The organism is Variovorax sp. V213, assembly GCF_041154455.1.
Lineage (GTDB): Bacteria > Pseudomonadota > Gammaproteobacteria > Burkholderiales > Burkholderiaceae_C > Variovorax.
Genome location: NZ_AP028664.1, coordinates 3,356,006 through 3,410,620, shown reverse-complemented (window position 1 = coordinate 3,410,620; position 54,615 = coordinate 3,356,006). Strand labels below are relative to the sequence as shown.

The window sequence follows — 54,615 nt, the reverse complement described above, 5'->3', positions numbered from 1 at the left end:
GTCGAACTCGTCGAAGTCCTCCTCGGCCACGTAGTCGTCGGCCTCGTTGGGGTTCGAGAAGCCGTCCACCACGGTGGAGATGACGACCTTGCCTTCACGGATGTCGGCGGCCAGGCGCAGGATTTCGGCGATGGTGGCGGGGGAGGCCGAAATGGCTTCCATCATGGCCATCAGGCCGCCTTCGATGCGCTTGGCGATTTCGATTTCGCCTTCGCGCGTCAAGAGCTCGACCGTGCCCATTTCGCGCATGTACATGCGCACCGGGTCGGTGGTGCGGCCGAATTCGCTGTCCACGGTGGACAGAGCGGCTTCGGCTTCTTCCTCGGCTTCTTCGACCGTGGTGGCGGTGGGCGCAGTGTTGTTCAGCAGCAAGGTTTCGGCGTCGGGCGTCTGCTCGTACACCGCCACACCCATGTCGTTGAGCATGGTGACCACGACTTCCATGGTCTCGGCGTCGACCAGCTTGTCGGGCAGGTGGTCGGAGATTTCGCCGTGCGTGAGGTAGCCGCGGGTCTTGCCGAGCGTGATCAGGGTCTTCAGGCGCGAGCGGCGCTTGGCCAGGTCTTCCTCGGAGAGCACGGTCTCGTCGAGGCCGAATTCCTTCATCAAGGCGCGTTCCTTCGCCTTGCTGATCTTCATGCGCAGCGGCTTGACCTTTTCTTCGGTGGTCGAGGCAACTGCCGGTTCGTCGCCGGCCAGGTCGTCCTCGATGTCCGACAGGTCGACGTCGCTTTCGGGCGCTTCGTTGCCGGCCTTGGGCTTGCGGCCGCGCTTGGCGCCGGTGGCGGGCGCGGCGGCGCCGGCCGCCTTGGGCGGGCGGCCTACTTTCTTGGCAGCAGGGGCGGCCGTCTTGGCGGTGGCTTTTTTCGGATCGTCGATGGAGGTCGATTTCGTGGGCACGGTTTTCACTTTCGTTGCGGCTGCCGATTTGGACGCGGCGGCACCCGACTTAGTTGCCGGCATAACGCCGGCTTTCAACGGTTTTTCTGCGACAGGCTTTGCGGTGGCGCCTTTGGCGAGTGAAGGAGCAGGCTTCTTTGAACTGGGCATACGACCTCGTTACAGCAAGATGGACCAAGCGAATCACAGGCGCACCGCCACGCGGGCGGCGCCACCAAGCCCGCGCACAGGCACGGACAGGAACAATTGGGAAAGAGGAAGAAATTCCTCGTCAGGCAAGATGTCGGGCGAACATTTGGTGTGCAGTCCTTGCGGTAAGTGACCCTTTCCGTCGGATTTTTTCCGTTGGAGTGCGTTGCGCTAGGGGTCGGCCCGGAGGTGCTGCTGTCGCTCTTGCCTAATTTCGCCAGTTGCGAAGCCTTACATTATAGCCTACTGCGCAAATTTCAAGCAGTTTTATGCCCCTGAGGGCTTGAGGCGGGCGCGCAATTCGAGTCTTCGGGCCTCCAGCGCCTTGTAGCGTTCCAGGGCCTTCGGGTCCGAGCCCACGGCGGCGATGGCCTCGCTCTGCTGGGCCTTCAGGCGGTCGTCGAGCATGAAGTCGAGCACGCTCGAAAGCTCCTTGGCGGCGTCCGCCAGGTGCTGCTCTTCCTCGCCTTCGGCGGGCGGGGCGCTCTCCGAAACGGCCATGAGCCGCTCCGCCAGCGGTTCGAAATCGAGCCCGCGCATGCCTTCGCGCAGCGCCGCCCAGGGCTGCACGCCATGCTCGTGCAGCTGGCTGTCGAGCCAGGTGAAAAGCGCTCCGTGCGGGCCGGGCAGGTCGCACAGCATGAGGTGCAATTCGTGCGACAACGCTTCCCACTGCGCCATGTTCGACAGCAGGAGGCGCACCGCCACGTCGGGCCGGCTCGGCGGCTTGCCGCGGCCGCGCAGCGGCTCGATGGGCGCCTCGAACTTGCCGCCCCAGCGCTTGCCCTTGGTGAATTTGCCACGCGGTTTGCTATCGTTTTCGTAGCGCGGCGGTTCGTATTCCGACGGCGGCGGCATGTCGGAGTAGTCGAATGGGTCTCCCGGCTCGCCGCCATGGCGTGGCGCGGGCGCCGCCGCGGCCTTGCGCGGGCCGGGCGTGGCGGCCCAGAGCTCCGACAGGGCGGCTGCGTCGAGCTGCACCAGCGTGGCGATCTCGCTCAGCAGCTGTCGCTTGAGCGCGCCGTCGGGCATGGCGCTCCAGAGCGGCCGGGCATTGCTGCTCATGTGGGCGCGGCCCTCGGCGGTGGTGAGGTCGCAGCCTTCGCGTGCGGCCTCGATCATGAAGCGCGAGAGTGGCGTGGCTTCCTGCACGAAGCGGGCGAAGGCGTCGGCGCCGAATTCGCGAATGAAGCTGTCGGGGTCGTGCTCGGCCGGCAAGAACAGGAACTTGATGCTGCGCACGTCGGTGGCATAGGGCAGGGCGCCGTCGAGCGCCTTGCGCGCGGCGCGGCGGCCGGCCGCATCGCCGTCGAAGCTGAACACCACCGACTCGGTGAAGCGGAAGAGCTTTTGCACATGTTCGGTGGTGCAGGCCGTGCCCAGGGTGGCCACCGCGTTCGGAAATCCGAGCTGGGCCAGCGCCACCACGTCCATGTAGCCCTCGGTCACCAGTGCATAGCCGCGCTCTCGGAAGGCGGCGCGCGCCTCGTACAGGCCGTAGAGCTCCCGGCCCTTGCTGAACACCGGCGTTTCGGGCGAGTTCAGGTATTTGGGCTTTTCGTCGCCGAGCACCCGGCCGCCGAAGCCGATGCATTCGCCCTTCACGTTGCGGATGGGAAACATCACGCGGTCGCGGAAGCGGTCGTAGCGCTTGGCGTCTTCGGCGCCGTCTTCGGTGTTGACGATCACCAGCCCGCTCTCGGCGAGCAGGGGGTCGTCGTAGTCGGGAAACACGCTGGCCAGGGTGCGCCAGCCCGCGGGCGCGTAGCCGATGCCGAACTGCTTGGCCACTTCGCCGGAGACGCCCCGGCCCTTCAGGTATTCGATGGCGCCCGGCGCCTGCCGCAACGCCTTGCGGTAGGCCTCGCCGGCTTTTTCGAGCACGTCGGTCAGCGTGGCCTGCTTCTGGCGCTGGTTCGCGGCGCGCGCGCGTTCGGCGGGGGAAGCATCGTCCTCGGGGACCTGCAGGCCGTATTGGCCGGCGAGGTCGTGCACCGCCTCGACAAAACCCATGCCGGCGTGCTCCATGAGAAAGCCGATGGCGTTGCCGTGCACCCCGCAGCCGAAGCAGTGATAGAACTGCTTGGTCGGGCTGACCGAGAAAGAGGGCGATTTTTCGCCATGGAACGGACACAGCCCCATGAAATTGGCGCCGGCCTTCTTGAGCTGCACATAGCGCCCGACGATTTCCACCACGTCGGCACGCGCGATGAGTTCCTGGATGAAAGAGGCGGGGATGGTCATGTAGGCGAAGAGCGGCAAATCATACGCAAGCGGCCGAACGCCCGCGCGCGGGCGCCATACTCGGAGTGACCCGGAGTCCACGGATGACGACGCCCAAACCATTGCACCACGCCGCGCCGCTGTTGCTGCGCCATCCCTTGAATTTTGTCTGGGATGCGCTCAAGGCCTTCCGCGCCAACCAGGGCCTGCTGCTCGCGGGCGCGGTGGCCTACTACGCCTTGCTCTCCATCGTGCCGCTCTTGATCGTGAGCGTCATTGCGATGTCTCACCTGATCGAGCAGGCCGAACTGCTGCGCACCATCGGCAGGTATCTGGAATGGCTGCTGCCGGGCCAGTCGAAGGCGATTGTCACGGAGCTGTCGAACTTTCTCGACCATCGCGACGTGATGGGCCCCGTACTGCTGGTGACAATGATTTTCTTCAGCTCGCTGGCCTTCAGCGTGCTCGAAAGCGCCATGGCGGTGATCTTTCACCACCGCAAGGCCGACCACCGGCGGCATTTCCTGGTTTCCGCCGTCATGCCGTACCTGTACATCCTGTTCCTGTGCGTGGGCCTGGTGCTGATGACGCTGGTGTCGGGCGCGCTGCAGTTGGTCGGGCAGGAAAGCGTCGACTTGTTCGGGCGCGACTGGTCGCTGTCGGGTGTGTCGGGGATGCTGCTCTACCTGCTGGGGCTCGGCGGCGAGATTTTCATGCTGACCTCGCTCTACCTCGTGATGCCGGCGGGCCGCATGTCGCTGCGCCACGCGCTGCTCGGCGGCGCGACGGCCGCGCTCCTATGGGAGGGCACGCGGCATGTGCTGATCTGGTACTTCTCGACGCTTTCGCAGGTCAACGTGGTCTACGGCTCGCTCACCACGGCCATCGTGGTGCTGCTGAGCCTGGAGATTGCCGCCACGCTCGTGCTGCTGGGGGCCCAGGTCATCGCCCAGTACGAGCGGCTGGACCGCACCGGCAGCACGGCGGTGCCGCCGATCACCGGGGCGGAAGTCGAATCGCTCCGTCGAGACGAATCACCTCCCCGTTGAGCTTGTCGTTCTCGATGAGCTGAAAAAACTCGGGGTTCCCCAGCGAGGATTTCGTCCGGATAAAAAATGATCCCGAAATTGAGCCCAGGGCGCGTGACCTCCATTCGCAGGGAAGGCCTTAGCGGACGGTCGCAGTGAGTGCTTTGGGCGACACAAACTCAACCAAGCCATTGAGACTCTGGACCACAGCGGCGAGATCCTTGTCAGCGGTCAGCAACGTGTGTCCGTTGACGATTCCGATCTCACCGATCAGCGCATCCTGAATGTTTTTTGCCTTGCCCTTGTTCAAAGCGTCGAGGCCAGTCTTGACCTGCGTGTAGATCGCTCCATCACCCCATTTGGCATGATCCCAGCGGGAGACGTCCCAGATCATCGATTCGGCTGGAACAAGGGTCGGGCGAAGCTGCGCGAGCGTAAGCAGGAGTTGAAGTCGGCGTTCTTTATCAGAAGTGTTGTTCAGTTCCTCGATCTGGACGTGCGAAACGACGAACGAGGAATCTGCAGGTAGCGAACTACGGTCGAAAACACCTTCGACAACTTTGTTGAATACGTTGGTGTCGAGTACGTAGGTGGTCATGAAAGTCCTTCCGAAGAAAAAGGGCACCCGAAGGTGCCCTTGCTGCTTTACTTGCCCTTGCGCGCCGGGGGCGGCGAGGGCTTGCGGTCCGGCATCTGCGTCAGCACAGAGCCAGCCAACTGCCGCGCGGCCTTGGTTGCGGAAGGTTGACGCAGGACCTTGCCAGCCAAGCTGCCAAGGGAGGGAGACGACTTTTCGTTTGCGGCCATGATTGGGCCCTTTCAACGGTTGAATTTATGGATACCAACAGCAAATGCTGTTCGTGAGGGCTTCGGCCACGTGGCCGAAGCCTGTTTACGGACTCGCAAGTCCGTCGCATAAATAACTACGCCGTCGTCGGGTACTACCGAATCAGCTGGACTGAGTGGTTCAGCCAAGTTACGATTGATCCGGCGACAGCGATTACGTTATTAACTTTTGCTGGTTGCTATCCACTACTTCCTCCTTTCTTCTCAAGATCCGTCTCCAGACGGGGTTGTTTTGGATACCGAAAGGCCGGGTCGTCCAAACCCGGGCCTTTCACTCTCTTAGTGACCACCCTTTCGCGCGGTCCGCTTCAAACATCGACGACTCCGACAAGATTTGCGACAACCGTCCCAAATTCGGAGTCTCCACACCTTTCGTGCGTAGCAGCTTGTGAATGTCACGAAGCGGCAACGGACCAAACGTTTCCAGCAGCGACCTGACCTCCAGGCTCACAGCGTTCTTCTGCTGTCGTGATACCGGATACAACTCAACCAACGGCGGCTGCCCTTGCGCCTGCACGTAGCGATGCTGTTCCCTTCTCCAGCTAGCTTCCTCGCTCTCCACGACCAACTCTGGCTCGACCGTCACCTCGTACTCCGCCAGAGCCTGCTTCAACTCCTCAAGCTCCCAGTCGGCTTCCTTTACCCGAGCAGCGAGCTTTTCAAGCGCACTCATCAATGAGTGTTGCTCTCTATCCAGCTCCGCTCGAAGAAATCTGACCTTCTGGTATTTCTCTCTCAGCGCCTCGGCAATAACGTTCGTGCGCCTTTTCGCCGTCAGTGACGGGTTCATCGCGTCAGTTTCGAAAGTCATGGACGAATGGTAACACGTTATTCGTTACATTCTAATTCGTTGCAAATTAGAGACACGAATGAGAATGACGAATGCCGTTACGAATTATAGGCACGAGGAGGGTAGACAGAGCAAGTTTTTCGTACATCGCCGCGAGCGGCGCTGGTTCGAGTATCAAATTACTACTTTGTTGCCTTCGCCATGAGCTTCTGAGCGTTCTTGAACAGCAGCACGTTGTCGCCGTTGTTCTCCTTGGCGTCTTCCTTCTTGATGTTGTACTTGTCTTCCAAGGACTCCTGCATCTTCTGAAGCATGGTCACGGTCGCCATCGTTTCCTTCAGGATCGACATCTGGCTCTTGCGCCGCTCAACGGCATCACGGTCGAACAACTGATCGACCTTGACGAGCAACAGACCCTGTAGCTCCTGGCAGAACTGACGAAGCATCTCGTTGATCGCCACGCCCAGTTGAGCGTGCATCTCCTTCTTCTCTTCGTACATCTTCTTCATGCGAGTGCGCTGGGCTGCAGCGTTCGCGTTCTCTTGGCTGCGGCGTCGGTTCTTCAGCGCCAGTGCTGCCTTCTCTTCAATCTCTTTCGCCGCCTTCTCGGCCTTCGTCTTCGCACGATCCAAGATCGTTGTCTCCATCGCTTCCACGGCTGGCGTGAACTGCGAGAGATTTACTTTTTCTTCCTGACCTGCCCCCTCCCGGCCGTACCAGCGTAGTGGCAGTGAAGTCCGTCAACTTGGAGAATGACGGACATGAGAAAGAGCAGATACACCGAGGAGCAGATCATCGGTTTCATCAAGCAAGCCGAGTCTGGCTTGCCGATCAAAGATCTGTGCCGCAAGGGCGGCTTCAGTGATGCGACCTTCTACAAATGGCGCGCCAAATACGGCGGGATGGACGTGCCCGATGCCAGGCGCCTGCGTGAGCTCGAGGCCGAGAACAACAAACTCAAGAAGCTGCTGGCCGAAGCGCACCTGGACATCCACGCGCTGAACACGGCCTTCGGGGTAAAGCGATAGCCCCGCAAGCCAAGCGCGCGGCCGTCGCCATCATGATCGGGCAATGCGATCTGAGCGAACGACGCGCCTGCAGGCTTGTGGGGCTCTCCCGCGACAGCTACCGCAACCCACCCGAGGTCGATGCCATGACGCAAGAGCTCAGCAACAAGATCGTCGAGATCGCGCATGCACGTCGGCGCTTCGGCTATCGGCGCATCCACGACATGCTGCGCCCGCACTTCCCGGGCGTGAACCACAAGCGCGTCTACCGCCTGTACAGCGCCGCCAACCTGGCGGTGCGCAAGCGCAAGAAGGTCAAACGCCCCGCCAACGAACGCGTGCCGCTGCAACTGGCCACGACGGTCAATGAGGTGTGGAGCATGGACTTCGTCAGCGACAGCCTGAGCACGGGACGGCGCATCAAGTGCTTGACCGTGGCCGATGACTTCAGCCACGAATGCGTGAGCATCTCGGTGGACTGGGGAATCTCGGGGCAATACGTTACGCGACTGCTGGATCAAGCGGCCGTGTTCAGAGGCTACCCGCTGGCTGTGCGCACCGACAACGGCCCGGAGTTCACCAGTCGCGCCTTCATGGGCTGGGCGCAGACCCATGGCATCCGTCACATCCTGATCGAGCCGGGACGGCCCATGCAGAACGGCTACATCGAGAGCTTCAACGGCAAGTTCAGGGACGAGTGCCTGAACGAACAGTGGTTCGAGACGCTGCAGCAGGCCCGATCGGCCATCACGCTCTGGCGCCAGGACTACAACGAGGTCAGGCCGCACAGCAGTTGCCAGCGAATGCCTCCGTCGAAGTTCGCCGAGCTGCATCGCCAGCGCGCTGGCGATGCAGCTCGATCCACCTCAACAACCACCGAGATTAATTAATCTTGCAACCCCGGACTTCCTCGTTATGAATGGCACGGCAGAAGGGGGCAGGTCAGCGGCTCACGAAGACTTGATTCGTACCGGCAACAGTCTCGGTGCGGTACCCCGGCTACGCACCACCACTACGCTAGCTGGCCCGTCTGTCCAAGAGAACGAGGGCGCTTAGTGAAGCTGACGACGGCGCAGATTGGCCGTTTGGGGTGGCGCAGTGCTTCCTCAATTGAATTCGGGCTTGATGTATTGCTTGAGCCGAATGCGAATACGATCCCACCAGTGAAGCGCATGGCGGCTTGAGAAGCCGAGCGTTGAGTGGTTTTGTGTTGAAGTTTCAGCATACGCCCCGACAACTTCCATGTTGTACAGCTGCATCGTTGCCTCGAACCGCGCGTTGCGCTCCGTAAGGATTTTCGAGCCGCTAACACCGTCGTACGGATTACCGTCATCGAACACTTGCTCCCATACAACCGGAGCAGAAACCAGCTTGCCGTTCATCAGCACAAATCCGAAATCTGTGATTTCCATTTTGTGATCACGCCTGCTGATGACGTGCATCCCGTAGGCCGGCGTCTCCTCATAGTGGGCGGTTCCAAACCGAACGGTGATGCGATCGGATTGCTGCACGTACTTCCACAGCCAACTGATCAACCCGCCGACGAGCGCGCCCACCGAGGCGGCGATGCCCACAATCTTTACTAAATCATCTAACTGCACGAATAGTTCTGTGAGGCGTTGATCGTAGTGGCGAGGGTCTAGTCGTCGGTTTCGACAAAGCCAATCCGCTTGCTCGGCTCTTCAAATGGTTTGGCCAACCCTTCCTTCGACAACTGGTAGAGATGATCATAGAGCGGCAAAGTCGTCTTGGGCTCCATCGAATCGACCTTGAATTCCTTCCCGTCCATGCGAGCAGTGATCGAGCCGTCACCGTTCTCCCTGATGGCCAGCTTGTTGAATTCATTGACGAAGTGACCGAACTGCCCGCGTTTGAAGTCGATGCTGAAGCAAAAGTGCCAAAAGCCCTGCATGCCCAGCACCAGATGGGGGAGCGTATCGAGGGGGGCGACTTCACCTGAACGTTCAAGATTGCCATCCATGCGGCAGAACTTCATGTCAGCCGTTGGAGCGCCCAAGTAGAGAGCGTAGCCATCCACAAGTTGTTTGACGCGAAGCTGAGCGCGTTTGCTCGAATCAAATCGAGCCTTGGTATGCGCGACAGCCAGGTCGGATAGCTCGACATACTTGCTTGTCAATCTTCGCTCCTCGTTTGTTGGTGGAGTGATTATGGAACCCGAACGGAGCGGACATTGCTATTGAAAGGATAGCTTGATCGGAAGCTCGCGGCGCCTTGGGCGTGATCACATTTTCGGCTCCCGCCTACCCCGCTAAATTTGGGGCTTCGATTGAGTAGCCAACCTCGATAGTCACTCTAAATCGATTCGCTGCAAAAAATGGGAGCGCGAAGCTCCCTATTCACGCGCGTTTCAACGAGGGGGCAATCTAATCGCTCCGTCGAGACGAATCACCTCCCCGTTGAGCATGTCGTTCTCGATGATGTGCTTGGCGAGCTTGGCATAGTCCTCGGGCGTGCCCAGGCGGGAGGGGAAGGGCACGCTGGCGGCCAATGCGTCCTGCACCTCCTGCGGCATGCCGAACAGCATGGGCGTGCCGAAGATGCCGGGGGCGATGGTCATGTTGCGGATGCCGTTGCGCGCCAGGTCGCGCGCGATCGGCAGCGTCATGCCGACCACGCCGCCCTTCGAGGCGCTGTACGCCGCCTGGCCGATCTGCCCGTCATATGCGGCCACCGAGGCGGTGGAAATCAACACGCCGCGCTCGCCGGTGGCTTCGGGCTCGTTCTTGCACATGGCCTCGGCTGCGAGGCGGATCATGTTGAAGCTGCCGATCAGGTTGACCGTGACGGTCTTGCTGAACACCGCCAGCGCATGCGCGCCATTCTTGCCCACGGTCTTCTCGGCCGGTGCGATGCCCGCGCAGTTGACCAGGCCCACCAGCTTGCCGAGCTTCTGTGCCGCGGCAACCGCCGCTTGGCCGTCGGCCTCCTGGCTCACGTCGCATTTCACGAACACGCCGCCGATGTCGCGCGCGACGGTTTCGCCCTTGTCAGCCTGCATGTCGGCGATGACCACCTTGCCGCCGTTCGCCGCCAGCATGCGCGCCGTGCCTTCGCCGAGGCCCGAAGCGCCACCGGTCACGATAAAAACCTTGCCGTCGATCTGCATTGAGAGTCTCCTGGGATAAGGCACGCATTATCGAAGACAGGGAGAACCAAGCGACACGAGGTGCGCGCAGCCTGGGGGCGAGCAAGAAATGCCCGAAAAAAAAGGCCTCATCCGAAGATGAGGCCCTGAATTGGATCCGTGAGGACCCAAGGAGACAACTGGTATGGCCGGCGGCTTAGCGCTTGCGCGGAGCGGTCGCGGTCTTCGCGGCGGCAACGGCTTGCGTCGACACGGCGTTGAAATTGGCTTCGGCGACGTCGGAAGCCTGCTTGACAGCCTTCTGGACCGATTCGAAAGCGTTGTTGGCAGCAGCCACGGCGCTCTTCAGCACGGCAACGGCGGTTTCCGAACCGGCGGGTGCATTCTTGGAAGCGCTATCGACCAGGCCGACGAAGGTTTGCTGGGCTTCAGCAGCCTTGGTTTCGAAAGCCTTGGTGAATTCGGCGCCGGTGCCTTGGGCGATGTCATACAGGTGACGGCTGTAGGCGGCGGTCTTTTCGGCCAGGGGCTGGAACAGGCTGGCTTGCAGCGTCAGCAGTTCTTGTGCGTCCTTGACGTTCAGGGCGGCTTGGGCGGTGCCGGCGGCTTCGGCCAGGGCAGCCTTGGAGGCGGTCACGTTGAGCTCGACGAGCTTCTCCACGCCTTCGAAAGCCTTGGTGGTCAGGCCGAACAGGGTTTCGAGGTTTGCTTTTTGGGCGGCGAGGATTTGGTCAGCGGTCAGGGCCATTTGGGAATCTCCAGAAAGGATGGGTGGTGGTTCACGTTGCGCTGCCCCTCGTCTCTATGTTGCGGTGCAGCATGGCCTCAAGTATAGGCAGCACAGCTTTGCGATCAAGGGGGTTTTGCTGCTTTGCAGCAATTTAGAACACACTTTCTAAATTCGCCCCGCGCTCCAGAATGCAGGCATGCGCGCCTTCTATTCCGGCCAGTTCGTGTTGCCCTTGCCCCCGGGCCACCGCTTTCCCATGTCCCGCTATGCCCTGCTGCGCGACCGCCTGCTGGAGCACCTGCCGTCGGTGGAAATGGCGCAGGCGCCCCGCGCCACCGATGGCGAGCTGGCGCTGGCGCACACCCCGCAGTGGATCGCCGCCATCAGCGATGGCAGCGTGAGCACGCAGGCCATGCGGGAGATCGGCTTTCCCTGGAGCGAGGCGATGGTCGAGCGTTCGCGCCGTTCCACCGGCGCGACCATTGCCGCCTGCCGCGCGGCGTTTGCCGGCGGGGTGGCGGCCAACATGGCGGGCGGTACCCACCACGCCCATGCCGACAAGGGCGGAGGATTCTGCGTCTTCAACGACGCCGCGGTGGCCGCGCGGCTGATGCAGGCGGAGCATGGCCGCAGCGGGCGGCAGTTGCGGGTGGCCGTGGTCGACCTCGACGTGCACCAAGGCAACGGCACGGCCAGCATCTTCCGCAACGACCCCAGCGTTTTCACGCTTTCGTTGCATGGGCAGAAGAACTTTCCTTTCCGCAAGGAGGCGAGCGACCTCGACGTCGAGCTGCCCGATGGCTGCGGCGATGCCGAGTACCTCACTGCGCTCGAACACGCCCTCGACGAACTCGACCGGCGCTTCTTGCCCGGGCTGGTGATCTACCTGGCGGGCGCCGACCCCTTCGAGCGCGACCGGCTCGGCCGGCTCAAGCTGAGCTTCGACGGCCTGGAGGCGCGCGACCGGCGGGTGTTCGACTGGGCCTGGCAGCGCCGCATTCCACTGGCCTTCGCCATGGCCGGGGGCTATGCCAGCGACATTGCCGAGACGGTGCAGGTGCAAGTCGGCACCTTCAGGGTGGCCTTCGACTACTGGCGCCGCTGGCAAAATGCCGCGCGATGAGCTCCGCCAACAAACCCACGCCGCATGCCCGAGGCGGCTACCGCGCGTTCCGCAGCATCCCCACGCGCTGGGCCGACAACGACATGTACGGCCACGTCAACAACGTCGTCTACTACAGCTGGTTCGATACGGCCGTGAATGCGCTGCTGATCGAGCGCGGCGCGCTCGACATCCACCAGGGGCAGACGATCGGCTTCGTGGTCGAGACGCAATGCAACTATTTCGCCCCGATCGCCTTTCCCCAGACGGTGGAAGCGGGCATCCGGGTGGCCCAGGCCGGGCGCTCGAGCGTGCGCTACGAGATTGCGCTTTTTGCGGAGGGGGCGGAAACCGCGGCCGCGCAAGGCCACTTCGTGCACGTGTACGTGGACCGGGCCACGCAGCGGCCGGTGCCATTGTCCGAGGCGCTGCAGCGCGTGGTCGACGCGCTGAAAGCCTGATCCCAACGCAAACGGCGCCCGAGGGCGCCGTTTCTCCTGTGGCGCGGCCGCTCGGGCCGCCGCGGCCTTACATGGCCTTCTTCTTGGCCTTGATCTCAGCCTTGGCCTGGGCTTCGTCGGCCTTGGCCTGCTTCACGCAGGCGGCCTTGGCATCGCCGGCCTGGTCGTCGCACTTTTCCTTGGCAACCTCGTATGTAGCCTTCGCCTTCTCTTCGGCCACCTTGCGGGCATGCGCGTCGCTCGGCTTGTACTGCTGTTCGAGTTCGGCCTTCGCCACGTCTTCCGTGCCCTTGGCTTCCTTCTGGCAGACATCCTTCGCGTTGTCCTTCATCGCGTCGCACTTGGCCTTGGCGACCTTGTAGTCGGCTTCGATCTTTTCCTTGGCGACCTTGTACTCGTCCTTGGTCATCGCGCCGGCCTGGGTGGCCATGAAGCACGTGGAGGCCAGAGCGAGCATGAGCAGATGTTTTTTCATTGGAGTTCCTTCTTTGCGGTTGAGGAGAATTGAATAAGGATTGGGAGGGCAGGGGCCGCCTTTCGGCCGCCCGCGTGCTCAGTACTTTTCGTACCAGAGGGCGTCCGGCGTGCGGCCGTCACGCGATTCCCATTCCTTGACCTGTTTTTCGGCCTCGTCGCGGCTGATGCCGTGGCGCTCCTGGATGCGGCCGAGCAGCTGGTCGCGCTTGCCCGCGATCACGTCGAAGTCATCGTCCGTCAACTTGCCCCATTGCTCCTTGACCTTGCCCTTGAGCTGTTTCCAGTTGCCTTCGATGGTGTCCTTGTTCATGCGAATCTCCTTGAAAGGTTGATTCGGCGAGCCCATGGCCGCCGTGAACACACTGTCGCGGGGCCTATTCACCCTGACGGTAGGACGCCCAGTGCTGGCGCCGTAGGCACAAGCCGACGCTGCCCGTGATAATCGGTCGCACGCCGAAAAAGCCCGGGACAAACGCGCGCCGTACCAGCACCATGATCATTCACAGCCTGCTCGACACAGACCTCTACAAGTTCACCATGATGCAGGTCGTACTGCATCACTTCCCGGGAGCCCAGGTCGAGTACCGGTTCAAGTGCCGCAACCCGGGCATCGACCTGGCGCAGTTCGCCGGACAGATCCGCGAGGAGGTGCGAAGCCTCTGTTCGCTCCAGTTCCGGGACGCCGAGCTGACTTACCTGCGTTCGATGCGCTTCATCAAGAGCGACTTCGTCGACTTCCTGGGCCTGTTCCGGCTCAACGAGAAGTACATCAGCATCACGCCCCAGCCCTCGGGCGAACTCGAGATCCGCATCAAGGGGCCGTGGCTGCACACCATCCTGTTCGAGATCCCGGTGCTGGCGATCGTGAACGAGGTCTACTTTCGCAACACGCAGAAAAAACCCGATATCGAAGAAGGCCGGCGGCGCCTGGAAACCAAGATCGGGCAGCTGCAGGATGCCGGCCTGGCCGATCTCAAGATTGCCGACTACGGCACCCGCCGCCGCTTCTCCAAGGACTGGCACGAAGAGGTTCTTCGTACCCTGAACGCAAGGCTCGGCGCCGTCACCTCGCCGCCGGTGCAGGCCCAGCCCGGCGCGCGGCTGCCCCAGCTCGCGGGTACCAGCAACGTACTCTATGCCATGAAGCTCGGCCTCATTCCGCTCGGCACCATGGCGCACGAATACCTCCAGGCCTGCCAGGGGCTCGGCCCCCGGCTGCGCGACAGCCAGATCTTCGGCTTCGAGAGCTGGGCCCGCGAATACCGCGGCGACCTCGGCATTGCGCTGTCCGATGTCTATGGCATGAGCGCCTTCCTGCGCGACTTCGACCTTTACTTCTGCAAGCTGTTCGACGGCGCGCGGCATGACAGCGGCGATCCGTTCCAGTGGGGCGAGCGCATGCTGGCGCACTACATTGCCAACCGGGTCGATCCGCGCACCAAGACGCTGATCTTCAGCGACAGCCTCACGGTGCCGCGCACCGTCGAGCTCTACCAGCAGTTCCGCGGCCGTTGCCAGCTGGCTTTCGGCATCGGCACCAACCTCACCAACGACCTCGGCTACGAGCCGCTGCAGATCGTCATCAAGATGATCACCTGCAACGGCCAACCGGTGGCCAAGCTGTCGGACACCCCGTCCAAGAACATGTGCGAGGACGAAAAATACCTGGCCTATCTGCGCCAGGTGTTCGAGATCGAACAGCCGCCGGCCTGACGCCTGTCTGGTACGGTACGGCCCCATGAAAAAAACAGTTCGCCTCGCGGCAGCCGCAGTGCTGCCGATGATGTTTCCCGCGCTGGCCATGGCCGCCGACCTCGACGGCAGCAAGCTGTCGGCGCTCTGGGGCGTTCCGTTCGCGGGCATCCTGCTGTCGATCGCGCTCATGCCGCTGCTCGCGCCGTCATTCTGGCATCACCATTACGGCAAGATCTCCGCCGCCTGGGCGCTGGCGTTCCTGCTTCCCTTTGCCGCGATCCATGGGGCGCCGCTGGCCGGATCCCGGCTGGTGCATGCGCTGGTCGAGGAATACATCCCCTTCATCATCCTGCTCACCGCCCTGTTCACGGTGGCGGGCGGTATCCACATTCGCGGCAACCTGCATGGCGCCCCCGGCCTCAACACGGCCATCCTGGCCGTCGGCGCGGTGCTTGCGAGCCTCATGGGAACCACGGGCGCCTCGATGCTGCTGATCCGGCCGCTGATCCGCGCCAACGACAACCGCGTGAGCAAGGCGCACGTGGTGGTGTTCTTCATCTTCATCGTTTCGAATGCGGGAGGCTCGCTCACGCCGCTGGGCGATCCGCCGCTGTTTCTCGGTTTCCTGAAGGGCGTCGACTTCTTCTGGACGGCGCGCAACATCCTGCCGAACACGCTGTTCCTGGTCGGCATGCTGCTCGCGTTGTTCTACGTCATCGATAGTTACCACTACCGCAAGGAGGGCGTGCTGCCGATCGACCCGACGCCGGACACCCGCCGCATCGGCTTCGACGGTGCCGCCAATTTCTGGCTGCTGGGCGGCGTGGTTTTTCTCGTGCTGCTCTCCGGCATCTGGAAATCGCCCGTGAGCTTCGACGTGTTCGGCACGCACGTGGGCCTGCCCGGTCTGGTGCGCGACATCGGCCTTATCGCCATCACGCTGCTCTCGTTCAAAATGACATCGGCCAAGGTGCATGCCGACAACCAGTTCGAATGGGGTCCGATGGCCGAGGTGGCCAAGCTCTTCGCGGGCATCTTCCTGACCATCATCCCGGTGATCGCGATGCTGAGAGCCGGCGTTCACGGTCCGTTCGGCGCGGTGATCGCGGCCGTGACACGTGCGGACGGCCAGCCCGATCCGGCCATGTACTTCTGGGCCTCCGGCATCCTGAGCTCTTTTCTCGACAATGCACCCACCTACCTGGTGTTCTTCAACACGGCGGGCGGCGATCCGGCCACGCTCATGACCACCTACGCCACCACGCTGGCCGCCATCTCGGCCGGCTCCGTGTTCATGGGCGCCAACAGCTACATCGGCAACGCGCCCAACCTCATGGTCAAGGCCATCGCCGAGAGCCGCGGCGTGCGCATGCCGAGCTTCTTCGGCTACATGGGCTGGTCCGTGGCCGTCCTGATTCCGCTGTTCGTTCTTTCCACCTTCATCTTCTTCCGCTGAGTGCAAACATCATGAACAAGCCCAAGATCCTGGTCGCACGCGCGATCTTTCCCGAAACCATCGAACGCCTCTCGCAGCACTTCGAGGTCGAGTCGAACCAGGCCGATGAGAGCTGGAGCAAGGAGCAGTTGATCGCCAGGCTCAAGGGCAAGCAGGGCGCCTTCACCACCGGCAGCGAGCGCATCGACGCCGCGGTGCTCGACGCCTGTCCCGACCTGAAGATCTGCGCCAACATGGCCGTGGGCTTCAACAACTTCGATGTCGATGCGATGGCCGCGCGCGGCGTGCTCGGCACCAACGCGCCCGACGTGCTCACCGAAACCACGGCCGACTTCGGCTTTGCATTGCTGATGGCCACCGCCCGGCGCATCACCGAAAGCGAACATTTCCTGCGCGCGGGCAAGTGGCAGAAATGGAGCTTCGACATGTTCGCGGGCTCCGACATCCACGGCTCGACGCTCGGCATCATCGGCATGGGCCGCATCGGGCAGGGCATTGCCAAGCGCGGCGCGCACGGCTTCGGCATGAAGGTGGTCTATCACAACCGCTCGCGGCTCGACGCCGCGCTCGAGGCCGAATGCAAGGCCAGCTACGTCAGCAAGGAAGAGCTGCTCAAGACGGCCGACCACGTGGTGCTGGTGGTGCCGTATTCGCCGGCTTCTCACCACACCATCGGCGCGGCCGAAATCGCGCTGATGAAGCCGACCGCCACGCTCGTGAACATCGCGCGCGGCGGCATCGTCGACGATGCGGCGCTGGCCGTGGCGCTGCGCGAGAAGCGCATTGCAGCAGCGGGGCTCGACGTGTTCGAAGGCGAGCCCAAGGTCCACCCCGATCTGCTGACCGTGCCCAACGTGGTCCTGACGCCGCACATCGCGAGCGCGACCGTGCCCACGCGCCGCGCCATGGCCGAGCTCGCAGCCGACAACCTCATTGCCTGGTTCGGCGGCAAGGGGCCGCTGACGCCCGTCACGCCCGTTCCGCCGGCCGCCAAGTAACGAGCCGGCGAGCAGCGACGCGGCGATCCGACCTTGGAACTTCCCGACTTGATTCTTCTTTTGCTGGCGGCGCTCGCCGTCGTCCAGCTTGCTCTGCTGATCTGGCTGCTCGCGCGACGGCAACCCGGGCCCGACCACGGCGAGGTGCTGGCGGTGCTGGCCGCCATGGGTGCCGCCAACGAACGCACCGAGCGCGAACTGCGCCATGAAATGGGCGAGAGCTCGCGCGGCGCGCGGCAGGAAACCGCCCAGGCCTTCGCCACTTTCCAGCAGGCGCTGGTGCAGCAGGGCGCGGAGGCCACGCGCACGCAGAATGCCCAGCTCGACGCTTTCTCGCTGCAGCTCGCCTCCTTGCAGAAGACCCTCGCCGACACGCTCAACACCCAGCTGCAGGGGCTGAGCGAGTCGAATGCGCGCCGCCTGGCCGAAGTGCGAACGACCATGGAAACGCAGCTCGCGCAGCTGCAGCAGACCAACACCGCCAAGCTCGACGAAATGCGCAGGACGGTCGACGAGAAGCTCCAGAGCACGCTCGAAGCCCGCCTTGGCGAAAGCTTCAAGCAGGTGGCCGACCGGCTCGAGCAGGTGCACAAGGGCCTGGGCGAAATGCAGACGCTGGCCGTGGGAGTCGGCAGCCTGCAAAGGGTGCTGACCAACGTGAAGACGCGCGGCGTGTTCGGCGAAGTACAGCTCGAGGCGCTGCTCGAACAGGTGCTCACGCCTGAGCAGTACGCCAAGCAGGTCGAGACCAAGCCGCGCAGCGGCCAGAGGGTCGACTTTGCCATTCGCTTCCCGGGCCGCGGCGGAGACGGTGCGCCCGTCTGGCTGCCCATCGACGCCAAGTTCCCGCGCGACGACTATGAACGCCTGATCGATGCGCACGAGCGCGCCGACGCTGTCGGCGCCGAGCTTGCGGCCAAGGCGCTCGAAGCGCGCGTACGCAGCGAGGCCAGGTCGATTGCCGAAAACTACCTGGCCGCGCCGCACACCACGGATTTCGCCATCCTGTTCCTGCCGGTCGAAAGCCTCTACGCCGAAGTGCTGCGGCGGCCGGGCCTGATGGACGCCATCCAGCGCCAGCACCGCGTCACGCTGGCCGGGCCGACCACCTTGCTTGCCATGCTCAACAGCCTGCACATGGGCTTTCGCACGCTGGCACTGGAGCACCAGGCGTCCGAGGTGTGGAAGGTGCTGGGCGCGGTCAAGACCGAGTTCGAGCGCTATGGCGAATGGGTTTCGCGCATCAAGGAGCAGGTGGCCAAGGCCTCCGACACGCTCGACAAGGCCGACACGCGCGCCAAGCAGATGCGCCTGGCGCTGCGCAAGGTCGAGGCGCTGCCCGAGGCGCAGTCGCAGGTGCTGTTGCCCTCCACGGCCGACACCACGGACAGCGAGGGCGACGATACCCCGTGAAAGGCTCCGAACTGCTGCGCGTCATCGGCGCCCAGGTCTGCCTGCACGCCACCATGGCCGGCATGCGGCTCGCAACACCGCTGTTGGCGCTGCAACAGGGATACAGCGCGGCGGCCGTGGGCGTGTTGATTGCGCTCTTTGCGCTCACGCAGGTGTTCCTGGCCCTGCCGGCAGGACGCTTTGCCGACCGCTACGGCTTCAAGCGGCCGCTGTGGCTTTCGGTCATTGCCGCTTCGGCCGGTGCGGGCCTCGCGCTCGTCTTCCCGACCTTCCCGGTCATGTGCATTGCGGCGCTCCTCACGGGCGGTGCCACCGGCGCGACCGTGATCGCGCTGCAGCGCCACGTGGGCCGCTCCGCCACCAACGCCACGCAGCTCAAGCGCGTGTTCAGCTGGCTGGCCATTGCGCCTGCGGTGGCGAATTTTGTCGGTCCTTTCGTGGCCGGACTGCTGATCGACCATGCCGGGCGCGCGCCCGCCGACATGCTGGCTTTCCGCGTCTGCTTTGCGGTGATGGCCTTCCTGCCGATCCTCTGCTGGATGCTCGCGCGCGGCGCGCATGAGCCCCCGGGGACCGCGCCCACGCCCGGGGCGGTGCCGACACGGGCCTGGGACCTGCTGCGCGAGCCGATGTTCCGCCGCCTGCTGTTCGTGAACTGGCTGCAATCGTCGAGCTGGGACGTGCATGCCTTCGTGCTGCCGGTGCTGGGGCACGAGCGCGGCATCGGCGCTTCGGTGATCGGCTCCATCCTCGGCGCGTTTGCCATCGCCGCAGCCGCCATCCGGGTGGTGCTGCCCCTGATCGCCTCGCGCGCTTCGGAGCGCAGCGTGATCCTCAGCTCGACCATCGTCACGGCCGCAGTCTTCGCGGTGTACCCGGTGCTCGATTCGGCGTGGGCCATGGGCCTGTGCTCGGTGGTCCTGGGTTTTTCCCTCGGAGCGGTTCAGCCGATGGTGATGAGCATGCTGCACCAGATCACGCCGCACGCGCGGCACGGCGAGGCGCTGGGCTTGCGGCTCATGACCATCAATGCCTCGAGCGTGGCGATGCCGATGCTGTTCGGATCGATCGGTGCGCTGATCGGCATCGCGGGCGTTTTCTGGGTGGTGGGCGGTGTTGTTGCGCTGGGAGCCCGGGCCACCTGGGGCTTGAAGGCGCCCTTATAGCTTGTAGAAGCGCTTGATCGCGTCCCAGGCGTCTTCCGCCGCGTCGACGTACTCGAACAGCTTCACGTCGGCCGGCGAGATCACGCCTTCTTCGACCAGGAAGTCGAAGTCGATCAGCTTCTTCCAGTAGGCCGAGCCGAACAGCACGATCGGCACCGGCTTGGACTTCTTGGTCTGCACCAGCGTGATCACCTCGAACAGCTCGTCGAGCGTGCCAAAGCCGCCCGGAAACGCCACCAGCGCCTTCGCACGCATCATGAAATGCATCTTGCGGATGGCGAAGTAGTGGAACTTGAAGCTTAGCGCCGGCGTGACGTACGGGTTGGCTTCCTCCTCCATGGGCAGCGCGATGGCCAGGCCGACCGAGATTCCGCCGCCTTCGTGCGCGCCGCGGTTGGCCGCCTGCATGATGCCGGGGCCGCCGCCGGTGCAGACGAAAAGCTTGTCCTCGGGTTCCTTGTCGTTGCTGTACTGCGCAACCAGCTTGCCGAAGGCGCGTGCCTTCTCGTAGTAGTGCGAGCTGCGCGCCAGGCGCCTCCAGCGCTCGGCCGCCACGGCGTCGCCGGCGGCGTCGGCCTGCGCGACCAGCGCGGCGGCTTCTTCCTCGCTGCGAAAGCGCGCGCTGCCGAAAACCACCACGGTGTTCTCGATGCCGTGGGCGCGCTGCTCCAGGTCGGGCTTCATCAGCTCCAGTTGCATGCGGATGCCGCGGGTTTCGCGGCGCAGCAGGAATTCCGGGTCGGCAAAGGCCAGGCGCGAAGGATCGAGATCGAGCGGGAGGCCTTTTTCGGAGTGCGCCTTGAGGGTGGCCCAGGCATCCGCCAGGCGTTTGTCGTGAAGGTTGTGCGTGTTGTTCATGGGGAATCAGACAGAAAGACTCGCTGCATTGTGCAGCGTTGCGGCCGCCATGCCCGGCGGCTCAGAAAGCGCCATGCCGGCCTGCACCGCGAACGAAGCGCTCGGCGCCCGCCGCGCCTTCGGCCGCAACGATGGGGACGCCGAGCCGGCCCTCCTGCCGCAGTGCATCGGCCAGCGGCAGGTCCCATTGGGCGTAGGCGGAATGGCGGTCCGCCAGCATGCACTGCTGGGGGAACGACGCGATCTCGCGCGCGAGCGCTTCGGCCGCCTGGCGGGCGTGGCCGTGAGGCACCACGCGGTTGACCAGGCCCATGGCGTTCGCCTCCCGGGCGTCGACGGGCCGGCCGGTCAGGATGAGGTCGAGCGCGCGGCCCATGCCGACGATGCGCGGCAGCCGCACCGTCCCGCCGTCGATCAGCGGCACGCCCCAGCGCCGGCAGAACACGCCAAGCACGGCGTCTTCCTCGGCCACGCGCAGATCGGCCAGCAGCGCGAGTTCCAGCCCGCCGGCCACCGCATGGCCGCTGATCGCGGCGATCAGCGGCTTGGCGAGCGCCATGCGGGTCGGGCCCATCGGCCCCGAGCCGCCGCCTTCGGGGTCGAGCTCATTGCGCCGCGCCGGATCGCCGACCGCGCCGAGGTCGGCGCCCGCGCAGAAGGTGCCGTGTTCGCCCCACAGCACCGCGACGCGCTGGCTTTCGTCGGCCTCGAAGCGTTCGAAGGCGTCGCGCAGCGCATCGGACATGGGGCGGTCGACGGCGTTGCGCTGCCTGGGGCGGCTCATGACGATGGTGCTGACCGGCCCATCGATCTCGGTGCGGACGCTGGCGGATGTGTTCATGGCCGGAAGGGTAAGCCCATCAACGAAAAAAGGCTCCTTGAGGAGCCTTTTGTCTGGTGGCAGTCAGCCCGCCGGGAGGTACTTAGACGCGCTTGCGGTATTCGCCGGTGCGGGTGTCGATTTCGATCTTGTCGCCTTGCGCGACGAAGAGCGGCACCGGCACTTCGAAGCCGGTGGCGATCTTGGCGGGCTTCATGACCTTGCCCGAGGTGTCGCCCTTGACGGCCGGCTCGGTCCAGGTGATTTCGCGCTCGACGCTGGTCGGCAGTTCGACCGAGATGGCCTTGCCGTCATAGAACACCACTTCGACGGCCATGCCGTCTTCGAGGTAGTTCAGGGCGTCGCCCATGTTCTCGGCTTCGACTTCGTACTGGTTGTACTCGGTGTCCATGCAGACGTACATCGGGTCGGCAAAGTAGGAATAGGTGCACTCCTTCTTGTCCAGCACGATCTGGTCGATCTTGTCGTCGGCCTTGAAGACCACTTCGGTGTTGAAGTTGGCGATCAGGCTCTTGAGCTTCATGCGCACGGTGGCGGAATTGCGGCCGCCGCGGCTGTATTCGGTCTTGAGGACGACCATCGGGTCCTTGCCGTGCATGATGACGTTGCCGGCGCGGATTTCTTGAGCGATTTTCATATCAGGTTCTCTGGATGTTGGCCGCTCGGTGCACGGGGCCATCGGCGACGTTTGCAATGTTGCGGTGCAACGGCTTGCCGGCGTTATTGGCCCCGCGGTACATGTCCCGCGGCAGGTTTGGCGGACAGCATCTCGGATCTGTATAAATCCGGGCCGAAATCCGCAAAGCCCGCTATTTTAGCTTTTTCCGGCGACCAGATGCCGCAATTGCGTGACCAAGTCCTCCTGAAGGTACAGCTTTTCGCGGGCGGCCCGCACGGTTTCACGCCACGGGCCCCCGGTTTCGAGAGCGGGCAGGGGGGCGTCGCCAAAGCCGTTCCAGGCGTGGTGAAACCGCCGCAGGGATGGCGGGGCCCCGAGCCAGTCCAACCAGGCGCCGAGCTTGACGTGGTGCGCGTCGTCGTCCTGCGGGTAGATCTGCCAGACCAGCGGGGCGCCGGCCCAGAGGGCGCGCACGAGCGAATCTTCGCCGCGCACGAAATTGAGGTCGCAGGCCCACAGAAGTTGGTCGAAATCCGGCTGCGTCAGGTACGGAAGGTACGAAATCGACAGCGCACCGAACCCTTGCGGCGAGCGGCCGGCAGGCTGTTTCTGGCTTGAAAAATAAGCTCCCACCGCGTGCGCCGCGCGGCCGGACGTCACGAGGAGCCGCGCAGGTTCCGTACCGGCTGCCAACTGCTCGAGCAGTTGGGCCAGCGCGGGGGGCTCGTAGCAGAAGAGGGAAACGAGGCGCTCGCCGTCCTGCCAGGGAATTTCGTGCGCCGCCAGCCATTGCACGCGGTCGAAACGCGCTTGCCGCTCCAAGAGGCCGGGCTCCCGCAGCAGCCCTCCCGTGGCGGGCGTGAAGCCCGGATAGAAAAAGCGTTTCGCCAGCCCCTCGCCCGGCCCCTTGAACACCGGCGAGGGCAGGCCGTGCAGCCGCTCGACATAGGGTTCCGCCGACAGGTATTCGAGGTTGATCCAGGCCCGGGCGGGCGCGCCCGCGGCCGGCGGCTCGGCGAATCGCGCAATCAGTTCGGGCGCCGGGTCGCAGCCGAAGGCTTCGATCAGCACGTCGGGCGGCGGGGCCGCCACGGCCTTCCGGATGGCGGCCGGATCGAGCCAGTCGATCACGCTCACGCCGTCGCAGCCCTCCGGCGCCATCCAGTGCAGCGCCGTGGCGTCGTCGATCCACAAGCGCACGCGCCCGCCGAGCGCCGCCAGCTGGCTGGCCAGCCGCCAGCACACGCCCAGGTCGCCATGGTTGTCGATGACCCTGCAGAAAATATCCCATTGCATGGGGCAAGTGTGCCCGCCTTCGGCGGGTCGGGGCAGTGTGGCTGCTTGGTATGCTGGCCGGCACCACAACATCCCGGAGCGAGAAACCATGCGCATGAAGACCCGTCGTTCGCCGCTTTTCCTTGGTTCCCCTGGTTTGGCCAGAACCGTGCTCGCGCTTTCTCTGGCCCTGTGCGGCCTGGCCGCATCGGCGCAGACGACGCCGTCGCTGACCCCCCAGCAGCAGCGCTTTCACGACATCTACAAGGAGTTGATCGAGATCAACACCAGCCATTCGGTGGGGGACAACACGCTGGCGGCGCGCGCCATGGAAAAGCGCCTGATCGAATCGGGCTTTGCGCCCGGCGACATCCAGGTCTTCGAGCCGTTCCCGAAGAAGGGCAACCTGGTGCTGCGCTTCAAGGGCAATGGCAGCAAGAAGCCGCTCTTGTTGCTGGCCCACATCGACGTGGTCGAGGCCAGGCGCGAAGACTGGAAGACCGACCCGTTCAAGCTGCAGGAAACCGGCGGCTATTTCACGGCGCGCGGGGCCATCGACGACAAGGCCATGGCCTCGGCCCTGGTGTCGGTGATGGGGCAGCTCAGGCAGGAAGGCTTCAAGCCGAGCCGCGACATCATCCTGGCCCTGACGGCCGACGAGGAGCGCGGCGATGCGCTCAGCAACGGCGCCTTCTGGCTCATCAACAACAAGCCCGAGTTGCTGCAGGCGGAGTTCGGCATCAACGAAGGCGGCGGCGGCGAACTGCGCGGCGGCAAGCCCAACCTGCACCGCATGCAGGTGGCCGAGAAGATGTACACCACCTACATGCTCGAGGCGCGCGACGTGGGCGGCCACAGCTCCGTGCCGACCAGGAGCAACCCGATCTACGCGCTGTCCGCGGGGCTGGAGCGGCTGGGCAACTATGCCTTCCCGGTCAAGCTGGCGGACGTCACCAAGACCTATTTCGCGCGCAGCGCGCCGTTTGCCACCGGCCAGCTGGCCGACGACATGCGCGCCATCGGCGCAGGCAACCCCGACGCCGCGGTGATCGAGCGGCTGTCGGCCAACCCGGCCTACAACGCGCAGCTGCGCACCACCTGCGTGGCGACGATGGTGCAGGCCGGTCATGCCGAGAATGCGCTGCCGCAATCGGCCAAGGCCACGGTCAACTGCCGCATCCTGCCGCACGACGATCCGGAAGAAGTCGAGCGACTGCTGGCCCAGGCCGTCGGCAACGACAAGATCGTGGTGCGCAACCTCGGCAAGCCCTTGCGCAGCCCCGCCTCGCCGCTGAACGGCGACCTGGTGAAGACCGTGGAGTCGGTGACCCAGGCCATGTGGCCGGGCGTGCCGGTGGTGCCCGCGATGAGCACCGGCGCCACCGACAGCCGCTTCTTGCGCAACGCCGGCATTCCGATGTATGGCGTGACGGGCATGTTCCTCGACCCGGCGGACGCGCGCGCCCACGGGCTGGACGAGCGCATCGAAATCCAGCGGCTCTACGATGGCCGCGAGTTCCTGTACCGCCTGGTGAGCGAACTCGCGAAATAACTTCGAGTCCTAGTGGAAGGGGGGTGGTGGCCGTGCCGGCCGCCGCCTCGCCCGCGCGCCACAATAGCCGCCATGTCAGACGTGCATTCCGATCAATTGCTCAGCGAAGTCGCGGCCCTGCCGCAGCTGCCGGGCGTCTACCGCTATTTCGACGCGGCCGGCGCGGTGCTCTACGTGGGCAAGGCGCGCAACCTCAAGAAGCGGGTTGCCAACTATTTCCAGAAGAGCCATGGCGGCACGCGCATCGGGCACATGATCTCGAAGATCGTGCGGATGGAGACCACGGTGGTGCGCTCCGAGGCCGAGGCGCTGCTGCTCGAAAACAATCTCATCAAGACGCTCAAGCCGCGCTACAACATCCTGTTCCGCGACGACAAGAGCTACCCCTACCTGAAGATCGCCTCGCACGAGTTTCCCCGCCTGGCCTACTACCGCGGCGCGGTCGACAAGAAGCACCGCTACTTCGGGCCGTACCCGAGCGCCTGGGCGGTGAAGGAATCGATCCAGCTGCTGCAGAAAGTCTTCAAGCTGCGCACCTGCGAAGACACGGTGTACGCCAACCGCACGCGGCCCTGCCTGCTGTACCAGATCAAGCGCTGCACCGGGCCCTGCGTGGGCTACATCACGCCCGAGGCCTATGCGCAAGACGTGGCCAGCGCCGAAGCCTTCTTGATGGGGGACACCCAGCTCGTGCTGTCGAAGCTCGAGGCGCGCATGACTCAGCATGCCGAGAAACTCGAATTCGAGCAGGCCGCCGAGCTGCGCAACCAGATGTCGGCCATCTCGCGCGTGCTGCACCAGCAGTCGATCGAAATCGCTTCCGACAAGGACGTGGACATCCTCGCCGTCAAGGTGCAGGGCGGCAAGGCCTGCGTCAACCTGGCGATGGTGCGCGGCGGCCGGCACCTGGGCGATCGCGCCTATTTTCCCGTGCACGTGGAAGACGCCGCGCAAATCCACCATGGCGAACTCGATGCGGAGGAGGGCGCTGCACCCATCCCTGCCGACTCGGTCGAGGTGCAGGTGCTCGAAGCCTTCATTGCCCAGCATTACATCGACGTGCCGGTGCCCGCCACGCTGGTGCTGAGCCATCTCGTGAGCCGCGAGTTGATCGAGGCGATTTCGCAGCAGGCCGGCGCGCGCGTGACGGCCGTGTTCCAGCCACGCGAGCAGCGCCGGCACTGGCTCGAGATGGCCGAAACCAACGCCGGCCTGCAGTTGGCGCGGCTCTTGGCCGAAGAGGGCTCGCAGCAGGCGCGCACCCGCGCACTGGCCGATGCACTCGAGCTCGCGCCGGACGACCTCGACAACTTCCGCGTCGAATGCTTCGACATCTCGCACACCGCGGGCGAGGCCACGCAGGCTTCCTGCGTGGTGTTCGAGCGCCACACGATGCAAAACCGCGAATACCGCCGCTACAACATCGAGGGCATCACGCCCGGCGACGATTACGCCGCGATGCGCCAGGTGCTGCACCGCCGCTACGGCAAGCTGGCCGAGGCGATGGCGGCCGAGACCGAGGCGCTGCCGCCGGGCGACGCCGAAAGCGATGGCAGCGACGCATCGCCCAAGACCCGGACCGCGCGCATGCCGGAACTGGTGCTGGTCGATGGCGGCAAGGGGCAGGTGTCGATGGCGCGCGAGGTGTTCAGCGAACTGGGCCTGCCGCTGTCGCTGATCGTCGGCGTCGAGAAGGGCGAGGGCCGCAAGGTCGGGCTCGAGGAACTGGTGTTCGCGGACGGCCGCGAAAAGGTCTACCTGGGCAAGGATTCCGCGGCGCTGATGCTGGTGGCGCAGATTCGCGACGAGGCGCACCGCTTCGCCATCACCGGCATGCGAGCCAAGCGTGCGAAGGTGCGCGTGGGCGGCAGCCAGCTCGAAGACATCCCGGGCATCGGGCCGAAACGCCGCGCGCGCCTGCTGCAGCGTTTTGGCGGAATCCGCGGCGTGGCGGCGGCCAGCGTCGAGGACATCGCATCGGTCGAAGGCATTGCCACCGACCTGGCCGAGGAAATTTATCGCGCGCTGCATTGAGGCCGATTGCCCCTGGCTTTCGGCCCGCCGCGCGTGCATGACACAATCGCCCGCATGTTCTGGACCCTCCCGACCATCATGACCTGGACGCGCATCGTCGCGATTCCATTGATCGTTGGTGTGTTCTACCTGCCAATGGCCGAGCCGATGCGCAATCTGATTGCCACGGTGCTGTTCATCGTCTTTGCCGCGACCGACTGGCTCGACGGCTTCCTGGCGCGCAAGCTCAACCAGACCTCGGCCTTCGGCGCCTTTCTCGATCCGGTGGCCGACAAGTTCCTGGTTTGTGCCTCGCTGCTGGTGCTGGTGCACCTGAACCGGGCCGATGTGTTCGTGGCGTTGATCATCATCGGCCGCGAGATCGCCATCTCGGCCCTGCGCGAATGGATGGCGCAGATCGGGGCCAGCAAGAGCGTGGCGGTTCACATGATCGGCAAGGTCAAGACCACGGTGCAGATGGTCGCGATTCCGTTCCTGCTCTATGACGGACACCTCTTCAGGGTCATCGACACCGGGCTGTGGGGCCAGTGGCTGATCTGGATCTCGGCCGTGCTCACCATCTGGTCGATGGTCTATTACCTGCAGAAGGCCATCCCCGAAATCCGGGCTCGCGCGAAATGAGCGTGGCCGTGGCCCGCAACGCGGGCTGGCTGCGGGCAATGCCGGTGGTCTTCGTGCTGATATGGAGCACGGGCTTCATCGTTGCGCGCTATGGCATGCCCTACGCGCCGCCGCTCAAGTTCCTGGCCGTGCGCTATGCGCTTTCACTCGTGTGCTTTGGCATCTGGGTCGCGCTCGCGCGGGTCGCCTGGCCGAAGGAGCGCGCGCAATGGGGACATCTTGCGGTCACGGGCGTGCTGATGCAAGCCGGCTACCTGGGTGGCGTCTGGGCGGCCGTGCATGCGGGCATGGGCGCGGGGCTGGTGGCGCTGCTGGTCGGCATCCAGCCGGTGCTGACCGCCATCTGGCTGTCGTTCAATGGCGGGCGGATAACGCAGCGCCAATGGACGGGGCTGGTTCTCGGCTTCGCGGGCCTGGTGCTCGTGGTGTCGCGCAAGTTCGGCCAGGGCACCGAGGTCAGCGCCCTGACCATGGGGCTTGCGGTCATGGCGCTCCTTTCGATCACGGCGGGCACGCTGTATCAGAAGCGCTTCGTCGCGCCCTGCGATGTGCGCAGCGCGAGCGCCGTGCAGATGGCGGCGGCGTTGCTCGTGTCCTTGCCCTTTGCGGCGATGGAGTCGCAGGGCATCGAATGGAACGCGCACTCGGCCGGCGCGATGGCGTGGTCGGTGCTGGTGCTGTCGCTCGGCGGCAGTTCGCTGCTCTACATGCTGATCCAGCGCGGCACCGCCACGGCCGTGACGAGCCTGCTCTACCTGGTGCCCCCATGCACGGCGGTGATGGCCTGGCTGCTTTTCGGCGAACCGATCACATGGGTGACGCTGCTCGGCATCGGGCTCACCGCAGTCGGCGTGAGCCTGGTGGTGCGCAGCGGGCGCTGAGCCTGCGTTTTTTCAGCGTGAAGAACCGGCCTTGCCCGGCTTCCACGGCTCGCCGCGAAACTGTTCCGCCAGGTGGTCGAGCAGCAGCCGCACGCGGCGCGGCGTCTTGGGCCGCCAGGGCGCAATCCAGTGGATGTCTGCATCGGGCATGGCGTAATGGGGCAGTACGCGCACCAGTTCGCCGGAAGCCAGTTGCGGCGCGATGTCCCAGAGGCTGCGCAGCATGATACCGTGGCCGGCAAGGCACCAGTCGCGGACCATCTCGCCCGAATTGCTTGTCAGAGGGCCCTGCACGCGCACGCGCGCCGTGCTGCCGTCGCGCGCATGGCGCAGCGTCCATAGCGCGAACTGGCGCTGGTTGACCTCGCCGTTTTCACGCGCCACCAGGCAGTCGTGCGCGCCCAGCGCGTCGACCGTGGCGGGCATGCCGCGCCGCTCTATATATGCAGGCGAAGCGGCGAGCACGCGCTGGTTGCGTGCGATGCGGCGCGTGACCCAGTCGGCCGCTCGCCGCTGCTGCACGGCCCAGAGCCAGAGCGCGCCGTCGTAGCCTTCGGCGCCAAGGTCCGGGAGCCGCTCGGTCAGGAGCAACTCGATCTGCAGCGCGGGGTGGCGGGCCTGGAACGTGGCCAGGGCGGGGCCGAGCCAGCGCCGCCCGAAACCGAAGGTGGCCGCCAGCCGGATGGTGCCGACCAGTTCGTTCTGCCGCTCGCCCAGTTCGCTTTCAAGCGCCGCGAAACCCTCGAGCAAGGCCTTGGCGTGCAGGCAGACGGCCTCGCCCTCGGCCGTTGCGCTGAGCCGGCGCGTGGTGCGTTCGAACAACCGCTGGCCCAGCCTGGCCTCGAGCGCGCCGAGCCGCTTGGTGACCACGGAGGGCACGACATCGAGCGTGGCGGACGCGCCCGCGAGGCTTCCCTGGTCGCGGATGGCCAGCACCAACTCGAGATCGCCTCGGTCCATCGACAATGGATTCATGCCAGATTGGAAAGTATGAATTGGCTGATTGTTGCTTGATGGCGGCAAGGGCGCAACGCACAATGGCCGCGTGACTGTTTCATTTTTCGACTTTCCGGAATTCGACATCGAGCGCAACGGCGTGCGCGTGCATGGCCGAATCGGCGGGCGCGGCGCGCCGTTGCTGCTCTTGCACGGCCATCCGCAGACGCACCTGATCTGGCATCGCGTGGCACCGGCGCTGGCCGAGCAATTCACGGTGGTGGCGCTCGACCTCCGGGGCTATGGCGACTCCGGCCGCCCTGCGGACGATGACGATCACGTGGCCTACAGCAAGCGCGAGATGGCGCTCGATGCGCTCGCCGCCATGCGCCACCACGGCTTCGAGCGCTTCGGCGTGCTGGCCCACGACCGCGGGGCACGGGTTGCGCACCGGCTGGCCGCCGACCATGCGGCGGCCGTTGACCGGATGATGCTTCTGGACATCGCGCCCACGCTCTCGATGTACGAGAACACCACCGAGGCGTTTGCCCGCGCCTACTGGCACTGGTTTTTCCTGATCCAGCCGCCGCCGCTTCCGGAGTCGCTGATCGCCTCCGATCCGGTGCGCTACGTGCGCAGCGTGATGGGTGGACGCCATGCGGGCCTCGCTCCCTTCGCGCCCGAAGTGCTGGCCGAGTACGAGCGCTGCGCCGGCATTCCCGGCACGGCCGAATCCATCTGCGGCGACTACCGCGCCTGCGCCACCATCGACCTGGCGCACGACCGCGCCGACATGGCCGCCGGCCAGCGGCTCGCGCAGCCGCTGCGCGTGCTTTGGGGCGAGCACGGCGCGGTGGGCCGCTGCTTCGACGTGCTGGCGCTCTGGCGCGAGCGCGCACTTCAAGTCTCGGGCCGCGCATTGCCGTGCGGCCATTACGTTCCGGAAGAAGCCCCCGGCGAGCTGCTCGCCGAGGCCCTCCAGTTTTTCTCCCCTCTCCGCCAAGAAGGAACCAGATCATGACCACCCACAGAATCGCAGTCATCGCCGGCGACGGCATCGGCAAGGAAACCATGCCCGAAGGGCTGCGCGTGATGGATGCCGCGGCACGCAAGTTCGGCATCGACCTGAAGTTCGACCACTTCGACTTTTCGAGCTGGGACTACTGCGAGAAGCACGGCAAGATGCTGCCCGACAACTGGAAGGACCAGATCGGCGGGCACGACGCAATCTACTTCGGCGCGGTCGGCTGGCCCGAGAAAATTGCCGACCACGTGTCGCTCTGGGGCTCGCTGCTCCTGTTCCGCCGCGAGTTCGACCAGTACATCAACCTGCGTCCCGCGCGGCTGATGCCCGGCATCACGGCCCCCGTGGTGCGGCGCGACGGCACGCCGCGCGAGCCCGGCGAGATCGACATGTACATCGTGCGCGAAAACACCGAAGGCGAATATTCGAGCATTGGCGGGCGCATGTATGAAGGCACGCCGCGCGAGATCGTGGTGCAAGAGACGGTCATGTCGCGCGTGGGCGTCGACCGCGTGCTCAAGTTCGCTTTCGAGCTTGCACAGTCGCGCCCCAAGAAGCACCTGACCAGTGCCACCAAGTCGAACGGCATCTCGATCACCATGCCGTATTGGGATGAGCGCGTGGCCGAGATGGCGAAGAACTACCCGGGCGTGAAGCTGGACAAGTTCCACATCGACATCCTCACCGCGCACTTCGTGCAGCGGCCCGATTTCTTCGACGTGGTGGTGGCGAGCAACCTGTTCGGCGACATCCTGTCCGACCTGGGCCCGGCGTGCACCGGCACCATCGGCATTGCGCCCAGCGCCAACCTCAACCCCGAGCGCACCACGCCGTCGCTGTTCGAGCCCGTGCACGGCTCGGCACCCGACATCGCCGGCAAGGGTATCGCCAATCCCATCGGACAGATCTGGTGCGGCGCGATGATGCTCGAGTTCCTGGGCCACAAGAAGGCGCATGACGCGGTTCTCTCCACCATCGAAAAGGTGCTTGCGCCCCAAAGCGGAGCACCGCGAACCCCCGACATCGGGGGTAACGCGAGCACCAGCGACCTCGGCAAGGCCATTGCCGACGCCCTTTGAAATTCGACTTCACGAAACGCCCCTAAAATCGCGCGCTCCGCTGTTCTGCATGGCCTCGTGTCGTATTGACACCCTGCAGACCAGTGGTTGTAATCCTCGCTGGCAGCGCGCTGCCGAGGCGTCAGTCCTGCCAGGCTTCGTGCGTCGCGTCGTTTCGCGGCCAGCTCGCAGCTGACGAAAGCCGACAAACTTTATTTCTTCGACAAGGGGCCCTTGTGAACAAGACCGAACTGATTGAGCACATCGCAAAAAACGCCGATATTTCCAAGGCAGCCGCTACCCGCGCGCTTGAATCCACCATCGGCGCCATTCGCACCACGCTCAAAAAAGGCGGCTCGGTGTCGCTCGTCGGTTTCGGCACTTTCGCAGTCGGTAAACGCGCCGCCCGCACCGGCCGCAATCCACGCACCGGCGACGCGATTAAAATCAAGGCCGCCAAGATTCCGAAGTTCCGTCCGGGCAAGGCGTTGAAAGACGCACTGAACTAAGACGTAGACTCGGAGAGTATTCCCGGTGGGGTGCTTAGCTCAGCTGGTAGAGCGGCGCCCTTACAAGGCGTAGGTCGGGGGTTCGAGCCCCTCAGCACCCACCACCACCCGATGCAAAGGCGAACACTGGTTCGCCTTTTTTATTGCCGCCCGACATCCGTCGCAAAAGAGTGTTCAAGCATGTTTGATTTCTTCCGCAGGTACAACAAGATCGTCCTGATTTTCTTGTTCTTGCTGATCATTCCCTCGTTCGTCCTTTTTGGCGTGGAGCGCTACCAAGGCTCCGGCGACGAGAAGGTTGCGCGCGTCGACGGCAACAACATCACCCGGCCCGAGTGGGATGCGCAGCATCGCATCGAAAGCGACCGCATCCGCCAGCAGTCGCCGAATGTCGATGCGGCGCTGCTCGAATCCGACGTGATGCGCTACGGCACGCTGGAGCGCATGGTGCGCGATCGCGTGCTGGCCGCGGCGGCGGCCAAGTCGAACGTGACGGTTTCCGAAGAGCGCTTGACGCGACTCTTCGCACAGGATGCAGGGCTTGCCGCATTCCGTACGCCGGACGGCAAGTTCGACCGCGAGACCTTCCAGCGCGTGACGGGCCGCACCCCCGAGCAATACGAAGCCGCGATGCGCGCCGACCTGGCCACGCAGCAGGTGCTGCTGGGCATCTCCGGCACGGCGTTCACGCCGCCCGCGCTGGCCGCGGCCACGATCAACGCCTTCTATGACAGGCGCGAGATCCAGGTCGCACGCTTCACCCCCGAAAGCTTCGCGTCGAAGGTGACGGTCAGCGACGCCGATGTGGAGGCCTACTACAAGGCCCATACGGCGCAGTTCCAGTCGCCCGAGCAGGCCAGCATCGAATACCTGGTGCTCGACATCGAGGCGGCCAAGAAGAACGTCTCGGTCAACGAGGCCGATCTCAAGACCTACTACGAACAGAACACGGCGCGCTTCGGCACCAAGGAAGAGCGCCGCGCCAGCCACATCCTGATCACCGCGCCGGCCAGCGCATCGGCGGCCGATCGCGCCAAGGCGAAGGCCAAGGCCGAGCAGCTGCTGGCTGAAGTGAAGAAGGCGCCCGCCACCTTTGCCGACGTTGCGCGCAAGAATTCGCAAGACCCCGGGTCGGCGGAGAAGGGCGGCGACCTCGACTTCGTGACGCGCGGTGCGATGGTCAAGCCTTTCGAAGACGCGATGTTCGCGCTCAAGAAGGGTGACATCAGCGACGTGATCGAAACCGAGTTCGGCTATCACATCATCCGCCTTGCCGACATCAAGCCGGCCGTGGTGCCGCCGTTCGAACAGGTGCGTGCCACCATCGAGAACGAGGTCCGCGCGCAGCAGGCCACACAGGAATTTGCCAAGGCCGCGGAAGCCTTCACCGATGCGGTCTATCAGCAGCCGGACAGTCTCAAGCCGGCGGCCGAAAAGCTGAAGCTCACGATCCAGACCGCAAGCAATGTCGCACGCACGCCCGCACCCGGTGTTGCCGGCGTGCTGGCAAACCGCAATTTCCTGAGCGCACTGTTCGCCGCCGACTCGCTGGAGCGCAAGCAGAACACCGAGGCGATCGAGGTCGGCTCCAACCAGCTCGCAGCCGGCCGCGTGACCCAATACACGCCCGCGCGACCCATGCCCCTGGCCGAAGTCAAGGACAAGATCCGTGCGCAACTCGTCACCGAGCGCGCCGCGGTCATGGCCAAGGCCGAGGGTGAAGCCAAGCTCGCCGCCTGGACCGCGAAGGCCGACGGTGCAACGTTCGGCGCGCCGGTCACGGTGTCGCGCCGCGAAGCACAGAATCAACCCATTTCGGTCATCGACGCCGCGCTGCGCGCCGACGCAGCCAAGCTGCCCGCACTGGTGGGTGTGGACCTGGGCACCCAGGGCTATGCGGTGGTGCGGGTGACCAAGGTCGTTCCGCGCACGCCGTCGGCGCCGGAGCAGGCGCAGCAGGAAAACGCGCAGGTCGGCCAATCGGTGACCGCGGCGGAAGAGCTCGCGTACTACAACCTGCTCAAGGAACGTTTCAAGGCCGAGATCCTGGTGCCGAAGCCGGCGGATACGTTGCCCGCGGCGGCCCGGTGATGCACGTGGTGTCGCGTTCGGGTCGCTGACCCGGCGCGTCGTCGCACGTGGGACAAGCGCGCCATGCGCTTGTTGCCAGAATCCGTTGCATGGGAACCCTCTATCTCGTGCGCCACGGCCAGGCCAGCTTCGGCGCCGCCGACTATGACAACCTGAGCGAGCTCGGGCGCAGGCAGTCGGTGCGCCTCGGCGAATACTGGCGCGAGCGCGGTATGCATTTCGATGCGGTGATCACCGGTACGCTGAAGCGCCATCGCCAGACCTGGGAGGGCATTGCCGAAGGGCTCGGCCTCCAGCGCGATGACGTGCTCCCTTGGCCGGGGCTCAACGAGTACGACAGCGAAGCGCTCATTGCCACCATTCACGAGGGCAAGCTCGAGAAGCCCGATTCGCCCGAGATGTACCGGCACCACTTTCGACTCCTGCGCGATGGCCTGGGCGCATGGATGCAAGGCAAGACGGAACCTGCCGGCATGCCGAGCTACGTCGACTTTCTGGCCGGCGTGACGACGGCGCTGGACCATGTGCGCGATCGGCACCATGGCGCCAAGGTGCTGGTGGTGTCGAGCGGTGGACCGATCAGCACGGCCGTCGGCCACGTGCTTGGCACGAGCCCTGAAACCACGATCGAACTCAATCTCCGCATCCGCAATACGTCGGTGACCGAGTTTGCCTTCACGCCCAAGCGCCACATGCTGGTGACGTACAACACGCTGCCGCATCTGGACGGCCCGGCTTACGAGGGCTGGGTGACCTACGCCTGAGGAAGCACAAGCCTCAGGCCTGCCAGACGCCGTAGCCGTTCTTGCGCAGCGCGATGCCGAGTTCGACCTCCATCGATCGCGCGTCCTCGTAGCTCATCGGGTTGTAGCGTTCGTACAGGGCAGGCAGCAGCCTCTGGCCGAAGGCCTGGACGAAGCTGTTGGCCTGGATGCCGGCCTTGTGCTTGTCGAAGCGGATGTCCGGGTCGAGCCCGGTCATTCCCACATACACAAAAGGCTTGCCGAGCTGGTAGTCGGGGTTGGCGCGCCTGAAGCGGCCGTGATTCCATACGCGGTCGTCGAGTTCCACCACGTAGACGTGATGCCTAGCCCTTGGTTTGCGCGGCACGGCCCGCACTACCTCTCGTACTGCTAGCTCTTGCGCTTGATCAGGCCGTAGAGAACCAGCAGCACGATCGCACCGAGCACGGACGCGATGAAGCCCGCACCTTGTCCCGCCGTGTACCAGCCGAGGGCCTGGCCGACATAGGTCACGATCAACGATCCCGCAACCCCGATCAGGGTGGTCACGATGAAGCCCGCGGAATCGTCGCCCGGCTTGACGGCGCGTGCCACGAGACCCACGATGAACCCGATCAGAATAGTCCAGACGATGCTCATGAAAAATCCTTTGGCGGTGAAATGGATGCTCTGGGAACGCCTGCGCCGTCGGTGCAGGCGGCATTCATGATAGCGGAGCAATACACGAGGCGGGCGCGGTGAAGCCAACGAGCCGCAGCTCGGGAATTTTGGTGCAGGCCGCCATGCCGCGCATGCTGTAGCGTCCTACAGGCCACCGCGCCGCGCAGCGCTATACCGAGGCCATGCTCGAAAAATTGCCTGAAGTCATCGGCCACGCGCTGCACGGCATGCGCGCGGGACTGGACAAGATCATTTTCAATGCGCTGGGCATGCGCCGGGGCATGGCGTCGATCGTATTGACCAGCGTGGCCTTTGTGGACCATGCACCTCTTCCGCCGCGCTATACGGCGGACGGCGAAGGCGTCTCGCCGCCGCTGCAATGGGACAATCTTCCGGCTGAAACGACTTCGTTGGTGCTGGTGGTCGAGGATGCCGACTCCCCGACACCGAATCCGCTGGTGCACGCGATCGTGGTGGGGCTGCGGCCGAGCGAAGGCAAGCTCGACGAGGCGGCCATTCCAAGCCGCGACAACGAGGGCGCCGCCGGATTGCACGTCGGACGCAATTCCGGGTTGCAGGCGGCCTGGCTGCCGCCCGATCCGCCGCCGGGGCACGGCACGCACCGCTACGCCTTCCAGCTATTTGCGCTCGGTGGCGCGCCTTTGTTTTCCGCTGCGCCCGGGCGTGATGAAATCTTCAATGCGCTGCGCGAACATGCGCTTGCCAGCGGCCTGCTGATCGGTACTTTCGAACGGCCGGACGGCTCGATCAAGATCAAGGAGGCGGCGCCAGCCGGCCCCTTGGCGACGGGGTGAGAAGATTTTTCAGGGGCCTGCACCTGCAGGGACGGCGAAAACAGCCATTTTTACCGCTACAATTGCGGGCTCTGCGGTGGCTGTAGCTCAGCTGGTAGAGTCCCAGATTGTGATTCTGGTCGTCGTGGGTTCGAGTCCCATCAGCCACCCCAAAATATCTTCCTGACTGCTATTGCGCAATAGCGTCCATGGAAACCACTACGCCGGGCCCGCCCCGGCGTTGTCATTTCCGACTACCGCTTCAGCCGGTGCTTGGAGTTTCCCCCCCTTCCTTTTTGTTCGATAAACGTCCATGCCGGCAAGCTTTCGATCGTGCACTGCCGCAATCCGTGGGCGCGGGTGCCTTTTTCTCGCCACGGCCTGCTTGTTTTAAATTGGAATTGAATTAAAATCCGCCCCGTTTCCAATTTTCAGGAGTCCAATATGGCTTCGACCCTTGCCGATATCAATTCTCAGATCAAGAAGTACGACGAGCAGATTGCGCAATTGCGCAAGCAGGCCGAAGACCTTCGCAACGAAGAGCGCGCTGGCGTCATTGACGATGTGCGCAGAAAGATCGCCGAATACGGTTTGACGGCTTCTGACCTGAAACTCAGCGCACGCGGCGCCTCGGTCAAGCGCAGCGCCGGGGTTCCCGCCGCCAAGGCAGCCGCCAAATACCGCGGCCCGACTGGCGAAACCTGGTCCGGCGGCCGTGGCCGCAAGCCGCGTTGGGTCACCGAAGCATTGGCCGCCGGCAAGTCGCTGACCGAATTCGAGATCAAGTAAGCCTCTGGCGAGGCCTCTGGCCCCGATAAAAAAAGCCCGCATGCGCGGGCTTTTTTATTGGGTAAGGAACCGATGCCGCGCGGCGCGTTCAGTTCACCATCACGAGTTTACCTTTGACGCCGCGCGAGCCCATGTGGGCATAGGCGGCCTTCAATTGCGCCATCGGCACGGTGCTGTCGATCACCGGCTTGATCTTTCCCTGGCCGTACCAGTGGGCCAATTCGGCCATCATTTGCGCATTGGCCTTGGGCTCGCGCTTGGCGAAATCGCCCCAGAACACGCCGACCAGCGAGGCGCCTTTCAACAGCGTCAGATTCAATGGCAGCGATGGAATCGGGCCCGAGGCAAAGCCAACGACCAAATAGCGCCCGCGCCAGGCAATCGAACGAAATGCCGGCTCTGCGAAATCGCCGCCCACCGGGTCGTAAATGACATCGGGCCCCTTGCCGTCGGTCGCGGCCTTGATGGCGTCGCGAAAGCCGCCTGGAAGCGCGTGCGTCGTGTAGTTGATTGTGGCGTCGGCGCCAATGGAGCGGCAGAGTTCGCATTTCTCGTCGGTCGAAGCCGCTGCTATTACTTTGGCGCCCGCCGCCTTTGCGATCTGGATCGCCGCGGTGCCCACGCCGCCAGCAGCGCCGAGCACGAGCACGGTTTCTCCGGCCTTCAATTGCGCGCGGTCCATCAATGCATGCCATGAGGTGGCATAGATCATGATGAACGCCGCCGCATCGACGTGGCCGAAGCCTTCCGGCAGCGGCATGCAAAGCGCGGCCGGGGCCAGCGTGTGGGTTGCAAACCCGCCCGTGCCCGAGAGGCACGCCACGTTCTGTCCTACCTTCAGATGCGTGACGCCTTCGCCCACTGCCTGGACCACGCCTGCATATTCCGAGCCTGGCACGAAGGGCAGCGGCGGCTTGATCTGGTATTTGTTCTGGACGATCAGCAGGTCGGGAAAGTTCAGGCTCGCCGCCCTGATCTCGATCAGCACCTGGCCCGGACCCGGCACCGGTGTGGGCAGTTCTTTCCAGGTCAGCGCATCGACGCCGGTGGGGTTTTCGCAAAGCCATGCGTGCATGCTCGGGTCTCCTTTGAATCAGTCGTGTGTGGGCAATGAATGCGAGGCGATGATAGGGGGCACGGCAGGGCGCCCTTGTCCCTGCTGCGACGCACCCGGCGCCTACAATCCGGGGCACCGAAAAGCACCATGAAGATACTTATTTCCAATGACGATGGCTTTCAGGCACCGGGCATCGTCGCATTGCACGACGCTCTGAAAGACATCGCCGATGTCGAGGTGGTTGCACCCGAGCACAACAACAGCGCCAAATCGAATGCGCTCACCCTGGCGGCACCTCTCTACGTGCACAAGGCACACAACGGTTTTCGCTATGTGACAGGCACGCCGGCCGACTGCGTGCACATCGCGCTCAAGGGGTTGCTCGACTACCGGCCCGACCTGGTGGTTTCCGGCATCAACAACGGCGCCAACATGGGCGACGACACCATTTATTCGGGCACCGTGGGCGCGGCAATGGAGGCGTATCTGTTCGGCATTCCGGCCATCGCGTTCTCCCAGATCGAAAAAGGCTGGGCGCATGTCGATGCGGCCGCCCAGGTGGCGCGGCGGCTGGTGCAGCAGATCGAGCGAGAGCGCATGCTCGATGGCGGAGCGTTCCTGCTCAACGTGAATGTGCCGAACCGGCCCTTCGACGAGCTCAAGCCGATGACGGTGTGCCGGCTGGGCCGCCGCCATGCGGCGGAAAAAGTGATCACGCAGGAAAGCCCGCGCGGCGAGACCATGTACTGGATCGCAGGCGCCGGTGGCGCCAAGGACAGCGGCGAGGGCACCGACTTTCATGCCACCGCGGCCGGCCACATTGCATTGACGCCGCTGCAGATCGACCTGACAGACCATGCCAACCTGGGGCAATGGCGCGAGACGGTTGCCCGTCTCGGCAATTGACATGGCCACGCAACGGCCTGGATTCCCGGTTCGCCTGACACCCACTGCTTCAGCCGCCACGCGCGGGCGGTTGCCCGCTGTGCCGGCGAAGCCGATGGTGCCGACCACGCCATCGATGGCTTCCGACGCCGTGCGCGCGCGCATGGTGCAGAAACTTGCCGCCCAGGGCATCACCGATCCGCGCGTGCTGCGCGCATTGGGCGCGGTAGAGCGGCATCGCTTCGTCGACAGTGCACTGGTCAACCAGGCGTACGAGGACACGAGCCTGCCCATCGGCCTGGGTCAGACCATCTCCAAACCGAGCGTGGTGGCTCGAATGATCGAGCTCCTGCTGGGCGCGCCCGCGCTGGCCGGCAAGCCGCAGGAGCGCCTGGGGCGCGTGCTGGAAATCGGCACCGGCTGCGGTTACCAGGCGGCGGTGCTGAACCATGTGGCCACGGAGGTCTACAGCATCGAGCGCCTGCGCGGCCTGCACGAGCGCGCACGCGCCAATCTGCGGCACTTCCGGTTGGCAACGGTGCACCTGATGCTGGGTGACGGCATGGTCGGCTATGCCAAGGGCGCTCCGTACGCGGGCATCATCGCCGCGGCGGGCGGCGAAGCGGTTCCGGAAGCCTGGACCGAACAACTCGCCGTGGGCGGACGCATCGTCGCGCCCACGCAATCGGCGGGGGGCGGACAGGCCCTCGTCGTCATCGATAAAACCGCCCGCGGACTCGAGCGCCGCATTCTTGAGGCGGTTCACTTTGTCCCCCTAAAATCGGGCATCGCTTGAAGGAACAACAAATGCAGGGTTTTGGCAATCGGAGTTGGTGCGCTGGTATCACGTTGGCCGTTGTGCTCGTGATCGCAGGCTGCGCCGCACCGCGAGGGCCGGCACCGGTCGAAGACCGCGGCACCATGACGCGTGCGCCCGGTGCGGCACCCGGTGGCCCGCTCATCACCACCGATGCCTCGGGCAAGCCGCTTCCGGGCATCGAAAACTATGGCAAGCCGGGCTACTACACCGTGCGCCCCGGCGACACGATTCGCCGCATCGGAAACGAAACGGGCCAAAGCTGGCAGAACATCGTTCGCTGGAACAATCTCGAGAATCCCGACCTGATCGAAGTCGGCCAGGTGTTGCGCGTAATTCCGCCGGTGGGGCCGGCGAGCGGGGCCACCTCTCTCGCGACCGCGCCTGCGCCCGCAGAAGGGGTCGTCACCAAGCCCGTGGTGCCGCCATCTGCGGTGGTGCCCACGGCGCCCGCGAGCGCAGCAACCGGCAAGCCGCCGGTCACCGCGTCGCCATCCGCACCTGCCTCGAACTCGGGTGACGAAGACCTCGGCTGGATCTGGCCGGCGCATGGCACGCTCATCGCGGGCTTCGACGATGCCAAGAACAAGGGTTTCGATATCGGCGGCAAGGCGGGCGATGCGGTGCTGGCTGCGGCCGACGGACGCGTGGTCTATGCGGGTGCTGGCCTGCGCGGCTATGGCAACCTGATCATCCTGAAGCACAACAACACCTACCTCACGGCGTATGCGCACAACCAGACGCTGCTCGTGAAGGAAGACCAGTCGGTGCAAAAGGGCCAGAAGATCGCCGAAATGGGCAACAGCGACGCGGACCGCGTGAAGCTGCATTTCGAGATCCGCCGCCAGGGCAAGCCTGTCGATCCGGCGCGCTACCTGCCGAGCCGGTGATGCCATGGCCGCTCCTCGCCTCCGTCGCACGCTTGCTGTGCGGCGGCGGGCGGGCCGCGGCGGGGCAGTAGAGAACAACAGCGAAGGCGCGGCGCCGGCAAGGCCCGCTCTCGCCTCAGACTTCGAACCGGCAGCAGAGCCGTCAATTGGCGGCGAGGGCGCAGATGCCCTGACGATCTACCTGCGACAGGTGCGGCGAACCGAACTCTTCACGCCGGAAGAGGAATACCAGGCCGCATGCGCTGCGCACGCCGGTAGTTTTGAAGCGCGGCAATCGATGATCGAACACAACCTGAGGCTGGTTGTGAACATCGCCAAGGCCTATCTCGGCCGTGGCGTTCCGCTCTCCGATCTCATCGAGGAAGGCAATCTCGGCCTGATGCACGCCATCACCAAGTTCGAGCCCGAGCGCGGTTTCCGCTTTTCCACTTACGCCACCTGGTGGATTCGTCAGTCGGTGGAGCGCGCGGTGATGACCCAGGCCCGTGCCATCCGCCTGCCGGTGCATGTGGTGCGCGAACTGCAGCAGGTGCTGCGGGCGCGCCGAACGCTGGAAGGCGACGCGGAATTCTTGGTGCATCGGCCCGACGGCGTGCGCGTGGAAGACATCGCGGCGCTCCTGGGCCGTGACGTGCAGGCGGTCGCGGAACTGCTGGCCCTTTCGGAGGCGCCGCGCTCACTCGATGCGGGCGACGCACGCGGCGACGAGGGCTTTACGCTGGCCGACACCGTGGCTTCCGACGACGAGCAGGGCGATCCGACAGACGTCACGCAGACCCACGAAGTCGCACGCCTGCTGGATCAGTGGGTCCATGCCCTGGATGCGCGCGAGCGCGAGGTGCTGGAGGGCCGCTACGGCCTGCACGACCGCGAACCCGAAACGCTCGAGGTGCTGAGCGTTCGTCTCGGCCTGACGCGCGAGCGCGTACGGCAGATCCAGAACGAGGCGCTGGCCAAGATGCGGCGCCAGCTGATCCGTTCCGGTGTGGGGCGCGACGCCTTGTTCTAGCGCTGAGACAATCGGGGGATGACGGAATCCATCGAAGAAAAGAAAGTCCCCGCGAAAACCCCGGCGACCGCGCCTGACGAATGGCTCAAGGTCGAGTCGCTCGACCTCGACGCGCAAGGCGTGGCGCACAACGCCGAGGGCATGGTCGTGTTCATCGAAGGCGCCCTGCCTTTCGAAGAGGTGCAGTTCAATGTGCATCGCCGCAAGAACAACTGGGAGCAGGGCACGGTCACGGCCATCCGGCGCGAATCGTCGCAGCGGGTGCGCCCCGGCTGCCCGCATTTCGGCTTGCACACCGGGGCGTGCGGCGGCTGCAAGATGCAGCATCTGGATGCGGCGGCGCAGGTGGCGGTGAAGCAGCGAGCCCTTGAAGACAACCTGTGGCACCTCGGCAAGGTCCGGCCGGAGAACGTGCTGCGGCCGCTGGAAGGGCCGGCCTGGCACTACCGCTACCGTGCACGGCTCTCGGTGCGCCACGTGGTCAAGAAAGGCACGGTGCTGATCGGTTTTCACGAGCGCAAGAGCCGCTATCTCGCCGACATGCAGGTATGCCCGGTGCTGCCGAAGCAGGTCAGCGACATGCTGATGCCGCTGCGTGCGCTGATCGGCTCTATGGATGCGCGCGAAACTTGTCCGCAGATCGAGCTCGCCTGCGGCGATGCGCCCGGTACGACCGCGCTCGGCACCATTGCGCTGGTGCTCAGGCATCTGCAGCCGCTCTCCAATGCGGACATCGGCCGCCTGAAGGCCTTTGCAGCGCAGAACGCGGGCGTCCAGTGGTGGCTGCAGGCCAAGGGCCCCGAAACCGTGAAGCTGCTGGAAGAGGGTGGAACGCCGCTGTCGTACGAGCTGCCCGAGTTCGGCGTGACCATGCCGTTCAAGCCCACCGACTTCACGCAGGTCAATCCGCACATCAACCGTGCGCTGGTGGGCAAGGCGCTGCGCCTGCTCGATGTGGGCCCGGAAGAGCGCGTGATCGACTGGTTCTGCGGGCTGGGCAATTTCACCTTGCCGCTGGCCAGCCGGGCGCGCGAGGTGCTGGGCATCGAGGGCAGCGACACCCTGGTGGGGCGCGCCGGCGACAACTTCAGGAAGAACCAGCCTGCCACCTCCGCCAGGCGGGCGCTTTCCCCGACCCGGTTCGTGGCCCGCAACCTCTTCGAGATGACTCCCGCCATGCTGGTGGCCGACGGCAGCGCCGACAAGTGGCTGGTCGACCCGCCGCGCGAAGGCGCCTTCGCGCTGGCCAAGGCCATGGCCGACCTGCACCTGCAGCCCGAGCTGCGAACCGATGGCTGGGCGCCGCCGAAGCGCATCGTGTATGTCAGCTGCAATCCGTCCACCCTGGCGCGCGATGCAGGCTTGCTGGTGCACCAGGCCGGATACCGCTGCACGTTCGCAGGAGTGATCAACATGTTCCCGCACACGGCCCACGTCGAATCGATGGCGGTGTTCGACCTGGCATGAAAAAAGGGCCCGGAGGGCCCTTTTTTCATTGGCGCACGCGACACCTTGCTCGTTCGTTCAGTCGCGTTCGCCGCCGGCAATGCCCAGCAGGGCCAGCAGGCTCTGGAACACGTTGAACAGGTCCAGGTAGAGCGCGAGCGTGGCGCTGATGTAGTTGGTCTCGCCGCCGTCCATGATCTGCTTCAGGTCATAGAGCATGAAGGCCGAGAAGATGCCGATGGCCGCCACCGAGATGGCCATCATGCCCGCGCTGGAGCCCACGAAGACGTTGATGATGGCGCCCACCATCAGCACCATGGCGCCGACGAAGAGCCACTTGCCCATACCGGACAGGTCGCGCTTGATGACGGTGGCCAGCGAAGCCATCACGAAGAACACGCCAGCGGTACCGCCGAACGCGGTCATGACGAGCTCGGGGCCGTTCTTGAAGCCCAGCACCATCGCGATCAGGCGCGACAACATGAGGCCCATGAAGAAGGTGAAGGCCAGCAGCACCGGCACGCCGGTGGCGGAGTTCTTGGTCTTCTCGATGGCGAACATGAAGCCGAAGGCGCCGCCGAGGAAAACCATGAGGCCCAGTCCGCCCGTGAGCGAACGGGTGATGCCGGTGCTGACGCCGACCCAGGCGCCCAGCACGGTGGGCAGCAGGCTCAGTGCCAGCAGCCAATAGGTGTTGCGCAGCACGCGTTGGCGCTCAGCCTGCGGCAGCACCTGGCCGTAGCCGGTGGAAGTGTCGAGGGTGGTAACGCGGTCGTTCATGGCCGTAGCTCCTTTGATTGCTGCAGTGATGCAGTTGGGCGCATTCTAGGGGTCTGCAAGAGGGGTAGCGAAAAGACCGTATGGGTGATGGCCCTAAGCCTCGCCGGGATTTCGGGCGCGTTGGCCGTTATGCTGTCGGGTTTTACGAACCTGCTCCTAATATGAAGACCAAGTTTTTCCTCGAACTGGCCGACGTCAAGGCCATTGCCGCCGCAGCCGAAGCCGAAGCCCTCAAGAACAATTGGGCCGTGACCATTGCCATTTCCGACGATGCCGGCAACCTGCTCTGGCTCCAGCGCCTGGACGGTGCCGCGGCCCTGTCGTCGCACATTGCACCTGCCAAGGCGCACACGGCGGCCATGGGACGCCGCGAGAGCAAGGTCTACGAAGACATCATCAATGGCGGCCGCACGGCGTTTCTCACGGCGCCTGCGGTGCAGGGCCTGCTCGAGGGCGGCGTGCCCATCGTCAAGGACGGCCAGGTGATTGGCGCCGTCGGCGTGAGCGGCGTCAAGTCGAACGAGGACGCCCAGATTGCCAAGGCCGGCATCGCAGCGCTCGGCCTTTGAGAACCTGACGCCCCAAAGCAAGACGCCGACCAAGGGTCGGCGTTTTTGTTGAAGCGCTCAGCGTGGAAAAAAAGCTTGGCTAGTCGGCGAACCGTTGGCTAGCAAAAAACGACCCTCGGAGATGAAATCTCCTCAAGTCGCCCCACGATGAAACTTGCGCGAAGGGCGGCTGATTTTTTACTTCGTAAGGATCAGCTTGCCGAGTTTGGTGGCCTGGAGCCGATAGAGGGAACCATTGTGCATGATGCTCACGGTCTTGCTGCCCTTGAGGAGCTCCGTGCTTTCGACCATGGGCGCCGGACGGGCGGCCTGGATGGATGCATGACCGCCACCCGATTGATCGAGCGAAGGATGGCTCAGAACAGAAAAGGCGTTGGGCTTGGCTTGCATTTGAAATTCCCTTATCGAAGCGATGAGTGAATGATAATGATTCGCAATAAAAAGTCAATCGCGGCGATCAACTTTTTTTCGTGCGCTCAGCGATTTACTTCACGTCGGGCTCTGTAATGAAGCCGATCTTGCGCACACCGGCTTCCCGCGCCTGCGACATGGCCTTGGCCACGCGCTCGTAGCGAACGGCCTTGTCGCCGCGGATGTGCAGCTCGGGCTGCGGGTCCTTGGCGGCCTCGGCGGCCAGCCGGGTTGGCAGTTCGCCGTCTTCGATCTTCTGTTCGTTCCAGTAGTAGCTGCCGTCGGCCGTGATGCTGAACAGGATGTTCTGCGGCTTGGGCTGCTCGGGTTCGCTGGTGGCGCGGGGCAGGTCGATGTTGACTGCGTGCTTCATCACCGGCACGGTGATGATGAAGATGATCAGGAGCACCAGCATGACGTCGACCAGCGGCGTCATGTTGATCTCGTTCATCACCTCATCGGGTTCGTCCTGGGTGCCAAAAGCCATGATGCTCAGCCCTTCTTGAGCGGAACCACGATGGCGTCGCCGGCGCCGCTTTGCACGCGTGCTCCGGTGACGAAGTAGGCGTGCAGGTCATGCGCAAAGCTGTTGAGCTTGGTCAGCACGAACTTGTTGCCGCGTACCAGCGCGTTGTAGCCCAGCACCGCCGGAATGGCCACCGCGAGGCCCAGGGCCGTCATGATCAGCGCTTCGCCGATCGGGCCCGCCACCTTGTCGATGGTGGCCTGGCCGGCCGTGCTGATGCTCATGAGTGCGTGATAGATACCCCAGACGGTGCCGAACAGGCCGATGAAAGGGGCCGTCGAACCCACCGACGCCAGGATCGCCAGACCGGTTTGGAGGCGGGCGGTGAATGCGTCGATGCCGTTGCGCAGTGCGCGCGTGATCCAGTCGCTCACATCCAGCGCGTCATGCAGGTGAGCCTTGGTGTTGCGGTGGTGCGCAGCCGCTTCGCGGCCTTCGAGTGCGAGCGCGCGAAACGGGTTGCCGTCGTCCTTGCCGAGCTTGTTCAGCGCGGTTGCGAAGTCTTCGCTGTGCCAGAAATCCTGCGAGTGCTTGGCAAGGCGCTTGTATTTGATGACGTCGAGGGCCTTGATGATGATCACGATCCACGACACAAGCGACATGCCGATCAACAGCACCGCGACGGCCTTGGTGACGAAATCGCCCTGGTTCCAGACGTTCATCAAGCCGAATTGGGAATCCATACGAAGTTGCTCCAGAGAAAAATTAGTTCAGTTTGAATGAGAAGGGCGCCCGCAGAAGGTAGGTGGTCTGCGCGTTGCCTCCCGTTTGCCTGAATGGGGTGACCTGGGCGGTCCGGGCGGCGCTCAGTGCCGCTTCGTCGAGCCGTTCGAACCCGCTGGACTTGAAGAGTTCGACTCGCTTTGCGAAGCCTTCGCTGTCGAAATAGATCGAGACGACGGTGGTTCCGGCTTCGCCCAGCCGCTTGCTCATACTGGGATAGACGAGCTTGGGCTCCCTGATGTAGCGCGTCTGGCCTTCCGAGATCTCGATCGTCCGCGGTGCGGGCGGTGCCGGAGGGGCTGGCGGCGGCGCCGGTGGAGCGGGCGGCGCCGGGGCTTCTGCAACAGGCGCCGGTGCGGGCGCAGGAGGCTCGGGCACGCCCACTGGAGCGGCGGGTGCGGGTGTCGGCTTGGGTTCGCGCACGGCCACCGGGCGCGGCGGGGGCTTGACGGCCTCGGGCTTGCGCTGCGGAGGCGGCGGGGGAGGAGGGGGGGGCGGCTCGGCTGGCTTGGGCGGCTCGACGAACTGGCTCAGTATCTCGACGGGGATCACCACTTCGGCGGCGCGGCGCAGCAAGCCGCTTTGCAGCGCCCACAGCGCAGCCGCATGAAACAGGATCACGCCCCCGGCAATGAGTGCATTGCGCGAGAGGCCCAGAACGGAGGGGGGAGGGGCAAAGCGGTCAGACACGATCAACCAATTCGAATGCGGGCGCGCACGAAACGTGCCCCGATTGCAGCAAAACCGCTACGACTACTGTTTACTTACGAAAGATCCACCAGACCGAACCTGCAACGAAGATCAGGCTGCCGCCGAGTGCCGAGAAGAGTTCCATGCCTTGCTTTCCGAGATGGAGGTGGCAAGCTGGATCGCACTCGTTCCCGATTCGCGGTTCAGCGCGGCGACCGGATGCGAGGCGCTGCACTGCGCAACGATATCGCGCGCACAACCCTCACATTGGCCACATTGGGTGGCCACGCCAAGCTCGAACTGGACTTCGTCGAAAGTCATGCCCGCTCGCACATGACGTGCGATTTCACGGTCGGAGACTCGGCGGCAGACGCAAACGATCATGGCGGTGAAAGCGGCAGTTGGCTGGCTGGTTGAAGTTCGAGCCGATTATAAATACGAATCTCTCGCATTTTCAATAACTATCCCCGGCGTAGATCTTCCGTATCCATTCGAAAAGCGTTGTTTTTTTGCCGCGGACGAATCTCAATGCGAATGATTAAGAACTACGTTCGCACTACACTTCAGCCCGATTTCGGCAAGCCACTGCCGGTGCAAGCCACCGGTACCAGCCAGCCCATCCATTCAAACCAGCCGTTTGGGCTTTCTGGGAGGTTATCTTGGCCAATGTCGTCCGCCGGCGCGCTCGTGCGCCGCGCCCCGTGTCTTCTTCTGCTCCAGCCGTGAGCGCCGCAACAGCCGGAATGCCGCGAGAAGCGGCAATGCTGCCTTTCGGGGCCCTGATGCTTGCGGCCTCGGTCAGCAGCTGGGCGCAGACCCCGCCGACGACGGTGCAGGGCGGAACGCTGGGGACCATCACGGTGACGGAGCAGGCCGAGACGCAGGGCAAGGACCAGGTTCAGACCAAGAAGACCAACATCGGCAAGGGCACGCAAGAGATTCGCGACATTCCCCAGTCGATCAACGTCATCACCGAAAAGCTGATCGACGACGTCAAGCTCGACACGCTTCGCGACGCCTTGCACTATTCGGCCGGCATCACCTTCGCCGCGACCGAGAACGGCACCGACCAGGACATCCGGCTGCGCGGTTTTCCCGTGGCAACCGTCGGCGACTTGCTCATCGACGGCATGCGGGATCCCTCGCAATACGACCGTGACACCTTCAACCTCGAGCGCGTCGAGGTGCTGCGCGGTTCGGCATCGATGATCTTCGGACGCGGCTCCACCGGTGGTGTGATCAACCAGGTGACCAAGAAGCCGTTGCTTGCCGACCAGACCGACGTGGAAGCCACCGTCGGCTCGCGTGGCTACTACCGCACGACGGCCGACTTCAATGTGCGCACCGGCGAAACTTCGGCGCTGCGCATCAACGGCATGTGGAACAAGGCCGACAACGGCGGCGCCAAGATCGACAAGTACGGCATTGCGCCTTCGTACAGCTGGGGTGTGGGCACGGCCAACGAATTCACCGTCGGGCTGTTCCACCTGAACGTGGACAACGTCCCGCTGTCGGCCGTTCGTTGGGTGGCGACCGGCCGCCAAGGCATCACCGGCTACAACGCGAGCGGCGTGCCCACCATCGGCAGCCTCGGCACGATCGCACCGATCAAGCCCGGCAGCTTCTACGGCACCACGGCCGACAAGCTTCTTGGCCAGGCCACGTACGGCACGGCTTCCTGGCTCCACCGTTTCGACGACGGCGGCGAACTGCGCACGCAGGTGCGCTCCGGCACCTTCGACCGCAACCAGTGGTCCACCGCCGCCGGTGCCAGCACCACCTTCGGTGCGGCCACCACGCTCGCGAACTTCGGCGACTACACGGTGCTCACGCGCAGCGGCCTCACGCCGCGCAAGGACGAGTACAAGGGCACGTACCTGCAGAGCGACTACAGCAAGGAGCTGAACTGGGGCGGCATGAAGCACCAGTTGCTGGCCGGCGTCGATGCCTCGAAAGAGGAAGCGAGCCGCTACCAGAACGATGCCTTCTTCAACAACAGCTTCCGCGGCCGCGCGCTGGGCTCGCGGGCCAACACCTTCGTCGGCACGCCGAATGACGGTGCCGGCCTGAGCGGCACGTTCGTCGAGCCGGTGTACCGCGACTCGAGCTCCTATTCCGCGAAGTCGATCGGCCTCTACCTGCAGGATCTGGTTCAGGTCGCGCCCGACTGGAAGATTCTGGGCGGCCTGCGCTACGACCGGCTCAGCGGGGATTTCAACCAGTACAACTACACGAACCCCGCGTGTGTGAGGCCCAGCCCGGCGCCGCGCGGCTATACGCAAACGGCGAACTGCACCGATCCGCGCGAACGCTACTCCGCCGGCAGCCCGCTGCCGACGGTGGCGACCACCCATCTGTCGCAGGGCGCCTGGAGCTACCGCGCCGGCGTGCTCTATCAGCCTTCGACCACGCAGTCGTACCACCTGTCGTACAGCACCTCGTTCAATTCGTCGGCAGACACTTACCAGTATGTGACCCCCCAGACCGCGGGCACGCCGCCGGAGAAGAGCCGCAACATCGAACTCGGCACCAAGCTCGACTGGCTCGACGGCAAGCTCTCGACGCGCGCTGCCATCTTCCGCACCGAGAAGACCAACGAGCGCACCACCGATTCGGACTTCGCCAACACTTCTTACCTGTTGTCGGGCAAGCGCCATTCCCAGGGTCTCGAACTCGACGTGGTCGGACGCCTGACTTCGCAGTGGGAGGTCTACTTCTCGTACTCCTACATCCCGAAGGCAACGATCGACCAGGTCGGCAGCACCGCAACGCCCGGCACCGTCGGCTCGCGCGTCGGCCTGACGCCCAAGCACAGCGGCGCCGCATGGATCAGCTACCAGGCCACGCCCAAGTTCCGCATTGCGGGCGGCGTGCGCGGTGCGTCCGAGAACCGGCCGCTGCAGGGCGGCAGCGGCGCTGCCAGCCTGGCCAACAGCACCCCGGGCTACGTGGTGGGCGACATGATGCTCGAGTACAAGTTCACGCCTGATCTGTACGCGCAGCTCAACGTCAACAACGTGACGAACAAGCTCTACGGCGATCAGCTTTATCCGGGCTTCGTGATCGCCGGTGCCAAGCGCACGGTGCTCTTCACGGTCGGGGCACGTTTCTAGAATAGTCAGCCACAACCGATCTTCCGCTCTTCATGCTCTTGCACATTCGCGAAGTGCTTTCGCCTGACGAAGTTCGTCAGGCGAGGCAAATCCTGGGCCACGCGCCCTGGGAGGACGGCCGCCTGACCGCAGGCGAGCAGTCGGCCAAGGCGAAGAACAACGAGCAGTTGAGGGAAGACTGCGAAGAAACCCGCGCGGTCCAGCAGTTGCTGCTGCGCGGGCTGGAGCGGCACCAGGTTTTCTTCTCGGCCGCGCTTCCAAAGCAGATTTCGCCGCCGCTGTTCAACCGCTACGGCGGCGCGTCGAACAGCTTCGGCAATCACGTGGACAGCGCGGTCCGTTTTCTGCGCGACGGCACGGGCCGGGTGCGCACCGACATTTCCTGCACCCTGTTCCTGGCCGGGCCCGACGAATACGACGGCGGCGAACTCGTGATCGAGGACACCTTCGGCACGCAGCGCGTCAAGCTCGCAGCGGGCGACATGGTGCTCTATCCAGGCACCAGCGTTCACCGGGTGCTTCCTGTCACTCGTGGATATCGCCTGGCGAGCTATTTCTGGATCCAGAGCATGGTGCGCAGCGACGAGCAGCGCCGGCTGCTGTTCGAGATGGACAACCACCTGCGCCATCTCCGCAGCCAATATGGCGAGACCGATCCGGGCGTGATCGGACTCACCAGTACTTATCACAACCTGCTGCGCATGTGGCTCGACATCTGAGCCTCAGCGCGGCGCCTGCAATGCCGGGAGACCATTCATGAACAAGTCACTTCTTTGTGTTGCGGCTGCAACCGCCGTCCTCTGGTCCGCGTCCGTATCCGCCCAGTTCGTCGAGCATGACGCGGTCAAGTGCGCGCCGGTTCCCAAGGAAGAAATGCGTCCGCAGATGGAACTGCAGCGCAAGCTGACCGGCGAAGGCTGGAAGGTGCGCCAGATCAAGAACTTCAATGGCTGCTACGAGGTCTACGGCTTCGACGAGAAAGGCCAGCGCGCCGAGGCGTTCTTCGATCCCAAGACCTTCGAGAAGGTCGGACAAGTCAAGCAGCCTTCCTGAGGCACCGCGCGGTGCGTGCGGTTTCCGGGCGTCCGTCGACGCGGGTCTGGGCGCTTTGGCTGCGTGCAACGCACTGGGCGCTGGTCATCGCCATTGGGGTGGCATGGTTCAGCGGCGAGGCGCTGCTGCGGCAGCATGAATGGGCGGGCTACGCCGCACTCGCCCTGGTTGCGGGCCGCTGCGTCGGCGGTGGGCTCGGCGGGCGCTACGCCAGGTTCCGCCAGTTCGTTCGGTCTCCCTTGGAGGTGCGGCGATATGCGGGCGAGGTGCTTGCCCGGCGAGAAAAGCGCTATGTGGGCCACAACCCGCTGGGTGGCTGGATGGTCGTTGCCTTGCTGGCCGCGGTGGCCGCCGTCGGCGTCACGGGCTGGATGTACTCGCTCGACATGTTCTGGGGACTGGCGTGGGTGGAATGGCTCCACCGCACATTGGCCTGGACTCTGGTGGCGCTGATTGCCCTGCACCTGGCCGGTGTCGTTTTCACGAGCTGGCGGCACAGGGAGAACCTGGTCGCCGCCATGCTCAGCGGGCGCAAGCGACCGCAGGCGCCGGGCGACGTCGATTGACGGATACGCCCGGCCTCGCCGATCAGCTGAGCTCGCCCATCTGCGATTGCAGGTAGTTCTGCAGGCCGACCTTGTCGATCAGCTCGATCTGGGTCTCGAGGAAGTCGATGTGCTCTTCGGTGTCGTCCAGGATTTCCTGCAGCAGGTCGCGTGAAACGTAGTCGCGCACCGTTTCGCAGTAGGCAATGCCGTCCTTGATGGTGGCTTGCGCGCCGGTTTCGGCGCCCAGGTCGCAGCCCAGCAGCTCGGGCACGTCTTCGCCGATGTTCAGCTTGCCCAGGTCCTGCAGGTTCGGCAGGCCGTCGAGCATGAAGATGCGGTCCATCAGCTTGTCGGCGTGCTTCATTTCGCCGATCGATTCCTCGTATTCCTTCTTGGCCAGCTTGTCCAGACCCCAATGCTTGAGCATGCGGTAGTGCAGGAAGTACTGGTTGATCGCGGTGAGCTCGTTCTTGAGCTGCGCCTGCAGATGTTCGATGACCTTGGGGTCGCCCTTCATGGTTTTTCCTTGTTCTGAAAGCACCGATTGTGAGAGGGGCGGGCGAGCACTTGCAAGCAATCCCATGCGGTGCCGGTCTGCATGCGTTTGATGGTGATACACGTTCGTATTCGGCCTTCGCTGGCGTCATCGCAAACATAGCAAGCCGCAATGCTTTTAATAGTTGATGACTATTAAAATATGGAGATTGGTAGTTATACTCATGGCTCGTTCTTTTCATTAGCCACCACCAAGGAAACAGCAATGTCCCTGATCAACACCGAAATCATTCCCTTCAAGGCCACCGCGTATCACAACGGCAAGTTCGTGCCCGTCAGCAACGACAACTTCAAGGGTAAATGGTCGGTCGTGGTGTTCTACCCGGCTGACTTTACGTTCGTGTGTCCGACCGAACTCGGCGACCTGGCCGACCACTATGCTGAATTCCAGAAGCTCGGCGTCGAGATCTATGGCGTGTCGACCGACACCCACTTCACCCACAAGGCATGGCACGACACCTCGGACACCATCGGCAAGGTCAAGTACCCGCTGATCGGCGACCCGAGCCAGCAACTGGCCCGCGCCTTCCAGGTGCTGATCGAAGAAGGCGAAGACGCCGGCCTCGCATACCGCGGCACCTTCGTGATCGACCCCGAAGGCAAGATCAAGACCATCGAAGTGCACGACAACGGCATCGGCCGCGACGCCGCCGAACTGCTGCGCCGCGTGAAGGCTGCCCAGTACGTGGCCGCCCACCCCGGTGAAGTCTGCCCCGCCAAGTGGACCGAAGGCGCCGAAACGCTGAAGCCATCGTTCGACCTCGTCGGCAAGATCTAAGCGTTCCGCGCGAAAGCCCGGCGCTCACGAGGCCCCGGGCTTTTTTGTTCCCCGTTGATAGTTTTAAGATATCGAAAGTGATTCCGCCATGCTCGACGCCAGCACCAAAGCCCAATTGAAGAGTTATCTCGAACGCGCCACGCAGCCGATCGAGATCGTCGCCTCGCTCGACGACAGCAAGGCCTCGGGCGAGATGCTGTCGCTGCTGAAGGACGTCGCAGAATCGTCTCCTCTGGTCAAGCTGACCGAAAGCCGCGGCGACAACCATCGCAAGCCTTCTTTCTCGGTCAATCGCCCGAGCGAGAACCACGGCCCGCGCTTTGCCGGCCTGCCGATGGGCCATGAATTCACGTCGCTGATCCTTGCGCTGCTGCAGATCGGCGGCTACCCCCCGAAGGTCGAGCAGGCAGTGCTCGACCAGATCAAGGCGCTCGACGGCGACTTTGAATTCGAGATCTACGTCTCGCTCACCTGCCACAACTGCCCGGACGTGGTCCAGGCGCTGAACCTGATGGCGGTGCAGAACCCGCGCATCCGCACCACGATGATCGAGGGCGGCACCTTCCAGGACGAGGTCAAGGAACGCCAGGTGATGGCCGTGCCGACCGTCTTTCTGAACGGCACCGAGTTCGGCCAGGGCCGCATGAGCCTGGAAGAAATCCTTGCGAAGATCGACACCGGCGGCGTCGAGCGCGAAGCCAGGAAGATTGCCGGCAAGGACCCGTTCGACGTCCTGATCGTCGGCGGCGGCCCTGCTGGCGCCGCGGCTGCCGTGTATGCGGCCCGCAAGGGCATTCGCACCGGCGTGGCATCCGAGCGTTTCGGCGGCCAGGTACTCGACACGCTCGGTATCGAGAACTTCATCTCGATCAAGGAAACCGAAGGACCGAAGTTCGCCCATGCGCTCGAAGAGCACGTGCGCGACTACGACGTCGACATCATGAACCTGCAGCGTGCCAAGGCACTGGTTCCGGGCAAGGACCTGATCGAAGTGCAGCTCGAAAGCGGCGCTTCGCTGAAGAGCAAGTCGATCATCATTTCGACCGGCGCGCGCTGGCGCAACATCAACGTGCCCGGCGAGCACGAGTTCAAGAACAAGGGCGTGGCCTACTGCCCGCACTGCGACGGCCCGCTGTTCAAGGGCAAGCGCGTGGCCGTGATCGGCGGAGGCAATTCGGGCGTCGAGGCAGCGATCGACCTTGCCGGCATCGTGGGCCACGTCACGCTGATCGAATTCGACACCGCGCTGCGCGCCGATGCCGTTTTGCAGCGCAAGCTCAAGAGCCTCCAGAACGTCGACGTGTTCACCAACGCGCAGACCACCGAGATCACCGGCGACCAGAAGGTCAATGGCCTGGTCTACAAGGACCGCGCAACGGGTGAACTGAAGAAGGTCGAACTGGAAGGCGTGTTCATCCAGATCGGCCTGGTGCCCAACACCGACTGGCTCAAGGGCGTGGTCGAACTGACGAAGCACGGCGAGATCGTTGTCGACGCCAGGGGACAGACCTCGGTTCCGGGCGTGTTTGCGGCCGGCGACGCGACCACCGTGCCGTTCAAGCAGATCATCATCGCGGCCGGCGACGGCGCGAAGGCGGCGCTGGGCGCGTTCGATCACCTGATCCGCACCTCGGCCCCGGCCGAGCAGGCTGCCGCCTGAAACGCGGCAGGGGCGGGCAGACCGGACGGCAGGTTCAGTAAACCAGCCGCTCCGGCTTTAGTTCCTGCAGGATGGTGGTGGCAATTTCCTCGATCGACTTGGTCGTCGTCGAAAGCCACCGGATGCCCGCCCGTCGCATCATGGCCTCGGCCTCGGCCACCTCGTGGCGGCAGTTTTCGAGGCTGGCGTAGCGCGAATCGGGCCGGCGCTCGTTGCGGATCTGGCTCAGCCGC

Annotated in this window: 60 protein-coding genes and 2 tRNA genes (2 of these 62 only partly in view); 34 read left to right on the top strand and 28 right to left on the bottom strand. The window is 64.3% G+C overall.

The genetic code is table 11. The features are described 5' to 3' along the window. Together rpoD and dnaG are read right to left on the bottom strand one after the other, a co-directional pair. Positions 1-1,050, bottom strand: the 5' portion of a protein-coding gene (gene rpoD / locus ACAM55_RS16245; RefSeq protein ID WP_369652537.1) for an RNA polymerase sigma factor RpoD. 1,299 nt of this gene lie to the left of the window's left edge; only the first 1,050 of its 2,349 coding nucleotides appear in the window; its start codon is at positions 1,048-1,050; its stop codon lies off the left edge, out of view. 306 nt (positions 1,051-1,356) lie between these two features. Then, the gene (dnaG, locus tag ACAM55_RS16240; RefSeq protein ID WP_369652536.1) at positions 1,357-3,333 is read right to left on the bottom strand and encodes a DNA primase; all 1,977 of its coding nucleotides are present in this window, start codon (positions 3,331-3,333) and stop codon (positions 1,357-1,359) included. A gap of 83 nt (positions 3,334-3,416) precedes the next feature. On the opposite strand from dnaG, the gene ACAM55_RS16235 reads away from it, so the two are divergent. Continuing rightward, positions 3,417-4,361, top strand: coding sequence for a YihY/virulence factor BrkB family protein (locus ACAM55_RS16235; RefSeq protein WP_307574668.1), 945 nt, complete (start codon positions 3,417-3,419; stop codon positions 4,359-4,361). Positions 4,362-4,479: 118 nt separating this feature from the next. Here the strand turns inward: ACAM55_RS16235 and ACAM55_RS16230 are convergent, their stop codons facing one another. The 4 genes from ACAM55_RS16230 to ACAM55_RS16215 form a co-directional block, all read right to left on the bottom strand. Continuing rightward, positions 4,480-4,938, bottom strand: coding sequence for a hypothetical protein (locus ACAM55_RS16230; RefSeq protein ID WP_369652535.1), 459 nt, complete (start codon positions 4,936-4,938; stop codon positions 4,480-4,482). 47 nt (positions 4,939-4,985) lie between these two features. Next, the gene (locus tag ACAM55_RS16225; RefSeq protein WP_369652534.1) at positions 4,986-5,147 is read right to left on the bottom strand and encodes a hypothetical protein; all 162 of its coding nucleotides are present in this window, start codon (positions 5,145-5,147) and stop codon (positions 4,986-4,988) included. Positions 5,148-5,457: 310 nt separating this feature from the next. After that, positions 5,458-5,997, bottom strand: a complete 540-nt coding sequence (locus tag ACAM55_RS16220) for a hypothetical protein (protein ID WP_369652533.1) — start codon at positions 5,995-5,997, stop codon at positions 5,458-5,460. Positions 5,998-6,158: 161 nt separating this feature from the next. Further along, positions 6,159-6,623 carry a hypothetical protein gene (locus ACAM55_RS16215; RefSeq protein ID WP_369652532.1) on the bottom strand — a complete coding sequence of 155 codons (465 nt, stop codon included), beginning with the start codon at positions 6,621-6,623 and terminating at the stop codon, positions 6,159-6,161. 114 nt (positions 6,624-6,737) lie between these two features. Here ACAM55_RS16215 and ACAM55_RS16210 point away from each other — a divergent pair. Further along, positions 6,738-7,873, top strand: a protein-coding gene (locus ACAM55_RS16210) for an IS3 family transposase (RefSeq protein ID WP_369652222.1) whose coding sequence is annotated in 2 segments (ribosomal slippage) — positions 6,738-6,999 and positions 6,999-7,873 — 1,137 coding nt in all. Because the reading frame shifts where the segments join, the coding sequence is not laid out codon by codon here. Between the two features lie 216 nt (positions 7,874-8,089). Here ACAM55_RS16210 and ACAM55_RS16205 read toward each other — a convergent pair. From ACAM55_RS16205 to ACAM55_RS16190, 4 genes are all read right to left on the bottom strand, one after another. Continuing rightward, entirely contained in the window at positions 8,090-8,584 is a 495-nt protein-coding gene (locus tag ACAM55_RS16205) for a hypothetical protein (protein WP_369652531.1), read from the bottom strand. A 38-nt stretch (positions 8,585-8,622) separates the two neighbouring features. Further along, the gene (locus tag ACAM55_RS16200; protein WP_369652530.1) at positions 8,623-9,120 is read right to left on the bottom strand and encodes a hypothetical protein; all 498 of its coding nucleotides are present in this window, start codon (positions 9,118-9,120) and stop codon (positions 8,623-8,625) included. A 231-nt stretch (positions 9,121-9,351) separates the two neighbouring features. Next, on the bottom strand, positions 9,352-10,110 hold the full coding sequence (locus ACAM55_RS16195; protein WP_369652529.1) for a 3-hydroxyacyl-CoA dehydrogenase: 759 nt from the start codon (positions 10,108-10,110) through the stop codon (positions 9,352-9,354). A gap of 175 nt (positions 10,111-10,285) precedes the next feature. Then, positions 10,286-10,837 carry a phasin family protein gene (locus ACAM55_RS16190; protein WP_369652528.1) on the bottom strand — a complete coding sequence of 184 codons (552 nt, stop codon included), beginning with the start codon at positions 10,835-10,837 and terminating at the stop codon, positions 10,286-10,288. Between the two features lie 178 nt (positions 10,838-11,015). Between ACAM55_RS16190 and ACAM55_RS16185 the strand changes: the two genes are divergently transcribed. Together ACAM55_RS16185 and ACAM55_RS16180 are read left to right on the top strand one after the other, a co-directional pair. After that, entirely contained in the window at positions 11,016-11,942 is a 927-nt protein-coding gene (locus ACAM55_RS16185) for a histone deacetylase (RefSeq protein ID WP_369652527.1), read from the top strand. After that, complete coding sequence (locus ACAM55_RS16180) at positions 11,939-12,382, top strand: acyl-CoA thioesterase (RefSeq protein WP_369652526.1); 444 nt, start codon at positions 11,939-11,941, stop codon at positions 12,380-12,382. Before ACAM55_RS16185 ends, ACAM55_RS16180 begins: the two co-directional genes overlap by 4 nt. 67 nt (positions 12,383-12,449) lie before the next feature. Here ACAM55_RS16180 and ACAM55_RS16175 read toward each other — a convergent pair whose 3' ends face one another. Together ACAM55_RS16175 and ACAM55_RS16170 are read right to left on the bottom strand one after the other, a co-directional pair. After that, positions 12,450-12,857, bottom strand: coding sequence for a hypothetical protein (locus ACAM55_RS16175; protein WP_369652525.1), 408 nt, complete (start codon positions 12,855-12,857; stop codon positions 12,450-12,452). Between the two features lie 78 nt (positions 12,858-12,935). After that, positions 12,936-13,169 (bottom strand): CsbD family protein, encoded by a 234-nt coding sequence (locus tag ACAM55_RS16170; protein WP_013540393.1) that lies wholly within the window; start codon positions 13,167-13,169, stop codon positions 12,936-12,938. A gap of 182 nt (positions 13,170-13,351) precedes the next feature. Here ACAM55_RS16170 and pncB point away from each other — a divergent pair, with 182 nt between their 5' ends. The 5 genes from pncB to ACAM55_RS16145 are packed head-to-tail and all read left to right on the top strand — an operon-like array spanning position 13,352 to position 19,587. Continuing rightward, positions 13,352-14,572 (top strand): nicotinate phosphoribosyltransferase, encoded by a 1,221-nt coding sequence (gene pncB, locus ACAM55_RS16165; protein ID WP_369652524.1) that lies wholly within the window; start codon positions 13,352-13,354, stop codon positions 14,570-14,572. Positions 14,573-14,597: 25 nt separating this feature from the next. Next, positions 14,598-16,010 (top strand): sodium:proton antiporter, encoded by a 1,413-nt coding sequence (locus tag ACAM55_RS16160; protein ID WP_369652523.1) that lies wholly within the window; start codon positions 14,598-14,600, stop codon positions 16,008-16,010. Positions 16,011-16,021: 11 nt separating this feature from the next. Then, positions 16,022-17,008 (top strand): 2-hydroxyacid dehydrogenase, encoded by a 987-nt coding sequence (locus ACAM55_RS16155; protein ID WP_369652522.1) that lies wholly within the window; start codon positions 16,022-16,024, stop codon positions 17,006-17,008. A gap of 33 nt (positions 17,009-17,041) precedes the next feature. Continuing rightward, on the top strand, positions 17,042-18,421 hold the full coding sequence (gene rmuC, locus ACAM55_RS16150; RefSeq protein ID WP_369652521.1) for a DNA recombination protein RmuC: 1,380 nt from the start codon (positions 17,042-17,044) through the stop codon (positions 18,419-18,421). After that, on the top strand, positions 18,418-19,587 hold the full coding sequence (locus ACAM55_RS16145; RefSeq protein ID WP_369652520.1) for an MFS transporter: 1,170 nt from the start codon (positions 18,418-18,420) through the stop codon (positions 19,585-19,587). Before rmuC ends, ACAM55_RS16145 begins: the two co-directional genes overlap by 4 nt. Here ACAM55_RS16145 and ACAM55_RS16140 read toward each other — a convergent pair. The 4 genes from ACAM55_RS16140 to earP all read right to left on the bottom strand — a co-directional run bounded on the left by ACAM55_RS16140 (position 19,582) and on the right by earP (position 23,201). Beyond that, on the bottom strand, positions 19,582-20,445 hold the full coding sequence (locus tag ACAM55_RS16140; protein WP_369652519.1) for a TIGR00730 family Rossman fold protein: 864 nt from the start codon (positions 20,443-20,445) through the stop codon (positions 19,582-19,584). The two genes, ACAM55_RS16145 and ACAM55_RS16140, sit on opposite strands and share 6 nt — an antisense overlap. A gap of 61 nt (positions 20,446-20,506) precedes the next feature. Further along, a complete protein-coding gene (locus tag ACAM55_RS16135; protein ID WP_369652518.1) occupies positions 20,507-21,286 on the bottom strand; it encodes a crotonase/enoyl-CoA hydratase family protein in 780 nt (259 codons plus the stop codon). Positions 21,287-21,368: 82 nt separating this feature from the next. After that, entirely contained in the window at positions 21,369-21,923 is a 555-nt protein-coding gene (efp, locus tag ACAM55_RS16130) for an elongation factor P (RefSeq protein ID WP_028258883.1), read from the bottom strand. Positions 21,924-22,100: 177 nt separating this feature from the next. Further along, positions 22,101-23,201 (bottom strand): elongation factor P maturation arginine rhamnosyltransferase EarP, encoded by a 1,101-nt coding sequence (gene earP, locus ACAM55_RS16125; RefSeq protein ID WP_369652517.1) that lies wholly within the window; start codon positions 23,199-23,201, stop codon positions 22,101-22,103. An 88-nt stretch (positions 23,202-23,289) separates the two neighbouring features. Here earP and ACAM55_RS16120 point away from each other — a divergent pair, with 88 nt between their 5' ends. From ACAM55_RS16120 to ACAM55_RS16105, 4 genes are all read left to right on the top strand, one after another. Beyond that, positions 23,290-24,732: a M20/M25/M40 family metallo-hydrolase gene (locus tag ACAM55_RS16120; protein ID WP_369652516.1), complete on the top strand. Its 1,443-nt coding sequence runs from the start codon at positions 23,290-23,292 to the stop codon at positions 24,730-24,732. A gap of 72 nt (positions 24,733-24,804) precedes the next feature. Next, positions 24,805-26,766, top strand: coding sequence for an excinuclease ABC subunit UvrC (gene uvrC, locus ACAM55_RS16115; protein WP_369652515.1), 1,962 nt, complete (start codon positions 24,805-24,807; stop codon positions 26,764-26,766). Positions 26,767-26,820: 54 nt separating this feature from the next. Continuing rightward, positions 26,821-27,387: a CDP-diacylglycerol--glycerol-3-phosphate 3-phosphatidyltransferase gene (pgsA, locus tag ACAM55_RS16110; protein ID WP_369652514.1), complete on the top strand. Its 567-nt coding sequence runs from the start codon at positions 26,821-26,823 to the stop codon at positions 27,385-27,387. Then, positions 27,384-28,268, top strand: a complete 885-nt coding sequence (locus ACAM55_RS16105) for a DMT family transporter (protein ID WP_369652513.1) — start codon at positions 27,384-27,386, stop codon at positions 28,266-28,268. Before pgsA ends, ACAM55_RS16105 begins: the two co-directional genes overlap by 4 nt. Positions 28,269-28,280: 12 nt before the next feature. Here ACAM55_RS16105 and ACAM55_RS16100 read toward each other — a convergent pair whose 3' ends face one another. Then, the gene (locus tag ACAM55_RS16100) at positions 28,281-29,243 is read right to left on the bottom strand and encodes a LysR substrate-binding domain-containing protein (RefSeq protein ID WP_369652512.1); all 963 of its coding nucleotides are present in this window, start codon (positions 29,241-29,243) and stop codon (positions 28,281-28,283) included. A 70-nt stretch (positions 29,244-29,313) separates the two neighbouring features. Here ACAM55_RS16100 and ACAM55_RS16095 point away from each other — a divergent pair, with 70 nt between their 5' ends. The 6 genes from ACAM55_RS16095 (at position 29,314) to ACAM55_RS16070 (ending at position 34,650) form a co-directional block, all read left to right on the top strand. After that, on the top strand, positions 29,314-30,225 hold the full coding sequence (locus ACAM55_RS16095; RefSeq protein ID WP_369652511.1) for an alpha/beta fold hydrolase: 912 nt from the start codon (positions 29,314-29,316) through the stop codon (positions 30,223-30,225). Further along, on the top strand, positions 30,222-31,307 hold the full coding sequence (locus tag ACAM55_RS16090) for a tartrate dehydrogenase (protein WP_369652510.1): 1,086 nt from the start codon (positions 30,222-30,224) through the stop codon (positions 31,305-31,307). The genes ACAM55_RS16095 and ACAM55_RS16090 overlap by 4 nt, the downstream gene beginning before the upstream one ends. A gap of 215 nt (positions 31,308-31,522) precedes the next feature. Next, positions 31,523-31,795: an HU family DNA-binding protein gene (locus tag ACAM55_RS16085; protein ID WP_007830705.1), complete on the top strand. Its 273-nt coding sequence runs from the start codon at positions 31,523-31,525 to the stop codon at positions 31,793-31,795. Between the two features lie 28 nt (positions 31,796-31,823). Beyond that, positions 31,824-31,899 (top strand) — tRNA-Val (locus ACAM55_RS16080). A 76-nt stretch (positions 31,900-31,975) separates the two neighbouring features. After that, positions 31,976-33,886 carry a peptidyl-prolyl cis-trans isomerase gene (locus tag ACAM55_RS16075; RefSeq protein ID WP_369652509.1) on the top strand — a complete coding sequence of 637 codons (1,911 nt, stop codon included), beginning with the start codon at positions 31,976-31,978 and terminating at the stop codon, positions 33,884-33,886. A gap of 89 nt (positions 33,887-33,975) precedes the next feature. Next, positions 33,976-34,650 (top strand): histidine phosphatase family protein, encoded by a 675-nt coding sequence (locus tag ACAM55_RS16070; protein ID WP_369652508.1) that lies wholly within the window; start codon positions 33,976-33,978, stop codon positions 34,648-34,650. A 13-nt stretch (positions 34,651-34,663) separates the two neighbouring features. Here ACAM55_RS16070 and ACAM55_RS16065 read toward each other — a convergent pair whose 3' ends face one another. After that, the gene (locus tag ACAM55_RS16065) at positions 34,664-34,996 is read right to left on the bottom strand and encodes a hypothetical protein (protein ID WP_369652507.1); all 333 of its coding nucleotides are present in this window, start codon (positions 34,994-34,996) and stop codon (positions 34,664-34,666) included. Between the two features lie 23 nt (positions 34,997-35,019). After that, on the bottom strand, positions 35,020-35,268 hold the full coding sequence (locus ACAM55_RS16060; protein WP_369652506.1) for a GlsB/YeaQ/YmgE family stress response membrane protein: 249 nt from the start codon (positions 35,266-35,268) through the stop codon (positions 35,020-35,022). 203 nt (positions 35,269-35,471) lie between these two features. Here ACAM55_RS16060 and ACAM55_RS16055 point away from each other — a divergent pair, with 203 nt between their 5' ends. From ACAM55_RS16055 to ACAM55_RS16045, 3 genes are all read left to right on the top strand, one after another. Further along, complete coding sequence (locus ACAM55_RS16055) at positions 35,472-36,104, top strand: YbhB/YbcL family Raf kinase inhibitor-like protein (protein WP_369652505.1); 633 nt, start codon at positions 35,472-35,474, stop codon at positions 36,102-36,104. Positions 36,105-36,180: 76 nt separating this feature from the next. Then, positions 36,181-36,256: transfer RNA gene (locus ACAM55_RS16050), tRNA-His, on the top strand. Positions 36,257-36,527: 271 nt separating this feature from the next. Then, a complete protein-coding gene (locus ACAM55_RS16045) occupies positions 36,528-36,872 on the top strand; it encodes an H-NS family nucleoid-associated regulatory protein (protein ID WP_369652504.1) in 345 nt (114 codons plus the stop codon). 88 nt (positions 36,873-36,960) lie between these two features. On the opposite strand, the gene ACAM55_RS16040 is transcribed toward ACAM55_RS16045, so the two are convergent. After that, entirely contained in the window at positions 36,961-37,947 is a 987-nt protein-coding gene (locus ACAM55_RS16040) for an NADPH:quinone oxidoreductase family protein (RefSeq protein ID WP_369652503.1), read from the bottom strand. Positions 37,948-38,076: 129 nt separating this feature from the next. Here ACAM55_RS16040 and surE point away from each other — a divergent pair, with 129 nt between their 5' ends. Genes surE through rlmD form a run of 5 tightly spaced genes read left to right on the top strand, consistent with a single transcriptional unit; the run spans position 38,077 to position 42,997 of the window. Next, a complete protein-coding gene (gene surE, locus ACAM55_RS16035; RefSeq protein ID WP_369652502.1) occupies positions 38,077-38,835 on the top strand; it encodes a 5'/3'-nucleotidase SurE in 759 nt (252 codons plus the stop codon). 1 nt (position 38,836) lies between these two features. Continuing rightward, on the top strand, positions 38,837-39,610 hold the full coding sequence (locus tag ACAM55_RS16030; protein WP_369652501.1) for a protein-L-isoaspartate(D-aspartate) O-methyltransferase: 774 nt from the start codon (positions 38,837-38,839) through the stop codon (positions 39,608-39,610). Positions 39,611-39,621: 11 nt separating this feature from the next. Then, positions 39,622-40,521 (top strand): peptidoglycan DD-metalloendopeptidase family protein, encoded by a 900-nt coding sequence (locus ACAM55_RS16025; RefSeq protein WP_369652500.1) that lies wholly within the window; start codon positions 39,622-39,624, stop codon positions 40,519-40,521. A gap of 4 nt (positions 40,522-40,525) precedes the next feature. Then, entirely contained in the window at positions 40,526-41,530 is a 1,005-nt protein-coding gene (locus ACAM55_RS16020; RefSeq protein WP_369652499.1) for a sigma-70 family RNA polymerase sigma factor, read from the top strand. A gap of 18 nt (positions 41,531-41,548) precedes the next feature. Further along, the gene (gene rlmD / locus ACAM55_RS16015; protein WP_369652498.1) at positions 41,549-42,997 is read left to right on the top strand and encodes a 23S rRNA (uracil(1939)-C(5))-methyltransferase RlmD; all 1,449 of its coding nucleotides are present in this window, start codon (positions 41,549-41,551) and stop codon (positions 42,995-42,997) included. Positions 42,998-43,054: 57 nt separating this feature from the next. On the opposite strand, the gene ACAM55_RS16010 is transcribed toward rlmD, so the two are convergent. Continuing rightward, positions 43,055-43,756 carry a Bax inhibitor-1/YccA family protein gene (locus tag ACAM55_RS16010; protein WP_369652497.1) on the bottom strand — a complete coding sequence of 234 codons (702 nt, stop codon included), beginning with the start codon at positions 43,754-43,756 and terminating at the stop codon, positions 43,055-43,057. A gap of 161 nt (positions 43,757-43,917) precedes the next feature. On the opposite strand from ACAM55_RS16010, the gene ACAM55_RS16005 reads away from it, so the two are divergent. Beyond that, positions 43,918-44,325, top strand: a complete 408-nt coding sequence (locus ACAM55_RS16005; RefSeq protein WP_369652496.1) for a heme-binding protein — start codon at positions 43,918-43,920, stop codon at positions 44,323-44,325. Between the two features lie 177 nt (positions 44,326-44,502). Here ACAM55_RS16005 and hemP read toward each other — a convergent pair whose 3' ends face one another. From hemP to ACAM55_RS15980, 5 genes are all read right to left on the bottom strand, one after another. Beyond that, positions 44,503-44,715 (bottom strand): hemin uptake protein HemP, encoded by a 213-nt coding sequence (gene hemP, locus ACAM55_RS16000; RefSeq protein ID WP_369652495.1) that lies wholly within the window; start codon positions 44,713-44,715, stop codon positions 44,503-44,505. Between the two features lie 94 nt (positions 44,716-44,809). Next, the gene (locus tag ACAM55_RS15995) at positions 44,810-45,223 is read right to left on the bottom strand and encodes an ExbD/TolR family protein (RefSeq protein ID WP_369652494.1); all 414 of its coding nucleotides are present in this window, start codon (positions 45,221-45,223) and stop codon (positions 44,810-44,812) included. Between the two features lie 5 nt (positions 45,224-45,228). Then, entirely contained in the window at positions 45,229-45,945 is a 717-nt protein-coding gene (locus tag ACAM55_RS15990; RefSeq protein WP_369652493.1) for a MotA/TolQ/ExbB proton channel family protein, read from the bottom strand. 22 nt (positions 45,946-45,967) lie between these two features. Continuing rightward, entirely contained in the window at positions 45,968-46,675 is a 708-nt protein-coding gene (locus tag ACAM55_RS15985) for an energy transducer TonB (protein WP_369652492.1), read from the bottom strand. Positions 46,676-46,786: 111 nt separating this feature from the next. Beyond that, positions 46,787-47,059, bottom strand: coding sequence for a bacterioferritin-associated ferredoxin (locus ACAM55_RS15980; protein ID WP_018903007.1), 273 nt, complete (start codon positions 47,057-47,059; stop codon positions 46,787-46,789). A 377-nt stretch (positions 47,060-47,436) separates the two neighbouring features. On the opposite strand from ACAM55_RS15980, the gene ACAM55_RS15975 reads away from it, so the two are divergent. The 4 genes from ACAM55_RS15975 to ACAM55_RS15960 are packed head-to-tail and all read left to right on the top strand — an operon-like array spanning position 47,437 to position 51,407. Next, positions 47,437-49,788, top strand: coding sequence for a TonB-dependent receptor (locus ACAM55_RS15975; RefSeq protein WP_369652491.1), 2,352 nt, complete (start codon positions 47,437-47,439; stop codon positions 49,786-49,788). Positions 49,789-49,820: 32 nt separating this feature from the next. Continuing rightward, on the top strand, positions 49,821-50,507 hold the full coding sequence (locus tag ACAM55_RS15970) for a Fe2+-dependent dioxygenase (RefSeq protein ID WP_369652490.1): 687 nt from the start codon (positions 49,821-49,823) through the stop codon (positions 50,505-50,507). 37 nt (positions 50,508-50,544) lie between these two features. Beyond that, entirely contained in the window at positions 50,545-50,841 is a 297-nt protein-coding gene (locus tag ACAM55_RS15965; protein ID WP_369652489.1) for a PepSY domain-containing protein, read from the top strand. A gap of 11 nt (positions 50,842-50,852) precedes the next feature. Continuing rightward, entirely contained in the window at positions 50,853-51,407 is a 555-nt protein-coding gene (locus ACAM55_RS15960; protein ID WP_369652488.1) for a cytochrome b/b6 domain-containing protein, read from the top strand. Positions 51,408-51,429: 22 nt separating this feature from the next. Here the strand turns inward: ACAM55_RS15960 and bfr are convergent, their stop codons facing one another. Next, a complete protein-coding gene (bfr, locus tag ACAM55_RS15955; RefSeq protein WP_093011882.1) occupies positions 51,430-51,906 on the bottom strand; it encodes a bacterioferritin in 477 nt (158 codons plus the stop codon). A gap of 243 nt (positions 51,907-52,149) precedes the next feature. On the opposite strand from bfr, the gene ahpC reads away from it, so the two are divergent. Beyond that, positions 52,150-52,722, top strand: coding sequence for an alkyl hydroperoxide reductase subunit C (gene ahpC, locus ACAM55_RS15950; RefSeq protein WP_021006525.1), 573 nt, complete (start codon positions 52,150-52,152; stop codon positions 52,720-52,722). 88 nt (positions 52,723-52,810) lie between these two features. After that, positions 52,811-54,382 carry an alkyl hydroperoxide reductase subunit F gene (gene ahpF, locus ACAM55_RS15945; protein WP_369652487.1) on the top strand — a complete coding sequence of 524 codons (1,572 nt, stop codon included), beginning with the start codon at positions 52,811-52,813 and terminating at the stop codon, positions 54,380-54,382. Between the two features lie 34 nt (positions 54,383-54,416). On the opposite strand, the gene ACAM55_RS15940 is transcribed toward ahpF, so the two are convergent. After that, positions 54,417-54,615 carry the 3' end of a pyruvate, water dikinase regulatory protein gene (locus ACAM55_RS15940; RefSeq protein WP_093011873.1) on the bottom strand. Its footprint extends 623 nt past the window's final position, so the window shows 199 of its 822 coding nt (coding positions 624-822); its start codon lies off the right edge, out of view — the gene reads right to left on this strand; it ends in the stop codon at positions 54,417-54,419.

Bases quoted from the DNA above. Each gene is read 5' to 3' on its own strand.
- hemP (WP_369652495.1), bottom strand. From the start codon at position 44,715: ATGCAAGCCAAGCCCAACGCCTTTTCTGTTCTGAGCCATCCTTCGCTC.
- ACAM55_RS16025 (WP_369652500.1), top strand. From the start codon at position 39,622: ATGCAGGGTTTTGGCAATCGGAGTTGGTGCGCTGGTATCACGTTGGCC.
- ACAM55_RS16090 (WP_369652510.1), top strand. From the start codon at position 30,222: ATGACCACCCACAGAATCGCAGTCATCGCCGGCGACGGCATCGGCAAG.
- ACAM55_RS16060 (WP_369652506.1), bottom strand. From the start codon at position 35,268: ATGAGCATCGTCTGGACTATTCTGATCGGGTTCATCGTGGGTCTCGTG.
- ACAM55_RS16220 (WP_369652533.1), bottom strand. From the start codon at position 5,997: ATGACTTTCGAAACTGACGCGATGAACCCGTCACTGACGGCGAAAAGG.
- ACAM55_RS16005 (WP_369652496.1), top strand. From the start codon at position 43,918: ATGAAGACCAAGTTTTTCCTCGAACTGGCCGACGTCAAGGCCATTGCC.
- ACAM55_RS16045 (WP_369652504.1), top strand. From the start codon at position 36,528: ATGGCTTCGACCCTTGCCGATATCAATTCTCAGATCAAGAAGTACGAC.
- ACAM55_RS16140 (WP_369652519.1), bottom strand. From the start codon at position 20,445: ATGAACAACACGCACAACCTTCACGACAAACGCCTGGCGGATGCCTGG.
- ACAM55_RS15975 (WP_369652491.1), top strand. From the start codon at position 47,437: ATGCTGCCTTTCGGGGCCCTGATGCTTGCGGCCTCGGTCAGCAGCTGG.
- ACAM55_RS16175 (WP_369652525.1), bottom strand. From the start codon at position 12,857: ATGAAAAAACATCTGCTCATGCTCGCTCTGGCCTCCACGTGCTTCATG.
- ACAM55_RS16070 (WP_369652508.1), top strand. From the start codon at position 33,976: ATGGGAACCCTCTATCTCGTGCGCCACGGCCAGGCCAGCTTCGGCGCC.
- ACAM55_RS16020 (WP_369652499.1), top strand. From the start codon at position 40,526: ATGGCCGCTCCTCGCCTCCGTCGCACGCTTGCTGTGCGGCGGCGGGCG.
- ACAM55_RS16190 (WP_369652528.1), bottom strand. From the start codon at position 10,837: ATGGCCCTGACCGCTGACCAAATCCTCGCCGCCCAAAAAGCAAACCTC.
- ahpC (WP_021006525.1), top strand. From the start codon at position 52,150: ATGTCCCTGATCAACACCGAAATCATTCCCTTCAAGGCCACCGCGTAT.
- ACAM55_RS15990 (WP_369652493.1), bottom strand. From the start codon at position 45,945: ATGGATTCCCAATTCGGCTTGATGAACGTCTGGAACCAGGGCGATTTC.
- ACAM55_RS16055 (WP_369652505.1), top strand. From the start codon at position 35,472: ATGCTCGAAAAATTGCCTGAAGTCATCGGCCACGCGCTGCACGGCATG.
- uvrC (WP_369652515.1), top strand. From the start codon at position 24,805: ATGTCAGACGTGCATTCCGATCAATTGCTCAGCGAAGTCGCGGCCCTG.
- bfr (WP_093011882.1), bottom strand. From the start codon at position 51,906: ATGAAGGGCGACCCCAAGGTCATCGAACATCTGCAGGCGCAGCTCAAG.
- pncB (WP_369652524.1), top strand. From the start codon at position 13,352: ATGATCATTCACAGCCTGCTCGACACAGACCTCTACAAGTTCACCATG.
- ACAM55_RS16180 (WP_369652526.1), top strand. From the start codon at position 11,939: ATGAGCTCCGCCAACAAACCCACGCCGCATGCCCGAGGCGGCTACCGC.
- efp (WP_028258883.1), bottom strand. From the start codon at position 21,923: ATGAAAATCGCTCAAGAAATCCGCGCCGGCAACGTCATCATGCACGGC.
- ACAM55_RS16215 (WP_369652532.1), bottom strand. From the start codon at position 6,623: ATGGAGACAACGATCTTGGATCGTGCGAAGACGAAGGCCGAGAAGGCG.
- ACAM55_RS15980 (WP_018903007.1), bottom strand. From the start codon at position 47,059: ATGATCGTTTGCGTCTGCCGCCGAGTCTCCGACCGTGAAATCGCACGT.
- ACAM55_RS15965 (WP_369652489.1), top strand. From the start codon at position 50,545: ATGAACAAGTCACTTCTTTGTGTTGCGGCTGCAACCGCCGTCCTCTGG.
- ACAM55_RS16135 (WP_369652518.1), bottom strand. From the start codon at position 21,286: ATGAACACATCCGCCAGCGTCCGCACCGAGATCGATGGGCCGGTCAGC.
- ACAM55_RS16170 (WP_013540393.1), bottom strand. From the start codon at position 13,169: ATGAACAAGGACACCATCGAAGGCAACTGGAAACAGCTCAAGGGCAAG.
- ACAM55_RS16030 (WP_369652501.1), top strand. From the start codon at position 38,837: ATGGCCACGCAACGGCCTGGATTCCCGGTTCGCCTGACACCCACTGCT.
- ACAM55_RS15995 (WP_369652494.1), bottom strand. From the start codon at position 45,223: ATGGCTTTTGGCACCCAGGACGAACCCGATGAGGTGATGAACGAGATC.
- ACAM55_RS16105 (WP_369652513.1), top strand. From the start codon at position 27,384: ATGAGCGTGGCCGTGGCCCGCAACGCGGGCTGGCTGCGGGCAATGCCG.
- ahpF (WP_369652487.1), top strand. From the start codon at position 52,811: ATGCTCGACGCCAGCACCAAAGCCCAATTGAAGAGTTATCTCGAACGC.
- ACAM55_RS16160 (WP_369652523.1), top strand. From the start codon at position 14,598: ATGAAAAAAACAGTTCGCCTCGCGGCAGCCGCAGTGCTGCCGATGATG.
- surE (WP_369652502.1), top strand. From the start codon at position 38,077: ATGAAGATACTTATTTCCAATGACGATGGCTTTCAGGCACCGGGCATC.
- ACAM55_RS16075 (WP_369652509.1), top strand. From the start codon at position 31,976: ATGTTTGATTTCTTCCGCAGGTACAACAAGATCGTCCTGATTTTCTTG.
- ACAM55_RS16225 (WP_369652534.1), bottom strand. From the start codon at position 5,147: ATGGCCGCAAACGAAAAGTCGTCTCCCTCCCTTGGCAGCTTGGCTGGC.
- ACAM55_RS16185 (WP_369652527.1), top strand. From the start codon at position 11,016: ATGCGCGCCTTCTATTCCGGCCAGTTCGTGTTGCCCTTGCCCCCGGGC.
- pgsA (WP_369652514.1), top strand. From the start codon at position 26,821: ATGTTCTGGACCCTCCCGACCATCATGACCTGGACGCGCATCGTCGCG.
- ACAM55_RS16235 (WP_307574668.1), top strand. From the start codon at position 3,417: ATGACGACGCCCAAACCATTGCACCACGCCGCGCCGCTGTTGCTGCGC.
- ACAM55_RS16230 (WP_369652535.1), bottom strand. From the start codon at position 4,938: ATGACCACCTACGTACTCGACACCAACGTATTCAACAAAGTTGTCGAA.
- ACAM55_RS15970 (WP_369652490.1), top strand. From the start codon at position 49,821: ATGCTCTTGCACATTCGCGAAGTGCTTTCGCCTGACGAAGTTCGTCAG.
- earP (WP_369652517.1), bottom strand. From the start codon at position 23,201: ATGCAATGGGATATTTTCTGCAGGGTCATCGACAACCATGGCGACCTG.
- ACAM55_RS16010 (WP_369652497.1), bottom strand. From the start codon at position 43,756: ATGAACGACCGCGTTACCACCCTCGACACTTCCACCGGCTACGGCCAG.
- ACAM55_RS16155 (WP_369652522.1), top strand. From the start codon at position 16,022: ATGAACAAGCCCAAGATCCTGGTCGCACGCGCGATCTTTCCCGAAACC.
- ACAM55_RS16195 (WP_369652529.1), bottom strand. From the start codon at position 10,110: ATGCAGATCGACGGCAAGGTTTTTATCGTGACCGGTGGCGCTTCGGGC.
- ACAM55_RS16120 (WP_369652516.1), top strand. From the start codon at position 23,290: ATGCGCATGAAGACCCGTCGTTCGCCGCTTTTCCTTGGTTCCCCTGGT.
- dnaG (WP_369652536.1), bottom strand. From the start codon at position 3,333: ATGACCATCCCCGCCTCTTTCATCCAGGAACTCATCGCGCGTGCCGAC.
- rlmD (WP_369652498.1), top strand. From the start codon at position 41,549: ATGACGGAATCCATCGAAGAAAAGAAAGTCCCCGCGAAAACCCCGGCG.
- ACAM55_RS16040 (WP_369652503.1), bottom strand. From the start codon at position 37,947: ATGCACGCATGGCTTTGCGAAAACCCCACCGGCGTCGATGCGCTGACC.
- ACAM55_RS16100 (WP_369652512.1), bottom strand. From the start codon at position 29,243: ATGAATCCATTGTCGATGGACCGAGGCGATCTCGAGTTGGTGCTGGCC.